Source organism: Bradyrhizobium sp. WSM4874, assembly GCF_055811835.1.
On sequence record NZ_JBVVPR010000005.1, the window covers coordinates 1 to 56,871 of the forward strand.

Here is a 56,871-nt window from a genome sequence, read left to right on the forward strand (position 1 = left end):
ACCGCATCGGACGAAAGCGTCTGTTCCTGGCCGGCGTGGTGCTCGCAGCCATCTCGATGTTTGCATTCTACGGTGTGGTCGCGAGCCGTGACACGATGCTCGTGACGTGCGCGGTGATCCTCGCCGCGGGGGTGATCCATCCGCTGATGTTCGGCAGCGAAGGAAGCTATTTCCCTGAACTGTTTCCGACCCGCATCCGCTTCACCGGCGTATCGATCGGAAAGCAGCTTGGGACGGTGCTGGGCGGCGGCATCGCGCCGCTCGTCGCCACCAGCCTGTTTGCGCAGACGGGCTCCACCTACGCGATCACAGGATACTACGTCGTGCTCGCGCTCGCGGCGATGATCGCGCTCGGCTTCGCGCGTGAAACCGGCAAGTCGCGGCTACTCGGCTAGGGCGAGCGCCATCACCAACACCAGGGAGGTCTTCATGGACGTCAGTCTTCTCATCAACGGGCAGGATCAGGCCGCTTCCAGCGGCAAGATGTTCGAGCGGCGCAATCCGCTGTCGCAGGAGGTCGCAAGCCGCGCGGCCGCCGCGACCGCTTCCGATGCCGACGCCGCGGTGGCGGCGGCCTCCGCCGCATTGCCAGGATGGTCGGCACTTGGCCCGAATGCGAGGCGCGCTCTGTTGCTGAAGGCCGCCGATGCTCTCGACGCCAAGCGCGATGTCTTCATCAAGATCATGATGGCCGAGATCGGCACGACAGAGATCTGGTCCGCCTTCAACGTCAAGCTTGCGACCGGCATGCTGCGCGAAGCGGCGTCGCTCACCACGCAGATTGCCGGCGAGGTGATCCCGTCGGACAAGCCGGGATGTCTCGCGATGTCCGTTCGCCAGCCGGCCGGCGTCTGCCTCGGCATCGCGCCGTGGAATGCGCCGATCATTCTCGGCGTTCGCGCCGTGGCGACGGCGCTCGCCTGCGGCAATACGGTCGTGCTCAAGGCGTCCGAGATCTGCCCGGGAACGCACCGATTGATCGGCGAGGTCTTCAAGGACGCAGGCTTTCCGCCCGGTGTCGTGAATGTTCTGACCAACGCACCGGCCGATGCGCCCGCTCTGGTCGAACGCCTGATCGCCAATCCGGCCGTGCGGCGGATCAATTTCACCGGTTCGACCCGCGTCGGTCGCGTCATCGCCGAGCTCGCCGGGCGCCACCTCAAGCCGGTGCTGCTCGAGCTTGGCGGCAAGGCGCCTCTGGTCGTACTCGACGATGCCGACCTCGATGCCGCCGTCGCGGCCGTGGCATTCGGCGCCTTCATCAATCAGGGCCAGGTCTGCATGTCGACCGAGCGGGTGATCGTCGACGAGGCCGTGGCCGATCAGTTCGTCGCGAAGCTTGCGAAGAAAACGGCTACGCTTCCGGCCGGCGACCCGCGTTCTGGTCCGGTCGTCGTCGGCTCGATGATCGACGAAGCGCCGGCCAAGCATGTCGTTGCACTGATCGACGACGCGATCGCCAAAGGCGCCGTCAAGCTCCCGGACGGCGACCGGGTTGGCACGGTCGTTCCGGCCACCGTGCTCGACCGCGTGGTGCCCGGCATGCGCATCTACACCGAGGAGAGCTTTGGTCCCGTCGTCTCGGTGATCCGGGCAAGTGGCGTGGACGACGCCGTGCGGCTCGCCAATGATACCGAATACGGCCTCTCGGCCGCCGTGTTCGGCCGTGACGTCGCACGTGCGCTGACGGTGGCGCAGCGTATCGAGAGCGGCATCTGCCACGTCAACGGCCCGACCGTGCATGACGAGGCGCAGATGCCGTTCGGCGGCTTGAAGGGATCGGGCTACGGCCGCTTCGGCGGCCAGGCCGGCATCGCCGAGTTCACCGATCTGCGTTGGATCACCATCGAGACCCAGCCGCAGCACTATCCCTTCTAAGCACGCCGCAAGCGAAGCCCACCAGGACGTCCATTCATGAATACGAAAGTTCTCACGGTTCGGGAAGCGACCCTCGGTGTGCTTCGCTCCTTTGGCGTTGATCGCGTTTTCGGCAATCCCGGCTCGACCGAGCTTGCCTTCCTCGGCGACTGGCCCGACGACATCGAATACGTGCTCGGTTTGCAGGAAGCCTGCGTTGTCGGCATGGCGGATGGCTATGCGCAGGCGACGGGGCGTCCGGCGTTCGTCAATTTGCACTCGGCGGCCGGACTCGGTCATGCCCTCGGCAATCTCTTCACCGCGTTCCGCAACAAGACGCCGATGGTCGTGACAGCCGGGCAGCAGGCGCGCAGCCTGTTGCGGATGCGACCCTATCTCTTCGCCGAGGACGCCGCACAGTTTCCAAAGCCCTATGTGAAATGGAGCGCCGAACCGGCGCGCGCCGAAGATGTTCCAGCGGCGATTGCGCAGGCCTTTCTCACCGCCATGCAGCATCCGCGCGGTCCGACATTCGTGTCGGTCCCGTCGGATGATTGGGCGCGGCCCGCAATCGCTCCGCCGGTCCGTTACATCGCGACGGAGTTTGCGCCCGATCCGGCGGCGATCGTTCGGCTCGGCGCGGCGATCCGAGCTGCCAAAAGGCCTATCTTCGTTGTCGGGCCCGACATCGATCGCGGCGGCTGCGTCGACGCGATGGTCGCTGTGGCCGAACAGGCGAGCGCGGCCGTTTGGGCAAGCCCGATGTCCAGCCGTTCGAGCTTTCCGGAATTGCATCCGCTGTTCGCCGGCTTCCTTCCGGCAGCACCAGGAGGGCTCGCCCGCGCCCTGCGCGGCGCCGATCTGATCGTCGTGGTCGGCGCGCCGGTGTTTACTTTCCATGTCGAAGGACAATGCGAATTGCTCGACGACGGAACGCCGGTCTGGCAGATCACGGATGATCCGACGGAAGCCGCATCCGCTTCTGTCGGTGACACCATCATCAGCACGCTCCCGAAAGCGCTGGCTGGGCTGCTGTCGGCGATGCCAGATATCGCTGAGCGCGAGGTGCCGGCCCCGCGCATGCGGCCTTCCGCTCCTGCCGCGCAAAATCCGATTCCGCCGGCCTATGCGCTCGACCGGCTCTCTGCGTTGATGCCGGGCGACGCGATCGTGGTCGAGGAGGCGCCGTCGCATCGTCCCGCCATTCAACAATTCCTGCCGCGGCCGGGCGCGGACAGCTTCTACACGATGGCGAGCGGCGGACTTGGTTACAGTCTGCCGGCCTCCATCGGCGTGGCGCTGGCGCGGCCGGGCCGCCGCATCGTCGCCCTGATCGGCGACGGATCGGCGATGTATTGCATCCAGGCGATCTGGACCGCGGTGCAACGGCGCCTGCCGATCACCTTCGTGATCATGAACAATTCAGGCTATGGCGCGATGCGCGCCTTCAGCCAGCTGATGCAGGCGCGTCGCCCGCCCGGAATTGACTTACCCGGGCTCGACTTCGTGGCGCTCGCAAGGGGGATGGGTTGTCCGGGGCAGCGCGTGACCGATGCCGGGGATGTCGACTACGCCTTGACCGAAGCGTTGGCATCGAGCGGCCCGGCGCTGGTCGATATCGCCGTCGACGACGCCACGACGGACCTGTTCAGCCATCCGCGTTAGCTGGCGGTAGAGGGACTCGTTCGCGGCGACAAAACGTCCGATGGTGATTTGCTCGTGAAGGCGCGGGTCTTGGGTTGAACACGCGATCCGTCGATCACCTCGAGCTGTCCGCAGCGGTTCAAGGTGTGCAACTTCCTGCCGGGCCATGCCGGTCCGGGCCGCAGGGAGTGGCGGACGATCTGCTTGAACGTCGTCGGCGACAGTTCGACGATTTCCGCCAAGGCGAGCGCTGCGCCGTATCCGTCGGCACAATCCTGGACCGGTCGCCACAATCGTTCATTGATGGTGACGAAATTCCCCGCCGGCCGCGTGCTCGCGCGATCGATCAGGACCGGGTTGCTGGCGTGCGGCAACCAGGGGCCCATGAGGTGCTCGGCGTAATAGATCGCCAGCGAATCCGAATACCCGCCGGTGCCGTCGCGCCAGGCTCCGAACAGATAATTCAGGCCGTTGTGCCGGGTGATCGTGGCATCGGCCAGCTCGACGCCCGAAAGCAGCGTTGCGTGCCGCTCCCATTTGTCCGGAAACCGAACGCATTTATAGAGGGCGACGTCCCCATTGATCGAGCTCTCCGGGATCATCCACAACGCGCCATCGTCCTCGATCAGGAACGGATAGGAGAGGTGCCAAGGCTCCTCCAGAACGGGCACGACCGCTCCGACCGGGCCGGCGTCGTTGAACTCGATCGCGGAAATGATGCCTTTTCCAACCCGGTGATCAAGGTCTTCAAAGAAGACGAATGTTCTTCCCTGCCAGGTGATGGGGAAAGGATCGGCGTAGAAGTGGTTTCCCGGATCGGCAAGGACGTTCCACGACGGCCCTGACAGATCTCCGGTCTGCCAGACGCCTGCGCCCTTGTTGATGCGCCATCCGACATGCCAATGCGGGGCATAGCAGCAGAGCCGATAGATCTCCTTGGCGATCGATATGGCGAGCCCGCGCGCGACGTACGCCGCCGGCGGGCGGCCGGTACCAATTCGGGCGGGGCGTGCCAGCTGCGGCACGATGCGTGGCCGTCCCGACAGGATGGCCGCCAGCATGGTCAGGGTTCGCGCCATGACCGTGTCGAGCGCGCCGCTCAAGCCGGCTGCGATTTCTCCGGAGGGGTGGCCGCGATCGAGGACTGCACCGTCGACCTCGTCGATGATTTCGATCACGGGCAAATCGCCGGCGAGAATGGCTGCAAGGGCGGCGTTTTCGCCTGCGGCTCCATTGAACAGCGGGCGGAGATACTGCCGGGCGGAGCAGTTCGGACCCCGCGTGGCACTGGTGAAATCGACGATGACATCTGCCGTCCCGGCGCGAGCCTGCATTCGTTCGGGACTGATCTTCAGCCTGTCGGTGCCGCTGTGCTTGCCTTTGTGCAACACCAAACGTTCGAGCTCGAACAGCGCGTCGAGACCTGTGGGGCGCGGCTCTGTCGTTGCCGTCCATATGACCTGGACCGGGACATCCCGGCCGTCGACCGACAGCGTCTCGCGGCCCATCCACCGCCGCGCATGCACAATTTCACAGCGAAACTCGATGGTCATGTCGAGCCGATCCGTTTCAATGCGTCCCGATCAAATGACCTGGCCGAGAATTCGAACGTATTCCTCCACCATGGCATCCACTGAATAGCGCAGCTTCAGGCCTTTGGCGTTTTGCCGCAGTTCGTCACTCAGTTTTTCGTCCGTCAGGAGCCTGGAGACGGCCGCGGACAGCTTGGTATGATCGGAGGCATCGACGAACAGCGCTGTCGGTTTTCCTTCGACGGACAACACCTCGCGCAAGACCGGAAGATCGGTGACGACGGAGGGAACGCCTGCGTTTGCGGCCTCCACAGCGGCCAGGCCGAAGGTCTCCGCCTGTGTCGGAAATACGAACACGTCGAGAGCGGCGAGAAACTCCGCCATCTGGCGCGGGGTGATTTCGCCGAGCAGATGCAGCCTGTCCGATACTCTCAACTCATTCGCCAACTGCCGCAGCCGGGCCTCGTCGGCGCCCTGGCCGGCCAGCGCGAGATGCCAGGACGGTTGATCCGGCAACAGACGTATCGCCGCATCGAGCCGCTTGTGCGGGTGCAATCTTGCTGCGCAGCCGAGCACGGTGCGATCCGGCGGCAGATTGAAGTTCTGTCGCGCAGCTTGCTTCGTCAGCGTGAGGGCCTTGTTATCGAAGCCGTGCGGGACATGCACCATGCGCGCGCGATAAGCCCTGGGGTAGCGCGAATACTCGCGCTGCATGTCCAGCGAATTGAGCGTGATGCGGTCGAAGAAGCCGAGGCTGCCCATGGCGATGTCGGCGATACGGACCGGCCAGCTCATCGACAGCGCGGAGGAAACCTGATTGGCGATGACAGGCGCGCGGCAGATCAAGCGCGCCACGCCGGCGCCGATGACATTGCCGAAGTGCTGAAACGTCAGAACGGCGTCGGGCCTGGTGGCCTTGATGTGGCCGCCGAGCGTCCAAAGCATTTGCAGCAGCGCCAGCGGATTTCCCGGCCGGCTCGACGCGCAATAGATCGTGTCCGGCGGCTCATCGAACGAATCCGACTTGCGGAAGAAGAACAGATTGGTGACCCGATAGCCGCGGGCGGTCAGCCCGGCGCCAAGCAGGCGCGAGATCTCCTGCGCACCGGCGTTCTCGGCCTGGGTCTGTACGAGGAGCACGTGCAGCTTTCGTCCGCCACCACTGGGCGGCGAGAGTGCTGTCGCAGTCGTCTCGCCCAACGCCTTGTTTGGCTGGTAATGGAGCACGTATCCCGACCCACTGAAGAAACGAATTTTCACCTTCTTAACCGCCTATCTACCATGCGGGCATCGCGCGGACACCGACTAGCAAGAAACGGAGTTAATGCGCCCTGCCGCAAGGGCGTCGTTCACCAGGGTATTCCGGCGGTTCCCGATGAAGCGAATAGGACGTGGGTAACTGCCGACCAGCCATCGATATTCAGGTTGGAGCGGGCCACTGGGAGCGTGCGAAAACGACTCTGCCGGTGCGCTGACGGTCGCCGGTGCGCTCCTTCATGCGGGACACGCCCGACGTATTCTGACGCTCTATTCACCATCCGCGGCACGGACCGCGTAGGCGCTAGGCTTCGACGCCGAGAAACGCAGAAGCCCCAAAATCGAGGGGTCGACGCCGGTTCGCCGGCGACAGATGATGTTGAGGGCAATGGTCGCGAGCGCCAGCGATACAGTGGCCGAGATTGCTGCGCCAAGAACGCCGAGCCAGGGAATGAGGACGAGAAATCCGACTAGCCGCAGCGCTACGTTCCCGGCAATCACGGGGACATACTCGCGCTCATAGCCGGTCAGCTGCAATATCGCCGCAGACGGACCGCCCGCCGCCTGGAACGCCGTTCCGATGGCGAGCACGATAAGAACCCAGTGCTGCGCAGCGAAATGCGGCCCAAACAGGTTGAGCAGATGGGGACCGCCAACCCAGATCAGGAGAAGTCCGCTGACCACGCACACCGCGGTCACTTCCGCCATGAGCCTCAACGTTCGCTCGAATTCCTGATGGTTCTTGCTGAAGTACAGCGAGGGGAGCCGACGTGCACCAAAACTGTACAATGCGGCCGACAGCATGGCGAAGATGTTGGCGAGGCGCGAAGCGGCAAAGTAAATTCCGGCAGTTGCCGGGTCCAGCATCCAGTAGACCAGAATGACGTCGAAATATTGGTTCGCGGCTTCGAGGATGGATGCGGCCCAGAAATGAAGCGCGCTCGATCTCCAGCGCGACGCCTCGGAACGCACCGCCGTGCCGCGGAAATCCGGCAGAACTCGCGCAATCGCGATGATCTGTGCAACCAGCCCGACGGACATGGCAAGCGTCATCACGGCGATCAATTCGGCGGGATCGAGCAGCCGATGGCCGGACATGATTGCGAGCAGAAACAGCACGACGCTGACTCGCCAGAAGAACTCCCTGTTTCCTTCTCCCATGAGAATGCTGACCAGCGAGCGTGCGATCTGGCTGCCAAGCATCAGTCCCGCATTCACGGCCGTGTAGGCCGACACCGCGACAACCAGCAGCCACGAGGCGCCTTTGATGTTGGCGCCGATCGCGATTGCGCCGATCGCAATCAGCATCGCGACGGAGGAAATCTTGAAGCTCGATAGCAGCACGCCTTTGGTGAGATCGGGCTGATTTCCAGCCCGATACTCGTTCAGAAATCGCACCAGCAGCGATTCCTGGCCCACCAGGCCGACGACCGCTGCCATCTGGGCCACCGAAAGCCAGGTCGCAAAGATGCCGAACCCATCGGGCGACATCGTTCGTGCCGCAAGCGAGAACAACGCGAATGCAAGCGCGCCGCTACCAACCTTGAGAAGGATGGTTCCGGCAACACCGCGAGTCACGTCGCGCCGCATGAACTGGACGATGGATTCGATCATGGAAATTTAAGAGGCAACTTCCCCTGAAGAGACATTTTCCGATTACCTCCAAAAGCCTAGCATGCCGAAAAATCGCGAGTGTTAATGGACGGTCTTCGTGATCCTGCCGACCGCGGCGACGTCGCGGTCATGCCTGGTGCTTCACTATGGAACATCGCTGACCCCACTGTCCCGGATAGAGCAAAGTGCAGCCCAATCGCGTGGCGGCATAGCGCCGCATCGACGGCCGATGAGGCGAGATGAGCCGCTGGAATGCGGACCAGCTCGCCGGGAATAGCTGTCCCGAGCAAGGCGCGTGCCGGACCTCATCGGGCCGGGCAGGTCTCCGCTGCATTAACCGAGATATCGAGAAATGATCGCGTTTGGTCCTGCGATGCGACATCAGGCGTGAGAATTGCTCAGGCAATCATCATTGACCGTGGGAGCCTGCACCATGACGGCGGATAGCAACGTGCCCGAGCCGATTGCCGCAGCCGGCACTTCGACGATCGCCGCCGACATCGCGATCGTTGGCGGCGGCCTTGCGGGCTCGCTCGCGGCGGCCGTGCTCGCGCGGTCGGGGCATCGTGTCGCTCTCGTCGACAAGCGCGCGGTCTATCCGGACGAGTTCCGGGTCGAGAAAATCGGCGGCCATCAGCTGGAGATGTTGCGCAAGCTTGGCTTTCTCGACGCGCTCGACAACGTGGCCTGCCGGTATGACCAGGTGCTCAATATCAGGGAAGGCAAGGTGGTCGATGTCAGCGTCGGCCGGGCTTACGGACTTCCATATGCGGATCTCGTCGCCATGGCGCGCAGCCAACTGCCTGATCCGTCGAGCCTGATCATCGACGAGGTCACCGCCGTCAAATGCAGCGACGATATCCAGCATATCGAGCTCGCGTCCGGGAGGCGCTTGACAGCGCGACTCGTCGTGCTGGCCACGGGCATGGCGGGCGTTCTCGGCTACAAGCTCGGCATCAAGCGGCGCGTGCTGGCCGAGCGTCATTCGGTCTCGTTCGGCTTCACGATCGCCCGCCGGGATGATGCGCCGTTCGACTTCGAGGCGCTGACCTGTTACGGCGAGCGCACGGCGGACGGCATCGATTATCTCAGCCTGTTTCCGGTGCGCGCCGGCATGCGGGCAAATCTCTTCATGTTCCGCGACCCGACCGATCCGATCATGCGCGAGCTGCGCCGCGAACCGGAAGCGACGGTTTTGCGCCTGCTGCCGGGATTGCGGCCTTACCTCGGCGATTTCCGCGTGATCGACCGGGTGCAGAATTGGGTGATGGACCTGTCCGTCGTGGAGGGACATCTCCAGCCCGGCGTCGTGCTCATCGGCGACGCCTTCCAGACCAATTGTCCGGCCGCTGGCACCGGCGTGGCCCGCCTGCTGGTCGACGTCGAGCGCCTCTGCACCGAATATGCGCCGCGTTGGCTCATGACCGCAGGCATGAGCCAGGAGAAGATTTCGCAATTCTATTCCGATCCCGACAAGGTCGCGTCGGACCAGCAATCACTGAAGATGGCGCGCTTCCGGCAGGCCCTGACGTCCCGCAACGATATCGGCTGGGACGTGCGGCGGCGGCTGCACTTCCTGCGACGCAGTATCACCCACCGGGTCGATCAGATGCATCCGGGCTGGCTCGCGCATGTTCGAAGCGCGCTACGCGCCTGAGAGCCGCGCCCGTCGGCGCCTCGCGCCGGTCAGCGCGTCGGCGTTGAGGTGCGGGTCGGCAGAAGCCTGAACTCCGACATTCGCTTGGCGGCCAGTTTGAGCCAAGGCGCCTGTTTGAGTGCGAACAGGGAGAAGGCGCCCGTGGTGCTGCCGGCCTGCGTGACGGTCCACATCGGCGAAGGCTCCGCGCCGAACTGCTTCTTGTAAGGCTCGTCGCCGATGGTGAAATCGAGCATCTGATCCCCGCGCTCGATGCAATCCTTCGCCACCTGCTCGAACATCAGTGCGCCCAGGGACTGGCTCTTGTATCCGGCAATGTCGAAGGCGCCCATGATCACGAGGAATCTACCGCGATGGCAGAGACCGAGCACGGCCGCAATCACCTCGCCGTTCATCTTCATGGCATAGAGCCGGACAAAGGAGCCGAGACCGCGGTGCGCTATCTCGGAATAGAAGCCGTAATATTCGGGGCGCTGGAGCAGATCTCCGTCGCCATGTGCCTGAAAGCGCGGCCCGCGAAATTTCTTCATCACGTCCAGCACCTCCAGGACGGAGGCGCTGTCGCTGCAGCATGAAAAAATTACGTCCCCCTTCTTCTGGAGCTGCCGGGCTTTCTTTGCGAGCTCCTTCTGGTAGGAACGATCCAACGCACTGGCGCGCCATTGCTCGAATGGCGTGACGAGAACGGTGGCGTAGGCATTGGTGTCCATCGCTGTGCGGCGAGGCGCAGCCAGAAGGTTCTCGATCGGAAGCCGTCCATCCGGCAGCTTGGTCATCCGGAGCAGATCGAACGGGCGGACGAGGCACCGAATCTCTGCGCACGCACTCTCGTCCTTGAGCAGCTCGGAAAATACCTGCGGGCTGCACACCGGCGCCAGATAGTCGGAGACGCGGAGGTCGGCGAATTCGACGGTCCGTATCGGGCCGCGCCGGATCCGTAGCAAGGGCAGCACCATCGCAAGGGCGCCCGTCGCGCGGTGGCGGACCACAACAACCAGAGGAGTTGCGCCCGCATGAGATGCGAGCCTGGTGTAGAGGGTGTCCAGCCAGAGCGGATGCTGGAACGCGGTGGCGGCCGAATTGTCAAACAGCTCCGCGTAGTCGGGCGACAGGAAGTCGAATCCCTGCTCGATGGCGATGTTGAATTTGTTGCTAGGTCTGTTCATGTGCAACCAAGAAAACAGATGGCTCGGGGTGGTCGATGGAGCCGGATCTACGCTCTATAGCAGGGTCGTTGCGGGGGAGACACCGGCGGCGTGTGATTTGCATTAATCCTTCGAGCAAGGCTCGTATGGTTACCAAACCATTAATTTCCTGATCGAGCGGCCTCGCGGCATGGAGGTTGACCTATGATAGAAATTACAGGCCGCACTTAAGGAAAGTCAGACGGAGGTGGACTCCGGGGAACCCGGGAGCGCGCAGCCGCGTCTGCGCTTACAGGTCTCAGGCCAAGACCCGTCGGCCGAAACAGCCACGACCGCGTCAACCCCTCTTTTCAAATATATTCCACTTTACCGAAATTCGGTTTTAGCGTATGTGTCGCTCATCCCGGCTCATCCTTGAGGGGCGATCTTGTGGTCGTCACGTTCGCGAGCCGGGCTTGCGGTGGACGCGGCAGCGTTCGGGTGCGAGAGGCGTGGGCAGGGCGGATTGCTCTCCGTGAGCCCAAGGCTTCGTTCCGACGAGCGGCGCTGCTGGGTTCGTCTCGTCATCAGGTCGGCGGCAACGTGCACAACGCCGTCGAAACCGGTGGCGAAATGGCGAACCGTGCGTACGGCAAAACCGTGTGGTCCTGGCCGTCGTTGCTACGGTCAAGCCCTGGCGAATGCGGCATCTGCGTCAACCGGCGCGATGTCGGTGAATTTCGCTGGGACGAGGGAGGCCAGCAGGAACTCGGCTCCCGGGAGAGCACGGCATAAGCCGTCCAACCATCGCGCAGGGAAGGCCGAGTGATTGGCTACACCTGTATGCTGCTGTGCGGTTTTTCTGCGTGTGCTTTTCGCGCAGCGGACCGCGGGTGCCAGCCGGCACCCGGCCTTCCCTGCGCCCTCTTGGATAAGAGGGTGGAGTGACGAAGCAAAGCTCGGGCGAAATGCGCCGCGAGAACGCGACTGTGCGTCCGCCTACCTCGAGAGTCCGGTTCGGGCACCGATGCCTTGTCCCTACCGATGGCTTGTCCCTAACGCTAGGGACAGACGCGTTGCTGCGATCCGCTTAGCATGGTCCGCCCGGTTGCTCGGGACCGCGGGAGGAAACGCGTATATCGGACGACATGCCTTCTGAGCAACGACGGTGCCCCTGGGGAGCAGTGCAACCTCGAGCCGGGCGCCCGATGCAGCCGGCGGAGTCATCAGAGCGGACAAGGAGGAACAGGATATGAAGATCGGTTTCGCGCGAGCCTCGCTTCTTGTGGCATGCGTCCTTTATGGAACTGCTGCTCACGCGGACATCAAGATTGGAATTGTGATTTCGGCAAGCGGCCCGGGATCCGCTCTGGGCCAACCGCAGCTCAAGACGGTTGCAGCTCTTCCGAAAGAGATCGGTGGAGAGAAGGTGACCTATATCGTCCTGGACGACGAGTCGGATTCGACTAAAGGGGTCCAGAACGCACGCCGGTTGGTGATTCAGGACAAGGTCGACGTGCTGGTCGGCTCCTCTCTGACCCCGGTGACCATGCCGATGCTGGATGTCGCGCTCGAATCGAAGACGCCGCTGCTGTCGCTCGCTGCCGCTACCGCCATCGTTCAACCGATGGATGAGAAACGCGCCTGGGCATTCAAGGTCGTTCCCAATGACGACCTCATGGCGGCCGCCATCCTCAAGCATATCGCGAAATCAGGCGTGAAGACGCTCGGCTATATCGGCGTTTCGGATGGCTACGGCGAGGGCTACTACAAGGAAGTGAGCCGCCTCGCGCCCACGTTGGGGCTGACCGTAACCACACATGAGGTCTATGCGCGAGCCGACACCAGCGTCACCGGTCAGGCGCTGAAGGTGATGTCGACCAATCCCGATGCCGTATTCATCGCCTCCGCAGGAACTCCGGCGGTCTTGCCGCAGCAGGCGCTCCGCGAGCGCGGCTACGCCGGGAAGATATTTCAGACACACGGCGTGGCCAGCGAGGAGTTCATCAAGCTCGGTGGCGCGAACGTCGAAGGCGCCGTATTCGCGGGTGAGGCTTTCACCATTGCCGCCGATCTTCCCACGGGAGATCCGTTCCGTCGCTCGACGGAGGAGTTCGTGACCGCGTATGAAGCGGCGAACGGGCAAAAGCCCAACATGTTCGCTGCTCACCTCTGGGATGTCGTCGCGCTGATCGGAAAAGCTGCACCGGATGCGCTGAAGACGGCAAAGCCTGGCACAGCCGAATTTCGCGCGGCTCTGCGCGACGCACTCGAGCGTGGGCAGAACATCTATCTCAACAATGGGCTGTCGAACATGAGCAAGGCCGATCACAACGGTTACGACGAGCGCTCGGCCTTTCTGATCAAGGTCGAAGGCGGGAAGTTCCGCCTCGCAAAGTAGCGGCGCGCCAATCAGTTTTGTACGAGTGCAGTGGCGGGACACCATGCCTGCGCCGATCTGGCCGGTGGTCCGTTTTAACGGGGCGTGAGATGAATAGGAAAAATCGATTTTCGATTTTCTATTGACCCTTTCGCGTTGCCTTGCCATCATTCGACCCATGGGTCCGCTTCAGTTTCACATGACCGGAGGCCCCGGGGATGGTCCGCGCAGCCTGACATCGGCGTTGCACGAGCGCTTGCGCGCCGACATTCTGGCGACGCGGCTGCTTCCGGGCCAGAAGCTGCATATCGCCGGCCTCGCCAAGCAGTTTTCCGTGAGCCTTGCCGCCGTACGTGAGGCACTTTCCCGATTGGTCGCCGACGGGCTTGTGCTGGCGTCCGACCAGCGTGGCTTCCGGGTGAGCCCGGTGTCGCTCGCCGATCTCGCCGACGTGACGCAGACCCGGATCGATATCGAAGGCCTTGCGCTCCGTCGCTCGATCGAGCGGGGCGACGATGCCTGGCTTGCCTCGGTGAAATCCGCCTGGGCGGACCTGAAGGCCGTCCCCTATCGCTACCCCGACGATCCGACGGTGCATTATGAGGAGTGGGTGGTGCGCCATCGCATCTTCCATCGTGCGCTGGTCAATGCCTGCGGCTCACCGTGGCTGCTCGGCTTCCGCGACGTGCTGCACGAACAAAGCGAGCGATATCGCCGCCTCTCGATCCGCAGGGAGGTGGGCAAGCCGCGCGACGTCGAGGCTGAACACAGGGTGATTGTCGCTGCCGTCGTCAAACGCGACGCGGACGCGGCGGTTCGCGCATTGGCAAAGCACTTCGGCATCACCAAAGCGTTTGTCGAGCTCGCCGCGCCTCGCATTGCGGAGGTGAACGGCGCAAACTGACGATCCGGAAAAATCCGGCAAAGAAAAACAGAGACCGGGAGGAAACAGATCATGAAAATAACTCGCCGCAAGGCGCTATTGGCGTCGCTCTTCGCAGCCGGCGTGCTCGCCGGCCCTGCCGCCGCGGCCGAAACCATTCGCGTCGGCCTGCCGACCAAGACCTACTGGCCGACAACGATCGCCGAGACGGCCGTGCGGCAGAAATTGTTCGAGAAGGAAGGCATCCAGGCCGAACTGACCATCTACCGCAGCGGTGCAGAGACGTTCGAAGGCATGGCTGCGGGCGCGGCCGATATCATCCTCGATCCGCCCTCGCTGGTCTCCGCGGGGCGCAAGAAGGGTGTGATGTCGCGGATCGTGGCCAATGCCGCGATGGGAAATTTTGGCTGGCAGTTGATGGTCCCGACCAAGTCGACGCTCGACGTCAAGGGCCTCAACGGCAAGAAGGTCGCAATCACCGCCGCCGGCTCAGGTTCCGACCTGCTCGCACTATGGACACTCCAGGACAAGAAGATCGATTTCACGCGCGTCCCGGTTGGCGGCGGCGGTCTGGTGCCGAACCTCCTAGCGGGCAACGTCGAGGCCGCCGTGGTCTATTCGCCGCTGAGCTTCCAGATCTCGAAATCGGGCGAAGCCAAGTCGATCCTCGATTACGCCACGGCGGTGCCGCCGAACCTCACGGCAGGCTGGATCGTGCTCGACAAATTGGCGGAGACAAAGCCTCAGCTGGTTCAGAAGGCGGTGAACGCCCTCTATGGCGCAGTTGCGTTCATGCGCGCCAATCGGGACGTGACCGTCAAGCTGATCGCCGAGCTCTACGAAATGCCGGCCGAGATCGCCGCCCTGGAATACGACAACACGATCATGAAGCTCGAGACCAGCGGCGACATGGGCGCGCCCGACGTGAACGCGGCCGTGCAGCTGTCGCTGGACCTCGCCAAGCTCGGCGGGCTCAAGGACATCGTACCGGTCGAGGAAGTGATCTCGACCAGGTTCAAGCCGGTTCCGACCAAGCCGTGACGATGCAGAACTCACTCGCCATCAAGCTTGCACGGATCGCGATCGTCATCGCGGTCCTGGCGCTGTGGGAGGTGCTGTCGCGCACCGGCATCGTCAATCCGCGCCTGCTGCCCTCGGCGTCCGACACGTTCGCGACACTCGGCGACCTCCTGCAGCGCGCGGCCGTGCGGAAAGACCTGATGGTGACTGCGACCGAAGTACTGGCCGCGTTCGCGCTAGCCGTCCCCTTCGGCGCCGCGATCGGCTTCCTGGTTGCGGAGAACCGCTACTTCGCTGACGTGGCCAAGCCGCTGCTGTTCTTCGCCTTCAGCATCCCGAAGTCGATCTTCCTGCCGATGTTCATCCTCGTACTCGGCGTCGGGTTCGCCCAGAAGGTCGGCTTTGGCTTCTTCTCCACGATCTTCATCGTGATCATGTCGACGACCACGGCGGTGGAGTCGGTCAAGGTCGAGCATCTCACGGTGGCGCGCTCCTATGGCGCAACTCCGATGCAGACCGCGTTCCGGGTCTATCTGCCGAGCATGCTGCCGGTGCTGCTCGAGGCCCTGCGAATCTCCATGATCTTCAACCTCACCGGCGTGATCCTTGCCGAGATGTACGCCTCGCGCGACGGCATCGGCCACCAGATCGCGACCTGGGGCGAGAACTTCCAGATGAAGCAACTCCTCGCCGGGGTCGTGATGGTCGCCGCGATCGCCATGACCTTCAACGAACTTGTCAGATGGGTGGAAACGCGATGCAGCCATTGGCGAACGTGACCCCGTTGAAGCCTCCCGCGCGCGCCGGCGCGATCGAGGTGAAGAATGTTGGGCAGGTCTTCAAGACCAGGTCTCAGGACGTCGTCGCCCTGGAAGACGTCTCGCTCGATATCAAGCCGGGTCGCTTCGTCGTGCTGGTCGGCCCGAGCGGTTGCGGCAAGTCGACCCTTCTGATGATGATGGCGGGCCTGCGCCAGCAGACCTCGGGCTCGATCACCATCAGTGGCGCGCCGATTCTGCAGCCCGACCCGGACAGGGTCGGCGTGGTGTTCCAGGAGGCGAGCCTGTTTCCCTGGCTGACGGCCGAAGACAATGTCGAGTTTCCGCTGGCGCTGCGTGGCGTGCCCAAGGCGGAGCGCCGCGCCAAGGCGCAGGATGCGCTCACGCTGGTCGGCCTCGACGGCTTCGGCAAGCGCCATCCGCACGAGTTGTCAGGCGGCATGAAGCAGCGCGTCTCGATCGCGCGCGGGCTGGTGCAGGACCCGCCGGTGCTGCTGATGGACGAGCCGTTTGCTGCCCTCGACGAGCAGACCCGCATGACCATGGGTGACGAACTGCTGCGCATCTGGGCGGCGACCGGCAAGACCGTCGTCTTCGTCACACACAGCCTCACCGAAGCGGTCTATCTCGCCGACGAGGTGATCGTGATGTCGGCGCGGCCCGGCCGCATCGTCGATCATCTCCAGGTCCAGCTGCCGCGGCCCCGCACCTATGAGATGCTGAGCGGCGATGCCTTCGGGAGCTTGCGCGACCGCATCTGGCGGCATATCCGCAAATCGGCCTGAGGCGGAGATGAGCGCCAAAATAAGTGCGAAGACGCTGCGACGTCTGATCGTGATCGGCTTGATCGCGCTGTGGGAGCTGTTGCCGCAAACCGGTCTCATTCCCGAGCTGTTCTTGCCGTCGCTTTCGTCGACGCTGATGGCCGGATGGACCGACGCGGCCGAATACGGTCACGCGCTCGCAGTGACGCTTTATGAGGTGCTGATCTCCATGGCCTTCGCCTGCGGCGGCGGCATCCTGCTTGGCGCTATCGTCGGCAGCCTGCCGCGTCCGCGCGTCCTGATCATGCCGATGGTGTCGAGCCTCTATGCCGTGCCGCTCGTGATCCTCTATCCCGTCTTCACGGTGTGGCTCGGCATTGGCTCGGAATCCAAGATCGCCTTCGCCTCGATTTACGGCTTCCTGCCAACGATGCTGGCCACCGCCGCCGGCATCCAGACCATCGACCCTCAACTCCTGCTCGCGGCACGCAGCATGGGCGCCACGCTGAGCCAGCGGCTGGTTCGCGTCATCATTCCCGCGGCGATTCCGACAGTGCTGTCGGGGCTCCGCGTGGGAGGCGCACTGGTGATCGTTGGCGTCGTCGTCTCGGAGATGCTGATCTCCTCGGCCGGCATCGGTTATCTGATCTCGCGCTACCGCACGATCCTCGATAGTCCGCACGTGTTCGCCGGCGTCCTCCTCGTGCTGTTCATGGCGATCGCCTTCAACGCCGCGATCCGGTGGATCGAACGCAAGGCGGCGATCTGGCAGACCGGCACGCGCGCTGGTCAGGCCAACGATGACATCGCATCGGGCGCGATGCAGCCAGCGACCTGAGGAAATTCCGCGTGTTTGATCTGACCCTGACATTCGACAACGGCCCCGATCCCAACGTGACGCCGCGCGTGCTCGACATTCTCGGAGAGCGCGGCATCAAGACCACGTTCTTCGTCATCGGCGAGAAGCTCGCCGATCCCGCGCGGCATGGCCTTGCAATCCGGGCGCACGGGGAGGGGCACTGGATCGGCAATCACACCTTCACCCACAGCGTCCCGCTCGGCGAGCAGCCGGATCGCGCGACCGCGAAGAACGAAGTTGGCCGCACGCAAGCCGCGATCGGTGATCTCGCCCATCCGCAGCGCTGGTTCCGGCCGTTCGGTGGCGGCGGCAATCTTGATACGCGGCTGCTGAAGCCATCCGTCGTCGACTATCTCGCCGGACACAAGCATAGCTGTGTGCTCTGGAACGCGATCCCTCGCGACTGGGACGATCCCGACGGCTGGACCGAGCGCGCCCTTGTCCAGTGCGGCCAGCAGCCTTGGACGCTGATGGTTCTGCACGATCTTCCGACCGGGGCGATGAACCATCTGGAGCGGTTCCTCGACCGCGCCGAGGCGGCCGGCGCCCGTTTCCGCCAGGATTTCCCTCCACAATGCGTTCCGATCCGCAATGGCGCGATCGCACTTCCGATCAACGACTATGTTTCCTCCATTGAAGAGAGCGTTTGACTGATGAAAATCGCAAGTTTCACGATCGCCGGCAGCGCGAGCTTTGGCATTGTCACCGACAACGGCGTCATCGATGCCGGCAAGCGTCTCAAGGCCTATCCGACGCTGAAGACGCTGCTTGCCAAGGGATCGCTCGACGAATTGAAGAAGCTTGCCGGCGAGAAGCCCGACCACGCGCTGCAGGACGTCACACTGCTGCCGACGGTCCCCGATCCCGACAAGATCTTCTGCATCGGCGTCAATTACGCCACCCATCTGGCCGAGAGCGGCCATCCCACCCCGCCACACCCGATGATCTTCACCCGCTTCGCCAACAGCCAGGTCGGACATGGCCAGCCGATGATCCGGCCGCTCGAATCCGAGCGCTTCGACTATGAGGGCGAGATGGCGGTTGTCATCGGTAAGGCCGGCCGCCGCATCTCGCGCGAAGCCGCATTGAACCATGTCGCCGGTTATGCCTGCTACAATGATGGCAGCATCCGCGACTGGCAGCGCCACACCTCGCAATTCGCCCCCGGCAAGAATTTCGCCGGCACGGGCGGCTTTGGGCCCTGGATGGTCACGACCGACGAATTGACCGACGTCAGCAAGCAGACGCTGATCACGCGGCTCAACGGGGTCGAGGTGCAGAAGGCCCCGATCTCCGATCTCGTCTTCGACGTGCCGGCCCTGATTGCTTATTGCTCCACCTTCACCGAGCTCGCGCCAGGCGACGTCATCGTCACAGGCACGACCGGCGGTGTCGGCGCTTATCGTAATCCGCCGCTGTGGATGAAGAGCGGCGACGTCGTGGAGATCGAGATCTCCGGGATCGGGGTCCTCAGCAATCCCGTCAAGGACGAAGTGCCGGCCAAGGCGACGCGCGCGGCCTGATTGGCCGCGCTCCACAGCAATAACAAGGAGACCGTCATGCCGATGCCAACGCATATCCTCCCGACCACGGTGGTCGGAAGTTATCCGCAGCCGGAATGGCTCGTGAATCGCGCCATGCTGTCGAAAGTGGTGCCGCGCACCCGCCTGCACGACATGTGGCGGCTGCCAGCGGAACATCTGGAGGAGGCCCAGGACGATGCGACGATCGTCGCGATCCGCGACATGGAGCGCGCCGGCATCGACATCGTGACCGATGGCGAAATCCGCCGCGAAAGCTACTCCAACCGCTTCGCCACGGCGCTCGACGGGATCGACGGAGACAATCCCGCGATGATCGTTGCGCGCACTGGTAACACCCAGACCCCGGTGCCGCGCGTCGTCGGCCCGGTGAAACGCAAGGGACCGGTCGAGCTGCACGACATGCAGTTCCTGCGCAGGAATACCGATCGTGCAGCGAAGATCACCCTGCCGGGTCCGTTCACCATGAGCCAGCAGGCCAAGAACGAGTTCTACAAGGACGACGAAGAGCTCGCGATGGCCCTGGCGGAGGCCGTCAATGCCGAAGCGCTCGACCTGCAAAGAGCGGGCGCAGACGTGATCCAGCTCGACGAGCCCTGGGTGCGGAACAATCCGGATTCTGCCAAGCGCTACGCCGTCAAGGCAATCAACCGCGCGCTGAAGGGCATCACAGTGCCGACCGTCGTGCATCTCTGTTTCGGCTATGCGGCGGTCGTGCCGGGCTCGAACAAGCCGGCCGGCTATTCGTTCCTCGCCGAGCTCGACGATACGACTGCCGACCAGATCTCGATCGAGGCGGCGCAGCCAAAACTCGACCTCGGTGTTCTGAAGGATCTCTCGTCAAAGAAAATCATGCTTGGTGTGCTCGATCTCGCAGACCCCCAAATCGAGAGTGTCGAGACGATTGCCGACCGCATTCGCAATGGCCTGAAATATGTGTCGCCTGATCGTCTCGTTCCGGCGCCCGACTGCGGCATGAAATACATGCCGCGTGCTGTCGCGTTCGGGAAATTGAAGGCGATGTGCGATGCGGCGGCCAAGGTTCGGCAGGAGCTTGGTTGACGAGGTTCCGAGCCGCTCGCAAGTAATGCACGATCCGGTCTGGTCCGCCTCAGACCCAGCCGCCATCGACAATGTAGTGCTGGGCTGTGCAGGCGGAGGCTTCGTCTGAAGCGAGGAAGATGGTGAACTTGGCGACCTCGTCCGGCATGAGCTTGCGCTTCAGGCATTGTCGTTGCATCAGCTCCACTTCGCCCTGTGGCGTCATCCATTTATCGAGCTGGCGCTCGGTCATGATCCATCCCGGCGCTATCGCGTTCACGCGGATGTTGTAGGAGCCGTAATCGCGCGCCAGCGAGCGTGTGAGACCGATCACGCCTGATTTGCTGGCGGTGTAGGCGGCCATGCCGCCTTGTCCGGCGATCCACGACACCGAGCCGAAATTGATGATGGCGCCGGCGTTCGCCGCCTTCATGTCCGGCAACACGGCCTGCGCAGCAAAGAACTGGTGCTTCAAGTTGACTGCGATACGGTCGTCCCAATACTCCGGTGTCATTTCCTCGGTGCTGTGCCGCTCGTCATGCGCAGCGTTGTTGACGAGGATGTTGATCGCGCCGTGCACGTTGCGCGCCTCCGCGACACCGGCACGTAATGCGGCGATATCGGTCAAGTCGGCACGCATGAAATGCGCGCCAAGACCTTGGTCCGAAAGCTCGCGTGCCAGGGATTGGCCCTCGTCAACTTTGATGTCGAAGAACACGACATTGGATTTCTGCTGTGCGAAGCGCCGCACGATCGCAGCGCCAATTCCGGATGCGCCCCCGGTGACGAGAACGACCTTGCCGGCGAGGTCGGAATAAACGGCAGCCATGGATATCCCTCGATTTGCGTTGGGGCAGCGCAACGCGCCGCCGACTCTCCCGCTCACCTTAGCTACTGCGCTCGTGAGGTGCATAGATCAGAATTTCAGTTGCGTACCTCAAAAATCGAGGGCAGGATTGCACCAAAGAATAAAAGCCGTTGGGAGGAATGTGATGAGACTGCTCGGGAAACTGGGACTGGCCGTAGTCGCATGCCTGTTCGGAGCGAAACTCGCTGCGGCCGAAACGACGGTCAAGTGGCTGCACATCGAGGCCAACCCGGCCCAGGTCAAAATCTGGGAGGAGGTTGCGCGCGCCTATGAGGGGTCGCATCCGGGCGTGAAGGTCGAGATGCAGTTCCTCGAGAACGAGGCCTACAAGGCCAAGCTGCCGACCATCCTGCAATCCAAAGACCGGCCCAACATCATCTACAGCTGGGCGGGCGGTGTCCTGAAGACGCAGATCGAGGCCGGCGTGCTCGAAGAGATCACCGATTCTGTGAAGGGTTACAGCGACAGTCTCACACCGGCGGCGCTCGCCGCCTTCACCAGCAACGGCCGTGTTTATGGTCTGCCCACAGCGCTCTCGCAGGTCGGCTTCCTCTGCAACAAGGAGCTGATGGCCAAGGCGAAGGTCGATCCTGCCGGGATTAAGAGCTGGGACGATCTGCTTGCAGCCGTGAAGACGTTGAAATCCGCCGGCGTGACCCCGATCGTCGTCGGCGGCGCCGACAAATGGCCGCTGCACTTCTACTGGACGCATCTTGCTGTGCGCATCGGCGGCAAGGCGGCGTTCGATGCGGCGCTGCGCGGCGAGAACGGCGGCTTTGCCGGCGAAACCTTCCAGAAATCCGGCGAGCTGTTCAAGCAGCTCGTCGATCTCCAGCCGTTCCAGAATGGCTTCCTGGGTTTCAAGAATCCGCAAGCCGTCGGCTATTTCGGGGACGGCAAGGCGGCGATGACGCTGGCGATCAGCACGGTCTATCATCTGCAGCGCGCTCTCGCCGCCGACAAGGCCGGATTGACCGAGGACAAGATGTGCTGGTTCGACTTCCCGGTCGTGACCGGCGGCAAGGGCGCGCCCACCGATACGCTCGGCGGCATCACCGGTTGGCTGATTACGAAAGGCTCGCCGAAGGAGGCTGTCGATTTCCTGAAATATTTCGTCTCCAAAGAGGTGCAGACGCGGCTTGCCGCCGGCAACTTCATCATCCCGGTGGTGCAGGGCGCAGATGTCGGCCTCAACAACTCCTTCATGAAGCTGATTGCCGCCAATCTGGCGAAGTCGAACTACCACCAGAATTTCTATGACCAGAGCCTCGGTCCGTCGGTCGGCCGCGTCGTCAACGACGTCACAGCCGAGATCGCCGGCGGCAGCATGAGCCCGCAAGAGGCTGCCAAGGCGATCGAGGCGGCGTGGAAGCAGGGCAACTGAGGGTGGCACGGCGGACCGCGAGCGTGTCGGCGATCGGCGCTGCTGGCGAGATGGTGCCACAGGTCACGATCCGCGGCCCGAGTTGGGACGGCAGGCTGACGGTGCTCATCCTGTTCCTGCCGCCGGCGCTGCTATTGTTCACATTGTTCGTTGTGCTGCCGATCGGCGAAGCAGCCTGGTATTCGGGCTTCAATTGGAACGGGTTCGGCAGGCCGACCAATTGGATTGGCCTCGACAATTACCGCTTCGTGCCGGAGACCCGCGCCTTCTGGCTCGCGCTGCGCAACAACGGCCTGATTATCGGAGTTTCGCTCGCCATCCAGCTGCCGCTTGCGCTCACGCTGGCCTTGATGCTCGCCGAACGCTTTCGCGGGGCGGTGGCGCTGCGCATGCTGTTCTTCATGCCCTATATCCTGGCGGAGATCGCGACCGGGCTGATCTTCAGCTTCGTCTATGATGGCGACTACGGCCTTGTAGCTTCGATCTGGCGCACCTTCGGCGCCGAGCCCCCACATCTGCTTGCCTCGACGGATACGGCCATGCTGGCGGTGCTGATCGTGATCGTCTGGAAGTACTTTGGCTTCCACATGATGCTGTTCATCGCAGCGCTCCAGAGCCTCGACAAGAGCCTGGTCGAGGCGGCACGCATTGACGGCGCGACCCGATCGCAAGCCTTGCGACATGTGGTCATCCCGTTGCTCTATCCGACGATTCGGCTCTCCGTGTTCTTCGCCATCGTCGGCTCGCTGCAGCTGTTCGACCTCGTCATGCCGCTGACGCGCGGCGGGCCCGCGGATTCCTCGAACACGATGGTGAGCTTTCTCTACAACAACGGCATCTCGCGCATGCGGGTCGGCTACGGGAGCGCTATCGGTGTCATTCTGTTCGCGATCTGCGTGACCTTTGCCTTCACGTACAAGCGATGGTTCATGCGCGATGAGTAACGCCAAGGCTATCCGCGCGCCGTTTGATCCCTCAATGCTATTCAAGATGGTGTTCCTCGCCGTCGTTGCCATCATCGTAGTAGTACCGCTGCTCGCGACCTTGTTCGGTGGCTTCAAATCGCTCGGCGAACTGCGCGTCAATCCGTTCGGCTTGCCACGTCACTGGGAGTGGCAGAACTATGCCGACATCCTGTTCTCGGCGCGCTACTGGCAGCTCTTGCGCAACTCGCTGATCATCTCGACCCTCACGGTTGCACTGACCCTGATCGTAGCCTCGATGGCGGCGTTCACCTTCGCCCATATCAGGTTCTACGGCAGCTCGATGCTGCTGAGCTATCTGACGCTGGGCCTGCTGTTTCCGGCCGCGACAGCGGTGCTGCCGCTCTTCATCAAAGTGCGCGATCTCGGATTGCTCGATACATATTTTGGCGTTGCCCTGCCGCAGACGGCCTTCAGTCTTGCGATGAGCGTGCTGCTGCTGCGGCGTTTCTTCAAGGACATCCCCTACGAACTGCTGGAGGCCGCGCTGGTCGACGGCTGCAGCTATATCAAATTCTTCCGCTATGTGACGTTGCCCTTATCGCGGCCGATCCTGACAACCGTCGGTACCATCACCTTCGTCAACAGCTGGAATGCCTATCTGTTGCCACTGGTGATGCTCAACACCGACGCGCTCTATCCCTGGCCGCTCGGGATCATGGTTTATCAGGGCGAGTATTCGTCCGAGTGGCATCTGATCCTCGCCTTCATCACGCTGACCATTCTGCCGACGATCGTTCTCTTTCTTCTGGCGCAGAAACACATCGTCGCTGGCCTCACCGCAGGCGCGGTCAAGGGGTGAACGGTACCTCACGGAGATCACAATGAGAAAAGTCGGCATCGGCATCATCGGCTGCGGCAATATCAGCACCGCTTATCTGAAGGCGGCCCAGCGATTCCCGGTCATGGAAATCAAGGCGCTCGCCGATATGCGCAGCGACGTCGCGGAGCGGCAGGGCTCCGCCTTCGGACTGCCGGCGATGCGGGTCGATCAACTGCTCAAGCGGGACGATATTGAGATCGTCATCAATCTCACCGTGCCACTCGCCCACACTGACGTCAGCCTCGCAGTGCTAAACGCCGGCAAGCACGTTCATTCCGAGAAGCCGCTCGGCATCAACGTCACGGAAGCCCGCAAGGTGATGGATCTCGCCGCGCAAAAGGGTCTTCGCGTCGGCTGCGCGCCCGATACGTTCCTTGGCGGCGGACACCAGACCGCGCGCAAGCTGATCGACGATGGTGCGATCGGCACGCCTGTGGCCGGTAGCGCGTTCTTCGGCTGCCCCGGCCACGAGCGCTGGCATCCGGCGCCGGGTTTCTACTATTTGCGCGGCGGCGGGCCGATGCTTGACATGGGGCCGTACTACATCACCGATCTCGTGCAGCTGCTCGGCCCGGTGGCGAGCGTGATGGGCTCGACCGCGCGTCCGAAATCCGAGCGGCTGGTCACCAGCCAGCCAATGAACGGAACGCTGATCCCGGTCGAAGTTGCGACCCATGTCGCCGGCACGCTCGAATTCGAGAGCGGAGCGGTCGTCTCGATCGTGATGAGCTTTGATGTGCCGAAGCACCGGCACGCGCCAATCGAGATTTATGGCGACAAGGGCAGCATGCTGGTGCCCGATCCGAACCGCTTCGGCGGCGAGGTGCAGGTCGCCAAGACCGGCGGCGACTGGGAGCCGGTGCCGCTGACTCATGGTCATGTCGATGGCGAGTTCCGTTCCATTGGCGTCGCCGACATGGCCTCTGCGATCCTGAACAACCGGCCGCATCGTGCCAGCGGCGCGCTCGCTTTCCACGTGCTGGAGGTGATGGAGGCGTTCCAGACCTCTGCCGACGAAGGGCGACGCGTCAAGATCGAGAGCTACGTCGAGCGGCCTGCGATGCTGCCGGCCGGGCGTGAAACCGGACAGATCGACTAAGGACAGAAACATGCGCAAGGCAATGATTGTATGGGGCGGCTGGCCGGGGCACGATCCCGATCTCTGTGCGTCGATGATCCGCGGCTGGCTGAAAGCGGAAGGCTTCGAGGTGCGGACCGAAACCACCACCGCCGCGTTCGCCGATCCCGCGATTCACGACCTGTCACTGATCATCCCGATCTATACCATGGCGAAGATCGAGAAGGCGGAAGCGCTCAATCTCTGCGCTGCGGTCCGCAGCGGCGTCGGGCTCGCCGGCCATCATGGGGGCATGGGGGACGCGTTCCGCGATTCCGTCGACTACCAGTTCCTGTGCGGAGGGCAGTGGGTTGCGCATCCCGGCAACATCATCGACTACAAGGTCGACTTGACGAAGCCGGATGATCCCATCATGAAGGGCCTGAAGAGTTTCGAGCACCGTTCCGAGCAATACTACATGCATGTCGACCCCGCCAACGAGGTGTTGGCGACGACGACCTTCACCGGCGAGCACGCGCCCTGGATCGAGGGCGTGGTGATGCCCGTGGTCTGGAAGAAGCGATACGGCGCGGGCAGGGTGTTCTATTCCTCGCTCGGCCACCGCGCCTACGAGCTCGACGTACCGGAGATCCGAACGTTGATGACCCGTGGCATGCTGTGGGCCGCGCGCGAATGAACGCTGGTGCGACTCAGCCGGTGATTCGTGCCACGCTTGAGGACGTCGCGCGCACGGCGGGTGTTTCTCTCGCCACGGTCGACCGCGTCGTCAACCGGCGCGAGGGCGTGCGCGCCAAGACCGTCGCGCGAGTCGAGGCCGCGGTGGCAAAACTCGGCTATCGCGCCGACGTCGCGGCCGCTCGGCTTGCCCGCGGGCAGACGTTCCGCTTTGCCTTCGTGCTGCCGACCGGCAGCAACAGCTTCATGACCAACCTGACCGAGCAGGTCCAGCGCACCGCGGACTGGCTCGCCGGCCAGCGCGGCTTCATTGATATCCTCCATGTTGACGTGTTCGATCCGGATGTACTCGCCGTCGCGCTGGAAAATCTCTCGCCGGCGTATCAGGGCGTCGCCGTCATCGCGCTCGACCATCCCAGGGTACGCGCGGCGATCGACGAACTCACCGCGCGCGGGGTCGCTGTGGTGACGCTTGTGTCGGACGCGCCGAGCTCGCGTCGCCTGCACTATGTCGGCATCGACAATCCGGCGGCAGGCCGCACCGCTGCAACGCTGATGGGACGGTTCCTCACTGGTCGCAAGGGGACGGTGGCCGTGATCGCGGGATCGTTGTCGCTGCGCGATCACACCGAACGGCAATTCGGCTTCCACCAGATCCTGTCCAGCGAGTATCCGAACCTGCTCGCGCTGCCGGTGGTCGAGGGCCGCGACGACAGCGGGCGGACGCGGGAGCTCACTGCGGCACTGCTCGCGCGCCAACCCGATCTTCGCGGCATCTACTGCTGCGGCGCCGGCAACCGTGGCATCGCCGACGCACTCGAGGCCTCGGGCCGCGCGCGTGAGGTGGTCTGGATTGCCCATGAGCTCACTCAATATACACGGCGTTTCCTGGTGCGCGGCGCGCTCGATGCAATCATCAACCAGGATCCCGGCCACGAGGCACGGTCTGCGGCGAGAGTTCTGCTCGCGCATTGTTCGGGTGAGCCCATCAGCCCCGACCAGGAGCGCATCCGCATTGACATTTTTCTGCGGGACAATCTGCCGTAACCTCGACTGGCCTGCGAGGCGCATCAGAAGCTCGCGGCCATTTCGGCCAGACGTTGGTGGGCTCTTTCGCGGGCCGCTTCGATGGGCTGTTGCGGTCCGGTGGTTGGCCCAATCGGAATAAAGCGGACATTGCTGATCCCGACAAAACGCAAAATTTCGCGCAGGTAAGGCGTTGCCATGTCGATGCGCCCGCGGTTCATGCCGGTGGCAAAATCGCTGCCACTGGCGATGATGACGATGGTCGGCCGGTCCTTCAGCAGCGGGATATATCCCAGGGACGGGTCGAACCGGAAGGTGAGCCCGGGTTGGACGATGACGTCGAACCATTGCTTAAGCTTATAGGGAATGCTGAAGTTCCACATGGGAGTTGAGATCAGCACACGATCGGCAAGCGCCAAGCGCACCGCCATCCGCTCGGCTTCAGCGAAGCTATCCCGCTGCGCGTCGTTGAAGGCTTGCGCCTTCATCCGTGCATACTTGGCTTCGACAATGGGGCCTGAAAACTCCGGCAGGCGCTCGCGCCAGAGATTCATGACGTCCACGTCCCAATCGGGCCGAGCTCGGCGAAAGCCGTCAAGGAAAACGCGGGCGCCGGCGCTTGACCAAGAGTCGTCGCGGGGCGAGCAGGACAGGTGCAGGAGCTTCGCCACCGCTCATCCCAGCGCTTTGATGACCGCATCGGCCTTGGTCACGACGGCGACGTTTTGCATGGCAAAGTTGATCGACGCAGCGTGCCAATCGGCGTTCATGGTCGAGCAGCAATCCTCAGGAACAACCATGAAGTAGCCCTTGTCGGCACCGGTCCGCGCCGTGTGCTCGACCGACATGTTGGTCCAGGCGCCGGTGTTGATGATCATGTCGCGGCCGGTTGCTTTCAGGATCGTTTCGAGCTTCGTGCCTTCCCAGGCGCTCATTCGCACCTTCTCGACCACGAAATCGCCGGGCCGTGGTTCGAGACCTGACACCGGTGCGGCGCCCCAGCTTCCGCGCACCATCGCCTTGCTGTCGACGAGACCCTCGAACAGCGGCGCATTCAAGGTCACACCGGGCGCGCCGGGCTCGACGACGAACCAGACATGGATGACGGCGACGCCGCGCGCCCGCGCGGTTTCGGCCAGGCGGCGGACATTCTCGACGACATGCTGCTGGCGCGCATGCCCGGGTGCGCCGGAATCGGCAAAGGCGCCACCGTCCATGATGACGTCGTTCTGGAGATCCTGGATGATCATGGCACAGCGTCGCGGGTCGAGCTGCATTTCGCCGTCGGCGAGGACGGGTGCAGCGGAAGCAGAGCCGGTCGCTGTGCCGCTGCCTCGCTTGCCGCTCATATAGGGCTCGTGGCGCGGTCCGACCTTGGTCGGAATGGCATAGACCGAGTGCGTCGAAGTCAGGTACAGCGTGCGGAAATCCGGCCCACCCCAGGTAAGGTTGGCCACGAGCTCGGGCAGGCGGAGCTTGCCGAGCAGCTCGCTCTGCGGCGAATAGACCCAGACCCCGCCGGGCGCCGTGACCCAGACGTTGCCGTGCTGGTCGCACTTCATGCCGTCGGGCAAGCCGGGCTCGAGCTCGGAGCGGATGCCGCTCGCGAACACCCGCGCGGTCGATAGAGAACCGTCGGGATTGACATCGAACACGCGGATCAGTGCCTGCACGGTGTCGTTGACATAGAGCAGTTTCTCGTCGGGCGAGAAGCACAGCCCGTTCGGCTGGTCGAACAGATTGCGGTCCACGACGAGCTTCGACTCGGCGCCGGGCACGACGCGATAGACGCCCTGGAAGCCGAGCTGCCTTGGCCGCTCGACGCCATAGACCGGCATGCGGCCGTACCAGGGATCCGAGAAATATATCGCGCCGGAGGAGTGCACGCAGACGTCGTTGGGGCTGTTGAGCTCCTGTCCCCCGAAGTGCGAGGCCAGCACCTCGCGCCGCCCGTCCGGCCGCTCGCGGATCAACGACGATGTCGCGTGTTCGCAAACGATCAAATTGAGCTCGGCGTCATAGGTCATGCCGTTGCATTTGTTCGACGGACGTTTGACTTCGGCGACGCCCCGCCGCGCATCCCAGCGCCGGCGCACGTCACCCGGCATGTCCGAGAACAGCAGATAATGATCGACCGGATGCCAGATCGGTCCCTCCGTGAAGTCAAAACCGGTGCCGACTTGGGCGACCGGTGCGTAGGGGTCGATCAGGGTCTCGAATTCGGGGCGCAAGGTGACGTGCGTCATCGTCCATCCTCTGGCGTCTAGGCGGGAAACCAGTTGCGCTGGGGCAGGGATTGCACGATCGGTCCGGGGACTTGGTCGTGCAGCCGGCCGACGACGTTGCCGCCTTCGATCTTGGCGGGACGGTCGTGGACCGGCAGCAGATAGCGCGAATTGCTGAGCAGCTTTTTGATGGCGGCCTTCTCGGCCCGCTTGGTGGCGCCGTGGTTGCCGGTGGTGCGTGGCTCCCAGTCGTGGATCTCGTTGAAGGGCGTCACGATCTGGTCGTTGAAATCATAGATGACGTCGCCGCAGATGGTGGCGATGCCGTCGGCGGTTTCGACGATGATGTTCATCGACCCCTCGGTATGCGCATTCGCGGCGTCGCAATAGACGCCCGGCATCAGCTCGATGGGACCTGTGATCTCGAGATCGAGAAAGCGCAGCGCACTCTTAGTGTGCAGACGGTCGATCAGATGCTTGATATCTGGCGCCGGATATTGCGGATGCATCAGGCCGGACACGGAATATTCGAGCTCGCGGCGGTTGAGGACGACGGTCGTGTTCATCGGAAACAGATCGTCCTTGCCGGCGTGGTCGATATGCAGATGGGTGTGGCAGACGAAACGCACATCGCCCATCCGCACGCCGTGCCGCGCAAGCTGGTTCTCGATCATGTGCTCGTGATACTGCAGGCCGCGCATCCCCAGCGTTTCCATGATCTGGTTGGAGCGGTAACCCGTATCGACCACGACCGGGTATTTGCCGCCGAGGATCAGGAAGCCGAGGGTGAGGACACGGCGCGTGCGGCCGCAGTCGTGGCCAAGAACCAGAAAGCTCGATTCCAGCTCGATATCGCCATAGTCCAGGATCTTGATTTCCAGCGGCATTCCGTCCCTCCCTGTGTCCGTTCTTATTGGTTTCCTCGGCGCTCAGAGCCGATAGACGCGCATGGCGGTGGTTCTGAAGATGGCTTCGCGCTGATCATCTCGCAGCGGCGCTGCGGCGGCACGGAACGCATCGATCAACTCGCGGTAGCTGGTCCACAATTTCTCGATTGGAAAATTCGAGCCGAACAAGCAGCGTTCGGCGCCGAAGATCGCGATCGTGTCGGTCAGGACGGATGCGATACGCGCGGGGTCGTTGCGGTGGATGAAGGTTCCGAGCCCTGACAGTTTCGACACGACGTTCGGGCAGGCGGCGAGGCGGGCCATCCCGGCGCGCCACGCCGCGCGGCCTGAGGGTGAAAGGTCCTCAAGCATGCCGGCGTGCTGGAGGATGAAGGTCACCTCCGGGCAGGCTTCCGCAAGGTGTGCGGCGTCCGGCATCTGCGGCGTGAACACCTGAAGGTCAAAGCTCCAGCCATATTCCGCAAGGCGAGCGATATTGCGCTGGATCTCGGGATCGGTGCAGAGATCCGGCCGCGCGGCAAAGCGATAAAGCGGGTTCTCGTGCCAATGCAGTTGCATGCGAACGCCGCGTACGAGAGCATAGCGCTTCAGGCGGTCGAGCTGTGGACGCACGTCGCCCACTGAAAAGTCGGCGTAAGCCACGATGGCATGCGGCCAGCCGTGCTCCTCGGCCGTCTTCTGCACCCAGGCGGCCTCGTCCTCGAAGCGGTCATTGGCCCAGTTGGTCTGGACATAGACCGAGCGGGTGACGCCGCTGCCTTCGAGGTCGCCGAGATATTCCTCGATCGGGTAATCGCGCCGGATCGGCTCGTACGGACCGAAGATGCGCGGCTGCATCGGACCCACCAGCCAGGGCAGGTCGGCCTGGCGCCAGATATGATGGTGCCCATCGACGATGTCGGTCACGCAACTCTCCTTTGTCCCAGCGCCAGCACGTGCGCGACGATCGACGCGCTCGATCCACCATCGACGAGGTCGTCGACGAAGCGTTCGATCGCGACCAGTGCTTCGGTCTGCGGGCGAAAGCTGGGACCAGACGCGAGCGGCGTCAGCCAGCTCACGCGCCACGCACGGCGCGATAGTTTCGCGACCGCGTCGCGCAGCGCATCGGGTTCGCCCCGCTCCAGGCCGTCGGAAACGATGATCACGGCGGCGCCCCGCGCGTATCCGCCGAAGCGGGGCACCGCGAGAAAGGCCTGAAGTGCATCGCCGATTCGGGTGCCGCCGTCCCAGTCGCTTACCACATAGGCCGCGGCGTTGAGCGCTTGCTCGCGCCGCTTGAGACGCAACGGCCGGGTGATGCGGGTCAGCCGTGTGCCGAAGGTGAAGACCTCGACGTTGGGCGCCGCCTGCACCAGCGCGTGCGCGAACTTCATATTCTCCTCGGTGCGGGTCTTCATCGAGCCGGAGACGTCAATCAGAAGCAACACCTTGCGTGGGCGCTGCCGCCGCTTCAAACGTCCCAGCCGGAGGATTTCGCCGTCGCTGCGAACGGAGTCGCGCAGGGTGCGGCGCAAATCCGCGTAGGGCCCGCTGCGTGCCCGCATGCGGCGATGGCCGCGCCGCTTCGGTAGGCGTCCGGGCGCCTCGCGGAACAGCCGGCGCAGCGCATCGGTGGTCGAGAGCTGCGCAAACCGGCGCTCGACGAGGGCTTCGGCGCGCGCTGCTGCGAGACCGGACTCATTGGCCTCGTCCGACAACAGCGGCTCGTCGTTTCCGCGGGCCTCCTCTTGCAGCCGAACCGTCTCGTCGTCCTCACCGTCATCGACGCGCTCGATTGCCTCGTTTCCACGAAAGTGCAGATCGAACAGCCGGTCGAACGTTGCGCGACGCTCCGGTGGAGGGCCCAGTGTTGCGAGGGCTGCCTGCCGAATGTCCTCCAGGCGGCGGGGACCGAGCAACTGGATTGCGGCCAGGAACGAGGTCGTCTGTTCCGGTGCGACGGCAAACCTGTTCGTTCGCAACAGCCCGACGAAGGTGATGAAAACACGCGCAGCGCGCGGCAGTTCGGGTTCGGCGCTCATGCAGAAGCCTCCGCCAGCAAGGCGTCGAGGCGCGGCGAGATGAATTGCAGATCCTCCTCGTCTTTCAGGGCAACGCCGATCGAGCGCCTGAAGGCATCGGGCCACCGCGCGCCGCCCTTGTGCAGCAGCGTGGCGGCCTCAGCCCAGTCGACGGCCTCGGCGATCCCGGGCGCCTTGCTGAGCGGCTCGCGTCGCAGCTTCTCGACCGCCGCGACGACGGCCCGCGCGGTCCCTTCGGCGACGCTGGAGGCCCGCATCATCACGATGCGCGCTTCGCGCTCAGCGGTGGGATAGTCGATCCAGTGATAGACGCATCGCCTCCGCAACGCTTCATGAAGATCTCGCGTGCGGTTTGAAGTTAGAACGACGACCGGGCGCTCGGAGGCGCGCACCGTACCGCGTTCCGGGATCGAGATCTGGAAGTCGGACAGGAATTCGAGCAGGAAGGCTTCGAATTCCTGGTCGGCGCGATCGATTTCGTCGATCAGCAGCACAGTTGAATCAGGCGCGCGAAGCGTCGCCAGCATCGGTCGCTCGATCAGAAACGTCTCGCCGTAGATATCGATGCTCTCATCGCCGGCCTGGCGGATTGCGAGCATCTGGCGCGGATAGTTCCATTCGTAGAGCGCGGCGGACGCGTCGATGCCTTCGTAGCATTGCAGGCGGATCAGTCGCCGGCCGAGGACAGCGGCGATGGCTTTGGCGGCTTCGGTCTTGCCGACGCCCGGCGCGCCCTCGAGCAGCAATGGCTTGCCGAGTGCCAGCCCGAGATAGGCTGCGGTCGCCAGTCCCTCGTCGGCGAGGTAATAGGCCGCCCGTAATGCCTTCTCCAGTGCCTCGGGGCTGTCGATGCCGACGATGTTGCTGCGGACGGCCATCGAGACCTCAGCGTCGCGCCTGAGGGCGCGCGCCGCCCTCGGCCTTGATCGCGCGCAGCACCTTCTCCGGCGTAATCGGCAGATCGTCGATGCGGACGCCGACGGCGTTGAAGATGGCATTCGCAACCGCCGGCAATACGGGATTCGCGCACATTTCGCCCGGACCCTTGGCGCCGAAGGGGCCATCGGGGGCGGGACGTTCCAACACGGCGATGTCGTGCGGACAGATGTCGCCAGGACCGGGCATGACATATTCGACGAAGTCGCGAGGGCCGTGGTTAGGGTCGGGATAATAGGGTTCAGGCGTCTCGTAGAGCGCGTGACTGACGCCCATCCACGCGCCGCCGACGAGCTGTTGCTCGACCAGGCGCGGGTTGAGCGCACGGCCGAGCTCATAGGCGGAGTCCATGCGGATCATCGTGACCTCGCCGGTCTCGTCGTCAACCTCGACCTCGGCGACGAGACAGGCGTGGGCGTAGCAGGTCGCCGGCGACATCTCGCCGGTTTCCGGATCGACATTGGACAGAGGAACCAGGAAGATGCCGCGGCCAGAGATGGTCTTGCCCTGCTTGAACTGCGCGGCGATGGCGACGTCCTTGGTAGAGATCGAGCGGTGCGGCGCGCCCTTGACGTGGATGTTGCCACGCCCGTCGGTTTCGAGATCGGCGGCGTTGACCTCGAGTTCCTCTGCGGCGGCCTCCATCATCACGCCACGCGCCTCGCGCGCCGCCGCCATCACGGCATTGCCGACGCGATGGGTGCCGCGGGAGGCGAACGAGCCCATGCAATGCGGACCGGTGTCGGAATCGGCGGTGTCGACGTAAACGTCCTCGACGGGTACGCCGAGAGTCTCTGCGCAGATCTGCCGCGTTACCGACTTCATGCCCTGGCCGAGGTCAATCGAGGATAGCGCCACGGTGAACTTGCCGCTTGGATTGGAATGAACCAGGGCCTGGCTGGGATCGCCGCCGAGGTTCATGCCGATGGGATAATTGACCGACGCGATGCCGCGTCCGCGATGTCGGGTCATCTCAACGCCTCCTGGTGCCGAACACGGATGAGAATCGGCCCGCCGCATGCGAGGGCGATGCTGGTCGTGGTGGCTGCGGCGGGGCCGGCGCTGGTGGTGAGGGCTCGCGCGGCGGTTCGTGCAACGCGGCCGTCGGCAGGCGATCATAGCTCGTGCGCTGCTGCGCCGGCGCGGTTGTCCGTGCGTGGATGTCAGCAGGCGTCCGTGGGATGGCGGCGCGGCTGCCGCCTCCGTCCTTGCGGGAAGAGGCGCGCTTGAACTCGTCGCGGATCGGCCATTTGGCTTTCTCGGCAGCGACCTGGACGCACTCGATCAGTGCCGTGTTCTTGGCCTCGCGCCGATGCGCCTTCATGTCGCCGTCGCGATAGGCATTGAGGATACGGAACTCCATCGGATCCATGCCGACGAGGTTCGCGAGCTTGTCCATCTGGCACTCGATCGCAAAATCCATTGCGGTGACGCCGAATCCGCGCATCGCGGTCGCCGGCGTACGGTTGGTGAAGACGCAGTAGACATCGCCATAGACGTTCGGGATGGTGTAGGGTCCTGGCAGATGGGCTGCGCATTTCACCGCGGCATAACTGGAGAGCCGTGTATATGCGCCGCTGTCGAAATATGCGCGGATCTTTCGCGCGACGACCCGGCCGTCGCGCATCACGCCGTCCTTGATGTAGATGCGCTCTGCGCCGCGCGGCGGGCCGTATTGCATCTCTTCTTCGCGTCCGAATACGTAGCGCACGGGACGTCCCGTCAGCATCGCACCCAGGATGCATAAAGGTTCGGTCAGCGTGTCCACCTTGCCGCCAAAGCCGCCGCCGACGGTGCCGCCGATGAAATGGAAGGTATTGGAGGGGACGTCGAGAATCTTGGCGCAGGTGTCGACCGAGAAGAACAGCGCCTGCGTCGAGGTATAGACGACATAGCGCCCGTTGGTGTCGGGCGCCGCGATCGACCCGTTCGTTTCGGTTGGCGCGTGCTCGATGGGCGACATCTGGTAACGCTGTTCGAGCACGTGATCGGCGGTCGCGAGCGCGGCATCGGCATCGCCGAAGCGGAGTTTTTGGTGGTCATATACGTCGTGATAAATGAAGGCATTCTTCGGATAAGTTTCGTTGACGACCGGTGCGCCGGCCTTCAACGCATGTTCCACGTCGAACACGGCAGGCAACGGCTCATAGTCGATCCGCACCTTTGCAATCGCCTCGAACGCCTCGCGCTCGCTGTCGGCGACGACAGCCAGGATCGGTTCGCCCTTGTAGCGGACCTTGTCGACGGCCAGCGACGGTTCGTCGTCCTTGCCGAAATTGATCAGGCTCAAGAGCGTGTTGAGGTTACGGGGCACGTCGGAGCCGCGGATGATCCGGCGCACGCCGGCGGAGCGCTCGGCCTCCGCGGTGTCGATCCGTCGGATCCTTGCATGAGAATGGGTCGAGCGGACGACTTTCAGGTGCAGCATGCCCTGGAGCTTGTGGTCGTTGAAATAGCTCGATGTGCCCGTGACATGGCCGAGCATGTCCTGGCGCTGTGTGCCCTTGCCGATCTCGTTGAGATTATCGTCGCGCTCGTCCGCGAAAATGTCTTTGCGCAGTTCCAGCATGGTCTGGTCCTTCAGGCGCTCACCCGGCCGCCGGAGGCGGCGAGGATGGCGTTGATGATCGGCTCGTAGCCGGTGCAGCGGCAGATGTTGCCGGAGATCGCCTCGACGATCTCGGCGCGGCTCGGGGAGGGATTGCGGTCGAGCAGCGCCTTGGCCGCCATCAGCATGCCCGGCGTGCAATAGCCGCACTGGGCAGCAAAATTCTCGGCGAAAGCGCGTTGCAGCGGATGCAGGTTTGGTCCTTGCTTCAGGCTATCCAGCGTCTCGACGGAGCGGCCGGCGACGGTCTCGGCCAGCGTCAGACAGGAGAGATGAAGCTCGCCGTCGATCAGGACGCTGCACGTGCCGCAGCCCCCCTGGCCGCAACCGAACTTCGGCGTCATGTCGCCGATCAATTCGCGAAGCGCGACGAGCAGGTTAGTGCCGCCATCGACGAAAATGGCGACATCGCTGCCGTTGTGACGAAATTGCAGGGCAGTCTTGGCCATACGATCTATTCCTGACCCAAGAGAAGACGACGTAGATGTACGCCGACGATCTCGCGGCGATACCAGGCGCTGCCGAGCGCGTTGTCGGACGGCGATGTTCCTTCCACGGCTGCAGAGGCTGCGGCCGCAATGGTCGCGGCATCGAGCGAGCGGCCTTCCAGCGCGCGTTCGGCCGCCCGCGCACGTATTTGCGTCGGCGCCATCGATCCCAATGCAATGCGTGCCCCGGCGACCCGCCCGCCACTGATAGGCAGATGTGCGGCGAGCGTGATGACCGAGCCGCCTTTGGGCTTGATTCGTGCGATCTTGCGGTAGCGGAAAGCCTCCGCGTTTGCCGGCCGCGTGCAGGACACCGACAGCACGAGCGTGCCCGCCTGCCTTTCACGTGACTGCAAAAACTCCTCAATCGGAATGTCGCGCGATCCAAAGCCGCCTTGCAGGGCCACGGTGGCATCGAGCGCAAGCAGGGCGACGGTGAAATCGCCATAGGGATTGGGCGCAAACAGATTGCCGCCCACCGTACCCATGTTGCGCACCGCCGGGCCACCAATCGAGCGGGCAGGAGCGTGCAGGAAAGCCAGGTCGCGCTCGCCCAGAATCCGGGCGAAAGTTACGCCGGCACCCAGTGTGATCCGCGGGCCTGAGGGGTCGATGCGCGTCAAGGCATGGTCATTGGCGCGCACGACGGTCGAGATGGAGATGTCGCCTTCGTTCAGTGCGCGCATCACGAGCGTGCCGCCGCCGAGATAGCGCGCATTGCGATCGGACGACAGCGCTGCGGCGGCCTCACTCGAACTCGTGAAGGTCTTCACCGTCACAGTCATGTTGACACAGCCTCCTTGAGGTGCCGGCGGATCGCGTCGAACCCCGCTTGGTAGATATCTTCCGCGACCATGTGGGTGATATGGTCCTTGTCCTCCGGCCGCGTCGAGAAGCGGGATTCCCAGTGCCAGAAGGTGCGGTCGCCGTCCGTGACCGGCAGCAGGCGGACGTGGGCCACGTAGTTGAACATCGGGACCGGCGTATCGAGCAGGCAATAGCTGAAGGTCTGCTCCAGATCCGACAGCGTCAGCAATTGCTCGCGCAGCTCCGAACCGTCCTGCAGCTTGAAGCGCCTGACACAGCCGATCTTGTCCGAGGCCTGCGCGCGCTCGATCGTGGAGGTCGCGACCGCCGGATGCCAACGATCGTGCCCGTTGAAATCGCGCAGCACGGCCCACAAGGAGCCGGTCGGCGCATCCACGATCGTGCTCTTGACGATGTGCGGCACGGCGCTCAGCCTCCGAACTGGCGTTTGAGGGCGTCGAAGCCGCCCTGGAACACGCCGCCGCCGATATTTGCGACGAGCTCCGCCTCCCGCTCGGGCGCGCAGTCGAACTCGGCGGTCCATTCCATGAAGGTCTGGTCGCCATCCGTGACCGGCGTCAGCCGAAGCGTGGCGACGTAGTCCTCGACCCCCATCGGGGATTCGAGGATCGAGTAGGTGCAGAACATGTCGTAATCGGACAGACCGAGCAGCTTCTCCCGGATACGATCGCCGTTGCGCAGGCGAAAATCCCTGACGCAGCCGATCTTGTCGGAGGGCTCGCCGCCTTCGATGCGGCTTTCCGCAATCGCCGGATGCCAGTTCGGCAGACCGTTGAAGTCGCGCACCCGCGCCCAGACGCGGTCGTTGCGCGCGTTGACGACGGTCGAGACGTAGACGCGGGCCATGGTGCGACCTCAGCTCTTCTTCCGTGGGCTGCGCTCGGCGGGCGGCTCACCCTCGGCCGAAGGCGAGGGTGCAGCGGCTGGCTTCTCGACGCCGCCCTTGCGTGCGGAGTCCTTGATGCCCTGCATGTCGCGAGCCTCCCGGATCAGGCCTGGCATCTTGGCGAGGCTGCCGCCTTCGACGCCGATGTCCGCCAGAAGCGAGTCGATCAGCGGCGCCTGGACGCGGTAGCGCAGCGCCGAGTCGATCACCTCGTCGGTCGCGCTACGGCCGCCATTGCCGCCATGGCCGTTGCCGTTGAGGCCGTCGACCTGGAGGATGCGGATGCCCTCGATCTTCTCCATCGGCTTGACGCTCTCACGGACGATGCCCTCGATGCGGTCGAGCAGCTTTCGCCGGAACAGCGAGTAGCGCGCCTGGTCGGTCAGCACGTTCTCGGCCTCGTTGAGCATACGCTGCGCCTCGGCCTCGACCGCAGCGCGGATCCGTTCGGCTTCCGCGGCAATTCGCGTCTCCTCCGCCTGCTTCTCGGCGATCAGGATCTCCACGGTCTTACGGCGCTTCGCAATCTCGCTCTCGCGCGCGGTGATGACACGCTCGGTCGCTTCAGTGGCATGCACCCGCGCTTCCTCGGCCGAGGCCTTGGCCGCAGATTCCTCCAACGACTTCAGGTGGATGGCAATTGCCTTCTCCATCAGAACGGTCTCGACCTCCTTCTCGCGATTGATTTCGAGCTTGCGCAGCTCGCGCTCGCGGCCGATGCGGGCCTCGTCGAGGCCACGATCGGACGCGATGCGGGAGCGCTCGACCTCCTCGCGCGCGGCAATCTCGGCTTCCTGGAGAGACTGGACACGGGCGACTTCGAGTTGTTCGATGGAACGTCGGCGTTCGATCCGCGCCGCCTCCAGCGCATGCTCGCGCGAGACATCCGTGGTCTCGACCTCCCTGCGCGCGACAATCTCGGCCTGCCTGACCTGGCGGTCGGCGTCGATGCGCTCGGACTTCTTGGTCGAAAGCGCAATGACGCGGTCCTCGTCCGCGATCTCGATCGCCTTCTTGTGCTCGATGTTGAGGACTTCGCGCTTCTTGGAGGACGTGATCCGCTCGGCTTCGAGCGCGAGATCGACGCCGATGCGCTGGCGCTCGATGGCGTCGCGACGCTTCAACTCGGCAGCCTCGAGCACGGCGGTGCGCTCGATCTCGAGCGCGCGCGTGTCACGCTCGGCCTGAATACGCTCGGCTGCAACGGACTTCTCCTGCGCAATCCGGGCGGCTTCGATGGCTTCGCGTGAGGCAATGTCGGCTTCCTCGACGGCGCGGTTTCGGGCGATTTCCAGCGAGCGAACGCGTTCTTGCTGGGTGATGCGGGCAGCTTCCGTGGCTTCGCGCGCCGTGACCTCTGCGACTTCCAGCGTCTGGTTGCGTTCGATCTCCAACTGCCGGGTATTTTGCTCGACCGCGATGCGCTCGACGGCGAGCCTGTGCTCGCGGGCGATGCGCGCCGCCTCGACCGCGCGCTGCGCCTCGATCTCGGCTTCCTGGATGTTCCGCACCTGCTGGATCTCCAGCGCGCGGGTGCGCTCATCGGATGCGATGCGCTCGACATTGACGATCATGGTCTGGGCGATGCGGGCCTTTTCGGTGGTCTCGCGGGCGGCGATCTCGGCTTCGTCCACGGCGCGGGTCCGGTCGATCTCGCGGCGCCGGGTCTCCTCTTCGTTGGCGATGCGGGCGTCGGTCACGACGCGGTCTTGCTGGATACGCGCTTTCTCAATCGCCTCGCGGGCGGTGATCTCGGCTTCCTCGACGGTCTGCATCCGCTCGATTTCGCGCTGGCGCACCTCGCGCTCGGAGGCGATGCGGCTGGTATCGATCGAGCGCTGGTTGGCGATCCGGGCCTTCTCGATATCCTCCCGTGCGAGCAGTTCCTTCTCCTCGATGGTGCGGGTGCGCTCGATCTCCCGCTGACGGGTCTCACGCTCCGAAGCGATGCGGGCTTCGGCGATCGCCTGGTCGTTGGCGATTCGCGCCTTCTCGATGGTTTCACGGGCGGAAATCTGCGCCTGCTCGGCTTCGGTCTCGCGCAGGGCCCGCTCACGTGCGACTTCGGTGCGTTGCAGGGCGCGGCGCATCTCGATGTCACGCTCCTGTTCGAGGCGCGCCGTCTCGCTTTCGCGTTCGATCTCGAGCGCCTGCCGCTCGGCCTCCAGGTTGCGGGAGCGGATCTTGATCATCGAATCCTGCTCGATGTCGTTGCGCAGCTTGCGCTTGGCCTCGATGTCCTCCATCAGGCGGGTCAGACCTTCGGCGTCGAAGCGGTTCGAGGGATTGAAGAATTCGAGATCGGTCTGGTCGAGATCGGTGATCGCGACTGACTCCAGCTCGAGTCCGTTCTGGGCGAGTGCTTCTGCCGCGTTGGCTTTGAGGCGGGCGACGTACTCACCACGCTGCTCGTGCATCTGCTCGAGGGTCATCTCCGAGGCAACGGAACGAATGGCTGAGATGAATTTGCCGGCGAGGAGGGCGTGGAGCTGCTCGGGCTCCATGGTGCGGCGGCCGAGCGTGGCGGCCGCGATAGACACGGCTTCGCGGGTCGCCTGGACCCGGACATAAAAGTCAGCCTCGATGTCGACGCGCATGCGGTCTCGGGTGATCACGGCGTCCTGGCGGGAGCGAACGATGCCCATCGGCTGCACGTTCATGTTGACCGGCGTGTAGTCGTGGATGAACGGCAGCACGAAGGCGCCGCCGTTGATCACAACGCGCTCGCCGAGCAGGCCGGTGCGAACGAATGATGTCTCCTTGGACGAGCGATGATAGAGCCAGTTCACGATGTAGACGCCGACCACGATCACCACGACGGCGACGATCAACCAGAGGATCAATTCACCGACCAGAGTCCCTGACATGTTTCTCTCCCTCGACCTTTCGGCGTTATCGCGCGCCGATCGCCTTGAATTTGCGAACCTGATCCGTCAGCGCCCGCTCGACCGGCAGCCGCTCCATCGAGGAGGCGCCGTAGAAGCCGTGGCAATTGCGTGTGTTCCTCATGATGAAATCGGCATCGTCAGGATCGGAGATCGGTCCGCCATGAGCGAGCACCAGAATGTCCGGGTTGACGCCGAGCGCGGCGGAGGCCCAGGTGTCGATGTGCGCTGGGCAATCAGTCAGCTTGTGTGCGGTCTGCGCGCCGATGGTCCCCCCCGTCGTCAGGCCCAGATGACAGACGATAATATCCGCGCCCGCGATCGCCATCGCGGCGGCCTCCTTCTCGCTAAAGACGTAGGGCGTCGTCAGCAGGTCCTTCTCGCGCGCCTTTGCGATCATGTCGATCTCGAGCGCGTAGGACATGCCGGTCTCTTCGAGATTGGCACGGAAGACGCCGTCGATAAGGCCGACGGTTGGAAAGTTCTGCACGCCGGCGAAGCCGAGCGCCTTCAATTGGTCCAGGAAAAGATCCATGTCGCGGAACGGATCCGTGCCATTGACGCCGGCGAGCACTGGCGTTCTGGTGACGACGGGCAGCACTTCGCCGGCCATCTCCAGCACGATCGCGTTGGCGTCGCCGTAAGCCATCAATCCCGCGAGCGAGCCTCGGCCGGCCATGCGGTAGCGGCCGGAATTGTAGATGACGATGAGGTCGACACCGCCGGCCTCTTCGCATTTGGCCGACAAGCCGGTGCCGGCCCCGCCGCCGACGATGGGCTCGCCGCGCCTTGCCATGTCGCGGAAGCGCTTCAACAGTGCAGCGCGTTCAAACCGGGCCATCGGTCACCTCGCTAGTCTCCGGCGCGCCCCGGTGCGGCCGAACAATGTTCGGAACGCGCTGACAATGGTGGAGGCGAACTCGGGATCATTGATGTTCTTGGGAACGCGGATGAGCTGACGGTTGGCGGTCTGCCGCACGTTGCGCTCCAGCGTTCGGAACAGCGCCGCATCCGCGTCCGGATCCCAGAATGGCTGTCCTCGCGCGTCGAGCGCAGAGACGCCGCCCTCGGGCAGGAAGAAGCGCACCGGGCCGTCCATCCGATTGAGCCGATCGGAAATCCAGTGCCCCATGCGCTCGTTTTCCTCCGCCGTGGTCCGCATCAAGGTGACCTGCGGGTTGTGGATGTGGAACTTCCTGCCGCGGTAGTGTTCCGGGATGGTCTGGGGGGCACCGAAATTCACCATGTCCAGCGCGCCCACCGAGCCGACATAAGGCACTCGGCTGCGGATGATGGCGCCAAAGCGATCGTCGGTGGCCGGGAATACACCGCCCATCAGGAGATCGCCGACCTCCGTGGTCGTGAGGTCGATGATGCCTGCGAGCTGCCCGGAATCGACGAGCTTCTCCATTGACCGTCCTCCGACGCCGGTGGCGTGGAAGACCAGGCACTCGAAATCCTCGCGCAAGTCGGCCGCGATCTTCTGCACCGCCGGCGTGGTGACGCCGAACATGGTGATGCCGACCGCCGGCAATCCGCTGTCGCCGCGATCCTTCCGTGCAGGCTGATCAAGGCGCGCCTTGACCATGCCGGCCAGCGCGTTGGCGCCATTGGCCAGTACAGCGCGCGAGATCGAGTTGAGGCCCTGCACGTCGGCGACCGAATGCATCATGGTGATGTCCGCGGGGCCGACATAGGGCCCGACGTCACCGGAGGCGACGGACGAGACGATGAGCTTCGGCACCCCGACAGGAAGCGTCCGCATACCCGGCGCGACAAGCGACGCTGCGCCCGAGCCGCCCGCCGAAATCACGCCGGCAACATTGTTCTGGCGCCGCAGCCAGCTGGCGAAGGCGTCGGCCATCGCGGTGACGGCGGCGCCGCGGTCAGGTCCGAACACCGCCGATCCGCCGCGACCATGGTTCAAGGCGATCTCCTGGGCGGAGACGTCGCTGGCCGCGTGCCTGCCGCTGGTGGAGACATCGACCAATCGGGTTCGCAGGCCTGTCCCGGCGATGATGTCGCGGATGAAGCGGAGCTCCGTGCCCTTGGTGTCGAGCGTACCGACGACGAGCACGACCGGGGAGGCCTGCGTTTGCGTCGCGGCCGGTTCGCGCTTGCGCCGTGCCGTCTCGTCGAGACGCATCACCTGTGTCGAGAACGTGCGGGCCGCAGCCTCGATGCGGGCGATCGGCACGGGCTGCGACCAGCGTGTCGGCGGCGTCGGGTTGGACAGGTAGATGCGGGTTGCGCCGCCTGGACGTGTCTGCTGCGGAGAAGGCTTCGCTTCCGTATCCGCTGGCGGCACGTCGAGGTCGAGCTCGAGTCCGGCGTGCATTCCGACACCGAGCAGGCGCTGCTGCATTTCGCGATCGGCGGCAAGCCGCACCGAATCGATGATGCGGTTGACGCGACCATTGACCATGATCGCGACGTTGCGCGACACGGCGGTAGCCACGCCGATATTCTGCTCGATCACGAGCACGGACATGTCGCCGTCCTCGCCAAGCTGTAGCAGCATCTCCTCGACCTGGGCCACGATCACGGGCGCGAGCCCCTCGGTGGGCTCGTCCATGATCAGGAGCCGCGGGTTGGTGAGCAACGCGCGGGAGATCGCAAGCATCTGTTGCTCGCCGCCGGAGAGCTGAGCGCCGCCGTGATCCTTGCGTTCGGCTAACCGCGGAAACGTCTTGTAGATGCGCTCGACCGTCCAGGCGCCGCGGCGCAAGCCGGCGGCAAGCTGCAGATGCTCGTCGACGCTGAGTGAGCGCCACAGCCGGCGTCCCTGCGGAACGTAGCCGACGCCGAGCCGGGCTATGTGGGCGGGCGGCTGCCGGGTGATGTCATCGCCGCGGATGCGGATCGAGCCGCCGCTGACCGGCACCAGCCCCATGATGGCCTTGCACAGTGTGGTCTTGCCCATGCCGTTGCGGCCGACGACCGAGAACACGCCGGCCTCGAGCGTCAGATCTACGCCCTGCAGCGCATGCGAATGGCCGTAATAGACGTCCAGCCCACGGACTTCGAGCGCGGCGGCGGTACGGCGGACCTCATTCATGGCCGCCTCCGAGGTAAAGCTCCTGCACTTCGGGATCTGACTCGATCTCCTGCGGACGGCCTTCCTTGAAGATCCGCCCATTGTGCATCATCGTGACGCTCTCGACGACCCGCAGGGCCACGTCCATGTCGTGCTCGATGATGATGTAGCCGATATGCGCGGGCAGGGACGTCAATATCTCGATCAGCTCGGCACGCTCGGTCGGCGACAGTCCCGCGGCCGGTTCATCGAACAGGACGAATCGCGGCGCGCCGGCAAGCGCAAGTGAGATCTCGAGCTGGCGCTGCTGGCCATGCGCGAGCTCGGCAACGCGCTGATCCTTCACACCCGAGAGATGGACGGCCTGCACGAGATTTTCGGCCGCGTGCATCAACGCATCGTTCTGACCGGGGCGGAGGAACGAGAAGCGCCCCCGTGAGACGCCACGGCAGGCGAGATAGACATTGTCCTGGACGGTGAGGCCGGGAAACAGCGCTGAGATCTGGTAAGTCCGGCGCAGGCCGCGGCGGATGCGCTCATAGGGCGGGAAGTGCGTGACGTCCTCGCCGAAGAAGCGGATGGTGCCGGAAGAAGGTGGGAAGTCGCCGGTGATGCAGTTGAACAGCGTGGTCTTGCCGGCGCCGTTGGAGCCAAGCACGGCGCGCCGTTCGCCGGGGCGGACGGTAATGGTGATGTCGGTGAGTGCCGCGAGCGCGCCGAACAGACGCGTCACGCCGCGCAGCTCCAGCGCCGCGCCTGCGCCCACGACAGAGAGGCGTTGCGCGACGCTATCCATGGCGGGATCCTTGGGTGGATCCTTGGCCAGATTCTCGACCAGCTTCCCGGCCATGACGCCCGCTTGAACTTGCCGCGCCGGAGCGTTGGCGGCGCCGCCAGCTCTGCCAGAGCCCGATGACGCCGTCCGAGGACCAGAACACGATCGCGAGGAAACCGAGGCCGATCAGGAGGCGAAAGCGGTTGCCGTCGAGCCCCAGCTTGACCAGAAAGTCGAGTGCGAAAGTGCGCAGCAGCACGAAGATCAGCGCGCCGATAAAGGGTCCGATAGGGCGCGTGATGCCGCCGACGACTGCGATGATGAGGATATCGATGCAGGCTCCGACGCTCACCGATCCCGGCGAAATCTGCCGATAATTCCAGACCTGGAGCACTCCCGCCAACGCTGCGACGAAGGACGCGAAGGCGTAGGCCGCGACGCGATGCGCATTGACGTTGAAGCCGAGTGCCGCCATGCGGCGGGGATTATCGCGTACACCTTGCAGCGCGAGGCCGAATGGTGCGCGGGAGATGTAGTCGACGGCGAAGTAGCACAGCGCGGCTACCGCGAGCACGATATAGTAGAAGGGAATGTCGGCGCGCCAGTTGACGCCCCAGAAATGCGGTGTGGCAACGGTATTGATGCCGGTATGGCCGTTGAAGATCGCCCAGTTCTGGTTGGTGAAATAATAGAACGCCGCGCCGATCGCGAGCGTGATCATGATGGTGTAGATGCCTTCGGTGCGCACCGCCAGCGCGCCCCCGAGGGTGCCGAAGATGGTCGCGAGCGCAAGCGCCATCGGGACCGCAAGCCACCACGGCCAGCCCAGGCTGATATTGGCGTTGCCGCTGGCGCCAAACACCGCGACCATATAGGCGGAGAAACCCGCGATGGTGAGCTGCATCAGGCTCACCATGCCGCCATAGCCGGCAAGAAACATCAGACTCAGCGCCATGAGTCCGAGGATCAGCGTGGTCGCGAAGATCTCGATCAGGAAGAAGCCGTTGGCGATCAGCGGCATGATCAGGAGGATAGCCGCGACGGCCCAGGCCGCCGGATTGTCGATCTCCGGCCATCCGCGCAATCTGGAGCGCTGCACCGCAGCAGTGGGACGAACCGTGACGCGGGTGTCGTGAGCGAGGGACATGTCAGCGCCTCGCCAACAGGCCCTGCGGCCGAATTGCCAGCACCAGAACCATGATCAGGAAGGTCACGACGATGGCGTAGGTCGGGATGTAGACCGAGCCGAGCTGTTCGGCGAGGCCGATGATGAGCGCGCCCAGCGCGGCACCCGGGATCGAGCCCATGCCACCGACGATCACGACGACGAGGGAGGCGAGCAGGAAGCGGATATCCTCGCCGGGCGAGAGCGACTGGAACGTTCCGCCGACGACACCGGCGACGCCGGCGAGGCCGGCGCCGAGCGCAAACACCACGACGAAAACGAGTTGGATCCGCACACCGGTCGCAGCCAGGATGTCACGATCGTCGACGCCGGCGCGGATGATCATGCCGATGCGCGTGCGGTTGAGCGCGAGCCACATCGCCACGCCGATTACGACGGAGGCGGCGAAGATCACGAGCCGGACCAGGGGATAGCGGAGATAGACCGGCTCGCCTGAGGATTTGACCGCGGTGACCAGCGGCAGCTCCACAGGTCCGATCAGCCAGTTCGGGGTCTGGATCTGATAGAAATCGCCGCCGCAGGCCCACAGCATCAAATCGGCGAACACGATCGAGAGTCCGATCGTCACCATGGTCTGGCGCAAGTCCTGGCCTTCCATGCGGCGGAAGACGAGGACCTGGAGCAGGACGCCGACCAGTGCCGTCAGGATGAAAGCGACGATGAAGCTGAGGACCCATGAGCCGGTCGCGGCGCTGATGGCGTAGCCGACATAGCCGCCGAACAAATAGAGCGAGCCGTGCGCGAGGTTGACGTTACGCATCAGGCCGAAGATCAGCGTAAAACCGCTGGCGACCAGGAAATACAGACCGCCGAGCGTGATGCCGTTGAAGAGCGCGTTGAGAAAGACCCGCTTGCGGCCGACCGCATCTTCAAGGCCCTGCGGCCACACCGCGAAAATCAGCCAAAGCGCCACCGCGATCGCGATAATGACGATCAATGCCCAGGCGGGATGGCGTTCGACAAAGCGGGTCATGATCGCCGCTCCGTCTTCACGTCACCCCATCTCTCATCCCGCAAGCAGGACGGAGGGGCACGCAGACCGTTGCCGGCCGCAAGCCCTGCCATGAACATGCGCTCCCTATCGCGCGCGATCCTCTTTTCGGGACCGCATTTGGCCTATCCTAATGCGGCTGAAAGGGAGGCGTTTGATCGTGAGTATCTTTTCGCGTGCGGTCAGGCGCGCAAAACCTTGGCCGCGCGGCGATAATCGGTCGGCGCCATGCCGACATTGGCGGCGAAGAAGCGGGTGAATCCGCTCTGCGACGAGAAACCGAGATCGAAGCCGATATCGGCGATCGGCGCTTCGCTCGCCACCAGCGCCTCCAGCGCCTGCTCCATCATCAGCGTGTTGAGATAGAGGTGTGGCGTGACGCCGGTCTGGGTGCGGAACAGCCGGTAGAAATGCGGCCGCGACAGGCCGGATTCGCGCGCGATGGTGTCGAGTTCGATCTCGGCGCCGGGACTCTCCGACATCATCTTGATGCACTTGCGCACACGAAAATCCGTGACGGAACCGTTTGCGCGCGGATCGCGCGCGGTCGCGGCCTGTTGCCAGCTTTCGTCATAACAGATGTCGATGAGACTTCTCAGCTCGCCATCGAGGCTGTTGAGAGAGGGGGCGCCGCACACGAGGGCGGCTGCGTGCCTGATATGCTTGTCGAGCGCAACCGACCGCGTGAACTGGGTACGGCCGAAGCGCAGGCGGTCGGCGCCGGGCGCGTCGGGCGCGAACCACTCTGCATTGACGTAGAGCACGAAGAAAACGGCGCCGCCTTCGAGATCGGATGGCAGGAAATTATGCGGCTCCCACGGATTGACCGCGACGACGGAACCTTCTGTGAGCTCGTAACGTCCGTCGCTGACATCGATGCATGCGGAACGTCCGCCGACATGGAAGATCAAATGACCTTCGCGATGTGCGTGGATGTTGAAAGGGCGGTTCAACTGATAGACCGTCGCCCGACCAAAGCGGCCGTGGAAGACGGCGAGCGCCCGGCTCATGCCTCTCCTCCCAAAAGCTCTTGGTATTTTTTGGTAGCGTTCAACAACCGGGGAGAGAATGCAAGGGCGCACGTGTCGCGTCCTGGCAAATCTCTCCCCGGTCATCATCGCTCGCGAACGAGACTAGGTCAGTATTTCTTACATTCCGGTACTGTGCGGCTCGGCAAACCGATTTTGGCGAACACTGCGGGATCGTAGCCCAGCGTCTGGTTGACGTTTGGGATCACCTTCACGACCTTTGAGAACAGCGCGCCCTTGCCGTCGTCGACGACCTCGGTGACGAAGTTGGTGCCGATCGCCTGGCGGTTGGAGTCCAGCTTGATCTTGCCATTGGGTGCGTCGATCTCGATCTTGGCGAGGGCTTCCTTATACTTGGCCTGGTTGTTGGAGAGATCGCCATTGACCTGACGCAGCGCCAGGATCAGCGCCATGGTCGAGTCGTAATAGTTGGTGGCGAGCAGCGATGGGCTCGGGAAGCGCTTGTTGGCCGGGAAGGCGTCCTGATAGTCCTTCACGAACTTCTGCCAACTCGGGTTCTCCCAGGTGTCGGCCTGGCCGCTCGCGGCCAGCGTGCCGATCAGGGCATTCTTGGCGTTGCCCTTGGACGACAGGATGGTCTGGTCGATCATGATCGAGCCGCCCATCAGATGCGCCTTGCCGCCGGCCTGCTGGTACTGGTTCAGGAAGTTGACGGCGTCGGCCCCGCCGAGGCCGAGATAGATCGCGTCGACGTCGTCGGGCAGTGCGGCGATAACCGAGGCAAAGTCCTTGGTGCCGAGCGGTACCCATTGCCGGTTGGTGACCTGTCCGCCGGCACCGCAGAACTCGAGCACGAGGCCGAATACCTGCGTATAGATGAAGGAGTAGTCTTCGCCGACGGTCGCGATCTTGCGGTACTTCTTTTCGTCATAAGCGTATTTGCCGAGGCCGACCTGCCACTGCGCACCGTCCATGTTGTAGCGGAAAAAGTTCGGAGCGGGATCGACATAGGTCGTTTCCTGGGCCCCCGAGGCGGCGTTGATGAAGGTCAGTTCGGGATGGGTCTTTGCAAAATTCTTGACCGCGATGCCTTCGTCGCCGGAGAGCGGCGACAGCAGAATCTGCACCTTGTCCTGTTCGATCAGCTTGCGCACGGCTCGTACGGCGGAGTCCGGCGTCGCGTCGGTCGAGGCGATGACAAATTCGAGTTCCTTGTCGCCGACCTTCTTGCCGAGCACGTTGAGGGCCGTCTGGAAGCCGCGGATGCCGTCCTCGCCGAGCACGGTGTAGGTGCCTTCGAGCGTCGCGGTGACGCCGACCTTGATCTTCTCCTGTGCGAAGGCTGTGCCCGAAAGTAACAGGCTGCTCAACGCGATCAGTCCTAGACTGCCTTTCAACATTGCTCTCCTCCCTTGGCGTTCTTGTCGCTGTTTTTCACCGCGCCCTGGCGCGTCCGCTGCGTCGTGCGGCGTTCGGGCAGGGCCGACGGTTCTTGAAGTGGAGGCTAACCGAACTCCGATGCAGCGCACGTATCGGAGCTGTGCGCGGCTTAACGGGCAGTCTCATTTTGAATGCTGCGTCGCGATTAACATCGCGGTGCAACAGGCGTCGGGCTTCCCGAATTTGCATGTGCCTGCCGCATGGCGGTCGCGGACTGCCGCCGCGTGAATGGGAACGCTCGAATAGAGGAGAAATCAATCCCAAGCGTTGCCGGCTCAGTGCCTCGCGCGGCTCGTTTCGCTCAGCGACATTCGATGGTTATACGTTGTGGCAGGCGATTGTCCGACCGTCCGCACCGACAGATCGAAGTTGTGGCACATCGACGAGACAGCGATCGCTGGCCATTAGACAGCGGGGCGCATATGCACAACCGTGCGGTCGTGTGAAGAGGCTCGGCGGTTCACCCATTTCGATCGCGCCCAGGATCCGCCTCGATGGATCCGGCTTCGGAATTGCTGCCACCAACGCGCGCGTATAGGGATGGAGCGGATGATCCAGCACCGTCCGCGTCCCGGCCTGCTCCACGATCCGGCCCATATACATGACAGCAACGCGGCTGCTGATCTGTCCGATCACGCCAAGGTCGTGCGAGATGAAGAGCATCGCCAGTCTCAACTGGTCACGCAGATCCATCATCAGATTGAGCACCTGCGCCTGCACGGAAACGTCGAGGGCCGAGACCGGCTCGTCGGCGACGATGATGGACGGCGTAGGAAGAATGGCGCGCGCGATTCCGACCCGTTGCCGCTGCCGGCCACTCAGTTCGTAGGGATAGCGAGCGGCGAAAGACGGGTTCAACCCGACGGCCGTCAAGGTGGCAGCTATGGCCGCGCTGCGCTCGGCGCGGCTCTTGAAGAAGCCGCTGATGTCGGCCGCCTCCGCCACCGAATCTCCAATTGTGCGCCGCGGGTTGAGCGATGCATTGGGATCCTGGAAAACCATTCGGACATTCAGACGCATCTCGCGGAGGCCGGAGCCGCCGGCTCCGATCACTTCGGTTCCCTTCAAATTGATGTTGCCGCTGTCGGGCTGGACCAGCCCGACGAGGGTTCGGCCCAGCGTGGTCTTGCCGCAACCGGACTCGCCGACGATCCCGAGGACCTCGCCTTCGGCCAGCGACAGCGATACACCATCCACCGCCTGCACCCGGTATTTCCGACCGGCTCGCCTGGCACTGAACGAGACCATCATGTCCCGGACATCGAGGATGACATTGCCGCTCATGGCAGCTCCCCGCGGGCAAGCGGAAATGCGCAGAGCACCTCGTGTCCTTGGGAGGCCTCCAGACGAGGCGGGGTCGCCACGCGGCACTCATCGCGCACCGCTGCGCAACGCAGGGCAAACACGCAGCCAGCAGCGACCGAACCTGGCAGCGGCGGCTGACCAGAAATGGTAGGCAGCCGGCGCGCACCGGAATTTCGCGACGGCATGCAATCCATCAGTCCGCGGGTGTAATGGTGACGCGGTGCGCCGAACAGCGCATCGACTGCCGCAGTTTCCACGATTCGGCCGGCGTACATGACGGCGACGCGATCGGCGAGCTGCGCAATGACTCCCATGTCGTGAGTGATGAACAATATCGCCATATCCAGCCGGTTGCAGAGCTCGCGCAAGAGTCCGAGAATCTGAACCTGTATGGTGACATCCAGCGCTGTGGTCGGTTCATCGGCGACCAGCACCTGTGGCCGGCAGGCCAGCGCAATCGCGATCATGACCCGCTGGCGTTGGCCTCCGGACAACTGGTGCGGATACGCGGACAGCTGCATTTTGGGGTCAGGCAAACGCACCAGTTCGAGCAGTTCGCGCGCACGGACGAGCGCCGCTGCACCCGGAATTCCCTCATGCACGCGCACGGCTTCCGCGATCTGATCGCCGATCCGGCGAACCGGGTTCAGTGAGGTCATCGGCTCCTGAAAGATCATTGCCATGCGGCCGTGGCCCGCTTCGACACGTTGCCAGGGCTGCAGCTGCGTTACGTCGCAGCCCTCCAACAGGACCCGCCCGGCCCGGACCCGGGGACCGGGCTGCGGCAGCAATCCCATGACTGCAAGCGAGGTCATGCTCTTTCCGCAGCCGGACTCGCCGACGAGGCCGAGGATCTCGCCCTTGGCCAAGCTGAAGGACACGCCCGCGACGATGTCGACCGGCGCGGTCTCCGGCCCCACTGACACCGTAACGTCGCAAACTGTCAGCACGGCCTAACCCTTCTCACCAAAGACCTGACGGAACCGCGGATCGAGTCGATCGCGCAATGCATCGCCGACCAGGTTCAGAGAAAATGCCGTCGCCACGATCATCATGCCCGGAAAGAAGAGCAGCCACGGAGCGCGCGTGATGAAGGTGCGCGATTCCGCCAGCATATTGCCCCAGCTCGGAATGTCCGGCGGCGCGCCGAGGCCCAGGAAATCGAGTGAAGCCGCGCCGAGCTGCGCGAACGCGAAGACGAAGCTGGCCTGTACGAGAAGCGGTGAGACAAGGTTCGGCAAGATGTGCCTGCTGATGAGCCATGCCGTTTCGGCACCCATGCTGCGGGATGCCTCGACATAGGTCTCCGCGCGCAAGCGCAGTGTCAGTCCGTAGACGATGCGGGTCGTCGTCGTCATGTAGCCGAGCCCGATGGCCAGAATGACGGTGCCCACACTCGGGCTCAAGATGACAATCAGCCCAAGTGCGAGAAGCAGAGTCGGAAAGGCCATCAGCACGTCGACCATGCGCATCAGCAGGTGACCCAGCCGCGGAAACAGAGCGGAAAGTACGCCGGCCGGAACGCCCGTTGCGAGGGCGAAGACCACCACGCCCGAGCCGATCAGAAGTGCCATGCGTGATGAATGAATGGTGCGCGAGAGAGTATCCCGGCCGAATTGGTCGGTGCCGAACCAGTGGGTCACGTTCGGGGGCGTCAGACGGATCAGGGGATCGATGGCATACGGATCGTAAGGCGACAGCCAGGGCGCGAAGACCGCGGCGAGCACAGTCGCCACAAGGACCCCGAGCCCGGCCAGCGCGATCGGGCGGGCGGTGAACGGCCTGAGCCACAAGGTCACGCTATTGCTGCTCATTGGAGCTCGACCCGCGGATCGAGCAGACGATAGCTCAGATCGACGATCAGATTGATCAGGAGATAAACCACCACGATGACCAGGATGACGCCCTGGATCACAGGGTAGTCTCGACGAAGGATCGACTGAACGACGAGGCGGCCGATGCCGGGCAGGGCAAACACGGTTTCGGTCACCACCGCTTCGGACAGCAGTGCGGCGAAGGTGAAGCCGAAGGCCGAGACGACCGCCAGGAGTGCATTACGCCAAATGTGGCGGCGCACCACCTGCCACGGCCGGATTCCCTTTGCACGCGCCGTGCGCACGTAGTCCTCCCGGGAGACGTCGAGCATGCTGGCGCGCGTCAGCCGCAGGATCAAGGCGGCATTCGGAGCCGCTAGCGCCAGGCTGGGGAGGACGAGATAGCGGAGATTGACGACGCCACCTTCGAAGATCGACGGATAACCGGAGCTCGGAAACCAACCGAGCCAGGCCGCAAAGATCAGGATCAGATAGAGCCCGACCCAGAACGTGGGTATCGAGGCCATCAGCATCGCCCCGCCGGACAATCCCTGATCGAGCCACGTGCCGTGCCGGACCGCCGCAATCATTCCGATCGGCACGCCGATGACCGCAACCCAGATCATCGTCATCGTGGCGAGCAAGGTGCTGGTCTCGGCGCCATCGGCAATCACCGACAGCACGGGCGCCTGGAAGAAGATCGACCGCCCGAGGTCGCCCTCGAGCACATGGCCGGCCCAAGTGAGATATTGCAGGATGATCGGTTGGTCGAGACCGAGTTGGTGTCTCAAGGCGTCGATCTGGTCGGGAGTCGCGGTGTCACCGAGCAAAACATAGATCGGGTCACCCGGCACGATATGGATGAACGCGAAGATGATGATGGACGCCGCCAGCAGCGTCACCGCCGTCGTTCCTGCGCGCTTGAATGCGTAAGACCACATGTGATTGTGCGCCTGCTCAGCGGCAACGATGCGCGCTGGCGCCGGCGCTCGACAGTCCTCGCGGCCTCATTGCCCGTCCTTACTTCGTTGACACATTCCAGAACACGGGACCGTTTGGGTTGAGCCCCTTGAGCTTGGGAGACGCAATGTCATAGGTGTAGGCATCGCCTACTTTCATCACGGGTACCTGCTCATAGATCAGCGACTGGATCTTGTCCCATGTCGACTTGCGCGCGGCTGGATCGGTCGTGTTGATCAACTCAGCCCGAAGCGAGCCGATCTCGGGGCTGTCCCACCATCCGGGATAGCTCGCATTCAGGAACGTGAGCAGCAGCGGGTCGGGCGCGAAGGAATGGTGGGTGACGAAGATGTCCCACTGTTCCGGCTGGCCGCGTATCTTCAGAAGAGTCGCCCAATCGACGACCATCATCTGAACATTGATGCCGGCATCGGCCAGCTGGCGGGTGAAGACGGAGGCTTCGTCATAGTGTGCCTGATAGTTCGTCGAGACCAGCAGGCGGATCGGCGCCCCCGTGTAGTCCGCCTCCTTTGCGAGCTCCTTGGCCTTCTTCGGATCGTGCGCACTATAATTTGAGGCGCCGTCCGTCGAGTACCAGGGTGTGCCGTTGGGAAAGATCGATCCTTCGGCATTCCACAGGTCCTTGGGACCGAAGGCGACGCGCAGCGCCTGCGACTTGTCCAACGCGGTCTGGATGGCGCGGCGGAGCTTGTAATTGTCCTTCAGGATTCCTTGCTTCGAGTTCATGAAAAAAAGGCCGAAGATCGGCGCGTTGGTACGCTGCACCTGAACCGATGGATCTTTGCTCAGGGACTCGTACAGATCGCCGGAGATCATTTCCGCATAGTCGTAGTCGCCCGCCTGCACGCCGCTCACGCGCGTGCCGACGTCAGGCACCGGAATGAACCGGATCTTGTCGAAGCTCGCAAGGCGGGCGCCGGCGAAGCCGTCACCCTTTTCCTTCAACGGCTTGTAGCCGTCGAACTTTTCCACCTCGACGTAGCGGTTCGGCCGCCACTCCACGAACTTGTAAGGCCCGGTGCCGATATAGTCCTTTTGCTCGATCGGCCGGTTTCCCGCTTTGGTGGCAATGTCTTCCGGATAGATCGCAAGACCGCCATTGACGTCCGCAATGAGAGCCTTCCAGGCGCCGTTCGGCGCGGACAATTTCAGCGTGACTTCATACTTTCCGGTCGCCTCGACCGACGTAGCCGCCGCCATCAGGAGCTTGCCGCGCGCACCGAAACTGCCCCATCGCGTCATCGAGGCGACCACGTCCTTGGCGGTCATCTCCTTGCCGGTGTGGAAGAGGACACCCTCGCGGAGCTCGATGACGATGGTCCGACCGCCGTCTTCCGTCCGATCGTTCTCGGCCAGCATCGGACGCGGCGTATAGGTTGAGTCCAGCGCATACAGGGTCTCGAAGATGTGGCGGCCGATGACCGATGCCACATCGGCTGTCGTCAGCATGACATCGAGCGGCGGCGGTTCTCCGATGGTGGCTTCGCGCAGCAGGGTGGCGGCATTAGCCTGCGCAATCAAGAATGACGCGGTAACCAGCCCCACGACGCCACGCATCAAGACACTTGGACCGTATCTCATGATCGCCCTCCCGCCTTGTTGAACCGCCTGCTTCCCGGTGCAGGGGATGTGCCTTTCAGCTGTTGGGCTGATGGCACGCTATTGCTTGTTTGAAAGTTACATACACAATTTGGCTATTATCAAGCGGAAAATGCTGTTATTGATGGGGCATGCCGATATACGTTTGGTCGGATGCTGAAGGTTTCTTACGGCAGCTTCTTGCCAAGGGCGCAGGTGGATCTGACCTGGGGAAGGGCGGCAATGGCGCGTGCAAAGCGAAATCATCCGACGAGAGCCGTTGATGCAGCGATCTCGAAGCCGTCGGGCGACGACAATGTCGTGGTCGGCGACATCATCTCCCTCATCAGGCAGAGCGCTCCAAGCCTCAGCCCGTCCGAGCAACGCGTTGCCACGGTGCTGCTGGCCGATATGGAGTTTGCCGTTCACGCCAGCAATTCCGAGCTGGCCCGTCGGGCGCGCGTGAGCGAGCCGACGGTCACCCGGTTCAGCCGCTCCGTCGGTTGCCGGGGCGTCCGGGACCTCAAGGTGAGGCTGGCTCAAGCAATGGCGGTTGGGCGGATCTACGTTGAGCTTCCCCCGCATGTCGGGACCGATCTGGCGCGCCCCGCGCTGTGGCGGTCGGTGTTTCAGGAAATTCGTCGTGCAATTGCCGCTGCCGAGGAGGGACTTCGCAAGGAGGACATCGAGGGGGCTGCCGAGGCTATCTCCGGCTGTTCGAAGCTTGCAGCGTTCGGGGTGGGGGGCGGTTCCACTCTTGCGGCGGCGGAAGTTCAGAACCGGTTCTTTCGTCTTGGGATTGCCGTCTCGCATGCCTCTGACCCGAGCTTGATGCGCATGATCGCGGCGACCCTCGGGCGGGATGACGTCGTCGTTGCCATCTCGACCACCGGTGCGGCGAACGAAGTGATCGACGCAGCCAGTATCGCCAAGCAATACGGCGCCTTGGTCGTGGCAATCACCAAGCCGCAAAGCAGGCTGGCCTCAATCGCCGATATTGCGCTTGGCGTGCACGTGCCCGAAGCGCCCGACGCGCTCAAGCCTACGGCGTCGCGCTATGCGTTTCTCGCCACCATCGACCTGCTCGCAGCGTCAACTGCCTATTGCAAGCCGCTCGAAGCCCAGGCACGCATGCGGCGGATCAAATACGAGTTGCTGAAGGGAAGCGACGGGGACGCCAAAGGGCCGCTGGGAGACTGAAAAATCTGCAGTGGCCCAACGAGGATTTGGTCGGTGCATTGCCGCTCGCATCCGGCCACGTCAATCGCGCTCCGAAACCCGAAACCGCACATCCTGCAGAAAAATTATCCGGCAGGATGCGGTGTTCAGAGCCGGCAACGACGGCTATCAGCGGCAGACGTAGCTGCCATTGACCAGAACGCGGACACATGCCGTGCCGACAGCGGCTGCACCGACTGCCGCGCCGCCGACGACCGCGCGCCTGGTGGTGCGCCGTGCTACGCCAGCGACTGATACAGGTGTCAAGGGCCGCCCGACCCGTGCTTCAGCCCGGCCGAGCGAGAGCGAAAGGCCTTCGTCGACCGACCAGTCGATCGAGCCGGACACTCCAAGGGCGACCACGGCAGCCGCGAGTGATAGCTTTGTGACCAAACCACGCTTCATGATAGTCTCCGCCTGTGAGAGTGAATTTGGATCGCTCCATGGACTGGCGCTCGGACCATTGATCAAGATCAACGAACCGTGGAAATCGTGAAGCTGTTAGCGAAGGCGAAACACCAGAACGATTTCAGTCGGGGTCGGGTGCATGCGTCACACTTTTCGTCGCTTTTTTACTTCTGTATGCAGAGTGGCCTGAGCGTCTCGTCGGTACTGCGCGCTTTTGCGTATTCCATCAGCGCCGTCCGGGCTGCTTCGCAACGCTCTGCGCTTGAAAATTCTTGCGTCGAGACTACGGCGCCGTTCGCGACGCCGAGCCAGCTGATGACGACCAGAACATAGGTCATGGTATCCTCCCCCCTCAGTCACCAATCTCGGAACGCAGCTTAGCGCGACGGGCGGCTTGATGAGCGCCGTCCATCGCGCCGCTATCAAGCTCTATTGGCAGACATACATGATGCCGTCACCGCCCTTCACCAACGAGCCTGGGACGCAACCGATGCCGTTGCGCGCCGCATAGTCGGTCCAGCCGCTATAGCCGTAGCTCCATGGTCCGCCGAAGTAATAGGCCCGCACGGCGT

At 63.6% G+C, this 56,871-nt stretch carries 53 protein-coding genes and 1 pseudogene (1 of these 54 only partly in view); 21 read left to right on the forward strand and 33 right to left on the reverse strand.

Translation table 11 applies throughout. The annotated features are described in order from the left end of the window. From AC0L3P_RS06690 to mdlC, 3 genes and pseudogenes are all read left to right on the forward strand, one after another. A pseudogene (locus tag AC0L3P_RS06690) lies at nt 1–395 on the forward strand (MFS transporter); the annotation flags it as partial. A 34-nt stretch (nt 396–429) separates the two neighbouring features. After that, nucleotides 430–1,878, forward strand: coding sequence for an aldehyde dehydrogenase (locus tag AC0L3P_RS06695; protein ID WP_473301371.1), 1,449 nt, complete (start codon nt 430–432; stop codon nt 1,876–1,878). Nucleotides 1,879–1,914: 36 nt separating this feature from the next. Further along, on the forward strand, nt 1,915–3,522 hold the full coding sequence (mdlC, locus tag AC0L3P_RS06700; RefSeq protein WP_473301372.1) for a benzoylformate decarboxylase: 1,608 nt from the start codon (nt 1,915–1,917) through the stop codon (nt 3,520–3,522). Here the strand turns inward: mdlC and AC0L3P_RS06705 are convergent. The 3 genes from AC0L3P_RS06705 to AC0L3P_RS06715 form a co-directional block, all read right to left on the reverse strand. Further along, the gene (locus tag AC0L3P_RS06705; protein ID WP_473301373.1) at nt 3,519–5,054 is read right to left on the reverse strand and encodes a glucosamine inositolphosphorylceramide transferase family protein; all 1,536 of its coding nucleotides are present in this window, start codon (nt 5,052–5,054) and stop codon (nt 3,519–3,521) included. The genes mdlC and AC0L3P_RS06705 overlap by 4 nt on opposite strands. A 30-nt stretch (nt 5,055–5,084) precedes the next feature. Beyond that, nucleotides 5,085–6,260: a glycosyltransferase family 4 protein gene (locus AC0L3P_RS06710; RefSeq protein WP_473301518.1), complete on the reverse strand. Its 1,176-nt coding sequence runs from the start codon at nt 6,258–6,260 to the stop codon at nt 5,085–5,087. A 300-nt stretch (nt 6,261–6,560) separates the two neighbouring features. Next, nucleotides 6,561–7,904, reverse strand: a complete 1,344-nt coding sequence (locus AC0L3P_RS06715) for a lipopolysaccharide biosynthesis protein (protein ID WP_473301374.1) — start codon at nt 7,902–7,904, stop codon at nt 6,561–6,563. Between the two features lie 433 nt (nt 7,905–8,337). Here AC0L3P_RS06715 and AC0L3P_RS06720 point away from each other — a divergent pair, with 433 nt between their 5' ends. Continuing rightward, nucleotides 8,338–9,561, forward strand: a complete 1,224-nt coding sequence (locus AC0L3P_RS06720) for an FAD-dependent oxidoreductase (protein WP_354055847.1) — start codon at nt 8,338–8,340, stop codon at nt 9,559–9,561. Between the two features lie 29 nt (nt 9,562–9,590). On the opposite strand, the gene AC0L3P_RS06725 is transcribed toward AC0L3P_RS06720, so the two are convergent. Then, entirely contained in the window at nt 9,591–10,727 is a 1,137-nt protein-coding gene (locus AC0L3P_RS06725) for a GNAT family N-acetyltransferase (RefSeq protein ID WP_354055845.1), read from the reverse strand. Between the two features lie 408 nt (nt 10,728–11,135). Between AC0L3P_RS06725 and AC0L3P_RS06730 the strand changes: the two genes are divergently transcribed. From AC0L3P_RS06730 to AC0L3P_RS06775, 10 genes are all read left to right on the forward strand, one after another. Then, nucleotides 11,136–11,480 carry a hypothetical protein gene (locus AC0L3P_RS06730; RefSeq protein WP_354055843.1) on the forward strand — a complete coding sequence of 115 codons (345 nt, stop codon included), beginning with the start codon at nt 11,136–11,138 and terminating at the stop codon, nt 11,478–11,480. Nucleotides 11,481–11,937: 457 nt separating this feature from the next. After that, the gene (locus tag AC0L3P_RS06735) at nt 11,938–13,086 is read left to right on the forward strand and encodes an ABC transporter substrate-binding protein (protein ID WP_275167555.1); all 1,149 of its coding nucleotides are present in this window, start codon (nt 11,938–11,940) and stop codon (nt 13,084–13,086) included. Nucleotides 13,087–13,264: 178 nt separating this feature from the next. Next, nucleotides 13,265–13,969, forward strand: coding sequence for a GntR family transcriptional regulator (locus AC0L3P_RS06740; protein ID WP_354055841.1), 705 nt, complete (start codon nt 13,265–13,267; stop codon nt 13,967–13,969). Between the two features lie 51 nt (nt 13,970–14,020). Next, nucleotides 14,021–14,989, forward strand: coding sequence for an ABC transporter substrate-binding protein (locus tag AC0L3P_RS06745; protein ID WP_354055839.1), 969 nt, complete (start codon nt 14,021–14,023; stop codon nt 14,987–14,989). A gap of 2 nt (nt 14,990–14,991) precedes the next feature. After that, nucleotides 14,992–15,747 (forward strand): ABC transporter permease, encoded by a 756-nt coding sequence (locus tag AC0L3P_RS06750; RefSeq protein ID WP_354057500.1) that lies wholly within the window; start codon nt 14,992–14,994, stop codon nt 15,745–15,747. Next, nucleotides 15,726–16,532 (forward strand): ABC transporter ATP-binding protein, encoded by an 807-nt coding sequence (locus AC0L3P_RS06755; RefSeq protein ID WP_275167552.1) that lies wholly within the window; start codon nt 15,726–15,728, stop codon nt 16,530–16,532. The genes AC0L3P_RS06750 and AC0L3P_RS06755 overlap by 22 nt, the downstream gene beginning before the upstream one ends. A 7-nt stretch (nt 16,533–16,539) precedes the next feature. Further along, nucleotides 16,540–17,349, forward strand: coding sequence for an ABC transporter permease (locus tag AC0L3P_RS06760; RefSeq protein ID WP_275167551.1), 810 nt, complete (start codon nt 16,540–16,542; stop codon nt 17,347–17,349). 11 nt (nt 17,350–17,360) lie between these two features. Beyond that, nucleotides 17,361–18,020 carry a polysaccharide deacetylase family protein gene (locus AC0L3P_RS06765; RefSeq protein WP_473301375.1) on the forward strand — a complete coding sequence of 220 codons (660 nt, stop codon included), beginning with the start codon at nt 17,361–17,363 and terminating at the stop codon, nt 18,018–18,020. Nucleotides 18,021–18,023: 3 nt separating this feature from the next. Further along, nucleotides 18,024–18,893 carry a fumarylacetoacetate hydrolase family protein gene (locus AC0L3P_RS06770; RefSeq protein ID WP_275167549.1) on the forward strand — a complete coding sequence of 290 codons (870 nt, stop codon included), beginning with the start codon at nt 18,024–18,026 and terminating at the stop codon, nt 18,891–18,893. Nucleotides 18,894–18,929: 36 nt separating this feature from the next. Continuing rightward, on the forward strand, nt 18,930–19,973 hold the full coding sequence (locus tag AC0L3P_RS06775) for a uroporphyrinogen decarboxylase family protein (RefSeq protein WP_473301376.1): 1,044 nt from the start codon (nt 18,930–18,932) through the stop codon (nt 19,971–19,973). Nucleotides 19,974–20,022: 49 nt separating this feature from the next. On the opposite strand, the gene AC0L3P_RS06780 is transcribed toward AC0L3P_RS06775, so the two are convergent. Further along, complete coding sequence (locus tag AC0L3P_RS06780) at nt 20,023–20,781, reverse strand: SDR family NAD(P)-dependent oxidoreductase (RefSeq protein ID WP_354055831.1); 759 nt, start codon at nt 20,779–20,781, stop codon at nt 20,023–20,025. 163 nt (nt 20,782–20,944) lie between these two features. Between AC0L3P_RS06780 and AC0L3P_RS06785 the strand changes: the two genes are divergently transcribed. From AC0L3P_RS06785 to AC0L3P_RS06810, 6 genes are read left to right on the forward strand one after another with little or no spacing between them, the layout of a single operon-like run. Further along, nucleotides 20,945–22,204 carry an extracellular solute-binding protein gene (locus AC0L3P_RS06785; RefSeq protein WP_354055829.1) on the forward strand — a complete coding sequence of 420 codons (1,260 nt, stop codon included), beginning with the start codon at nt 20,945–20,947 and terminating at the stop codon, nt 22,202–22,204. Nucleotides 22,205–22,206: 2 nt separating this feature from the next. Further along, nucleotides 22,207–23,148, forward strand: coding sequence for a carbohydrate ABC transporter permease (locus AC0L3P_RS06790; RefSeq protein WP_473301377.1), 942 nt, complete (start codon nt 22,207–22,209; stop codon nt 23,146–23,148). Continuing rightward, nucleotides 23,141–23,989 carry a carbohydrate ABC transporter permease gene (locus AC0L3P_RS06795; protein ID WP_275167545.1) on the forward strand — a complete coding sequence of 283 codons (849 nt, stop codon included), beginning with the start codon at nt 23,141–23,143 and terminating at the stop codon, nt 23,987–23,989. The genes AC0L3P_RS06790 and AC0L3P_RS06795 overlap by 8 nt, the downstream gene beginning before the upstream one ends. A gap of 22 nt (nt 23,990–24,011) precedes the next feature. Next, the gene (locus AC0L3P_RS06800; protein WP_275167544.1) at nt 24,012–25,109 is read left to right on the forward strand and encodes a Gfo/Idh/MocA family protein; all 1,098 of its coding nucleotides are present in this window, start codon (nt 24,012–24,014) and stop codon (nt 25,107–25,109) included. A 10-nt stretch (nt 25,110–25,119) separates the two neighbouring features. Beyond that, entirely contained in the window at nt 25,120–25,764 is a 645-nt protein-coding gene (locus tag AC0L3P_RS06805) for a ThuA domain-containing protein (protein WP_275167543.1), read from the forward strand. Then, the gene (locus AC0L3P_RS06810; protein ID WP_275167542.1) at nt 25,761–26,810 is read left to right on the forward strand and encodes a LacI family DNA-binding transcriptional regulator; all 1,050 of its coding nucleotides are present in this window, start codon (nt 25,761–25,763) and stop codon (nt 26,808–26,810) included. The genes AC0L3P_RS06805 and AC0L3P_RS06810 overlap by 4 nt, the downstream gene beginning before the upstream one ends. Before the next feature lie 23 nt (nt 26,811–26,833). Here AC0L3P_RS06810 and AC0L3P_RS06815 read toward each other — a convergent pair whose 3' ends face one another. The 25 genes from AC0L3P_RS06815 to AC0L3P_RS06935 form a co-directional block, all read right to left on the reverse strand. After that, on the reverse strand, nt 26,834–27,460 hold the full coding sequence (locus AC0L3P_RS06815; protein ID WP_275167541.1) for an FMN-dependent NADH-azoreductase: 627 nt from the start codon (nt 27,458–27,460) through the stop codon (nt 26,834–26,836). A gap of 3 nt (nt 27,461–27,463) precedes the next feature. Then, nucleotides 27,464–29,035 carry an isochorismatase family protein gene (locus AC0L3P_RS06820; protein WP_473301378.1) on the reverse strand — a complete coding sequence of 524 codons (1,572 nt, stop codon included), beginning with the start codon at nt 29,033–29,035 and terminating at the stop codon, nt 27,464–27,466. A 17-nt stretch (nt 29,036–29,052) separates the two neighbouring features. Continuing rightward, nucleotides 29,053–29,901 carry an MBL fold metallo-hydrolase gene (locus AC0L3P_RS06825; RefSeq protein ID WP_473301379.1) on the reverse strand — a complete coding sequence of 283 codons (849 nt, stop codon included), beginning with the start codon at nt 29,899–29,901 and terminating at the stop codon, nt 29,053–29,055. A gap of 42 nt (nt 29,902–29,943) precedes the next feature. Continuing rightward, nucleotides 29,944–30,828 (reverse strand): amidohydrolase family protein, encoded by an 885-nt coding sequence (locus AC0L3P_RS06830; RefSeq protein ID WP_473301380.1) that lies wholly within the window; start codon nt 30,826–30,828, stop codon nt 29,944–29,946. Next, a complete protein-coding gene (locus AC0L3P_RS06835) occupies nt 30,825–31,946 on the reverse strand; it encodes a vWA domain-containing protein (RefSeq protein WP_473301381.1) in 1,122 nt (373 codons plus the stop codon). Before AC0L3P_RS06835 ends, AC0L3P_RS06830 begins: the two co-directional genes overlap by 4 nt. Further along, a complete protein-coding gene (locus tag AC0L3P_RS06840; protein ID WP_473301382.1) occupies nt 31,943–32,824 on the reverse strand; it encodes an AAA family ATPase in 882 nt (293 codons plus the stop codon). The genes AC0L3P_RS06835 and AC0L3P_RS06840 overlap by 4 nt, the downstream gene beginning before the upstream one ends. A 7-nt stretch (nt 32,825–32,831) precedes the next feature. Beyond that, nucleotides 32,832–33,854, reverse strand: a complete 1,023-nt coding sequence (locus AC0L3P_RS06845) for a xanthine dehydrogenase family protein molybdopterin-binding subunit (protein ID WP_473301383.1) — start codon at nt 33,852–33,854, stop codon at nt 32,832–32,834. Nucleotide 33,855: 1 nt separating this feature from the next. Beyond that, nucleotides 33,856–35,451, reverse strand: a complete 1,596-nt coding sequence (locus AC0L3P_RS06850; protein WP_473301384.1) for a xanthine dehydrogenase family protein molybdopterin-binding subunit — start codon at nt 35,449–35,451, stop codon at nt 33,856–33,858. 11 nt (nt 35,452–35,462) lie between these two features. Continuing rightward, on the reverse strand, nt 35,463–35,939 hold the full coding sequence (locus AC0L3P_RS06855) for a (2Fe-2S)-binding protein (protein WP_007593025.1): 477 nt from the start codon (nt 35,937–35,939) through the stop codon (nt 35,463–35,465). Between the two features lie 5 nt (nt 35,940–35,944). Then, nucleotides 35,945–36,763: an FAD binding domain-containing protein gene (locus AC0L3P_RS06860; RefSeq protein WP_473301385.1), complete on the reverse strand. Its 819-nt coding sequence runs from the start codon at nt 36,761–36,763 to the stop codon at nt 35,945–35,947. Then, nucleotides 36,760–37,209 carry an SRPBCC family protein gene (locus AC0L3P_RS06865; protein ID WP_354055808.1) on the reverse strand — a complete coding sequence of 150 codons (450 nt, stop codon included), beginning with the start codon at nt 37,207–37,209 and terminating at the stop codon, nt 36,760–36,762. Before AC0L3P_RS06865 ends, AC0L3P_RS06860 begins: the two co-directional genes overlap by 4 nt. A gap of 5 nt (nt 37,210–37,214) precedes the next feature. Further along, nucleotides 37,215–37,652, reverse strand: coding sequence for an SRPBCC family protein (locus AC0L3P_RS06870; RefSeq protein WP_007593021.1), 438 nt, complete (start codon nt 37,650–37,652; stop codon nt 37,215–37,217). A 9-nt stretch (nt 37,653–37,661) separates the two neighbouring features. Next, nucleotides 37,662–40,559 carry a flotillin family protein gene (locus tag AC0L3P_RS06875; protein ID WP_473301386.1) on the reverse strand — a complete coding sequence of 966 codons (2,898 nt, stop codon included), beginning with the start codon at nt 40,557–40,559 and terminating at the stop codon, nt 37,662–37,664. Nucleotides 40,560–40,584: 25 nt separating this feature from the next. Next, the gene (locus tag AC0L3P_RS06880; protein ID WP_275167529.1) at nt 40,585–41,418 is read right to left on the reverse strand and encodes a phosphoenolpyruvate hydrolase family protein; all 834 of its coding nucleotides are present in this window, start codon (nt 41,416–41,418) and stop codon (nt 40,585–40,587) included. 3 nt (nt 41,419–41,421) lie between these two features. Continuing rightward, nucleotides 41,422–43,635 carry a Tm-1-like ATP-binding domain-containing protein gene (locus tag AC0L3P_RS06885; RefSeq protein WP_473301387.1) on the reverse strand — a complete coding sequence of 738 codons (2,214 nt, stop codon included), beginning with the start codon at nt 43,633–43,635 and terminating at the stop codon, nt 41,422–41,424. Next, complete coding sequence (locus AC0L3P_RS06890; RefSeq protein WP_473301519.1) at nt 43,628–44,410, reverse strand: ABC transporter ATP-binding protein; 783 nt, start codon at nt 44,408–44,410, stop codon at nt 43,628–43,630. The genes AC0L3P_RS06885 and AC0L3P_RS06890 overlap by 8 nt, the downstream gene beginning before the upstream one ends. Further along, complete coding sequence (locus AC0L3P_RS06895; RefSeq protein ID WP_275167527.1) at nt 44,403–45,536, reverse strand: branched-chain amino acid ABC transporter permease; 1,134 nt, start codon at nt 45,534–45,536, stop codon at nt 44,403–44,405. Before AC0L3P_RS06895 ends, AC0L3P_RS06890 begins: the two co-directional genes overlap by 8 nt. Nucleotide 45,537: 1 nt before the next feature. After that, the gene (locus tag AC0L3P_RS06900) at nt 45,538–46,548 is read right to left on the reverse strand and encodes a branched-chain amino acid ABC transporter permease (RefSeq protein ID WP_275167526.1); all 1,011 of its coding nucleotides are present in this window, start codon (nt 46,546–46,548) and stop codon (nt 45,538–45,540) included. 200 nt (nt 46,549–46,748) lie between these two features. Then, the gene (locus AC0L3P_RS06905; protein WP_027569321.1) at nt 46,749–47,576 is read right to left on the reverse strand and encodes an AraC family transcriptional regulator; all 828 of its coding nucleotides are present in this window, start codon (nt 47,574–47,576) and stop codon (nt 46,749–46,751) included. 128 nt (nt 47,577–47,704) lie between these two features. After that, the gene (locus tag AC0L3P_RS06910) at nt 47,705–48,955 is read right to left on the reverse strand and encodes an ABC transporter substrate-binding protein (protein ID WP_275167525.1); all 1,251 of its coding nucleotides are present in this window, start codon (nt 48,953–48,955) and stop codon (nt 47,705–47,707) included. Nucleotides 48,956–49,313: 358 nt separating this feature from the next. Continuing rightward, a complete protein-coding gene (locus AC0L3P_RS06915) occupies nt 49,314–50,279 on the reverse strand; it encodes an ABC transporter ATP-binding protein (protein WP_473301388.1) in 966 nt (321 codons plus the stop codon). Continuing rightward, a complete protein-coding gene (locus tag AC0L3P_RS06920; protein ID WP_473301389.1) occupies nt 50,276–51,250 on the reverse strand; it encodes an ABC transporter ATP-binding protein in 975 nt (324 codons plus the stop codon). The genes AC0L3P_RS06915 and AC0L3P_RS06920 overlap by 4 nt, the downstream gene beginning before the upstream one ends. Before the next feature lie 3 nt (nt 51,251–51,253). Beyond that, nucleotides 51,254–52,099: an ABC transporter permease gene (locus AC0L3P_RS06925; RefSeq protein WP_473301390.1), complete on the reverse strand. Its 846-nt coding sequence runs from the start codon at nt 52,097–52,099 to the stop codon at nt 51,254–51,256. Between the two features lie 11 nt (nt 52,100–52,110). Beyond that, the gene (locus AC0L3P_RS06930; protein WP_007608695.1) at nt 52,111–53,055 is read right to left on the reverse strand and encodes an ABC transporter permease; all 945 of its coding nucleotides are present in this window, start codon (nt 53,053–53,055) and stop codon (nt 52,111–52,113) included. A gap of 79 nt (nt 53,056–53,134) precedes the next feature. Further along, a complete protein-coding gene (locus tag AC0L3P_RS06935; RefSeq protein WP_473301391.1) occupies nt 53,135–54,676 on the reverse strand; it encodes an ABC transporter substrate-binding protein in 1,542 nt (513 codons plus the stop codon). Nucleotides 54,677–54,847: 171 nt separating this feature from the next. On the opposite strand from AC0L3P_RS06935, the gene AC0L3P_RS06940 reads away from it, so the two are divergent. After that, complete coding sequence (locus AC0L3P_RS06940) at nt 54,848–55,873, forward strand: MurR/RpiR family transcriptional regulator (protein ID WP_473301392.1); 1,026 nt, start codon at nt 54,848–54,850, stop codon at nt 55,871–55,873. Between the two features lie 147 nt (nt 55,874–56,020). Here the strand turns inward: AC0L3P_RS06940 and AC0L3P_RS06945 are convergent, their stop codons facing one another. From AC0L3P_RS06945 to AC0L3P_RS06955, 3 genes are all read right to left on the reverse strand, one after another. After that, nucleotides 56,021–56,296 carry a hypothetical protein gene (locus tag AC0L3P_RS06945; protein WP_275167519.1) on the reverse strand — a complete coding sequence of 92 codons (276 nt, stop codon included), beginning with the start codon at nt 56,294–56,296 and terminating at the stop codon, nt 56,021–56,023. Nucleotides 56,297–56,463: 167 nt separating this feature from the next. After that, entirely contained in the window at nt 56,464–56,637 is a 174-nt protein-coding gene (locus tag AC0L3P_RS06950; protein ID WP_354204446.1) for a hypothetical protein, read from the reverse strand. A 91-nt stretch (nt 56,638–56,728) separates the two neighbouring features. Then, on the reverse strand, nt 56,729–56,871 hold the end of the coding sequence (locus AC0L3P_RS06955; RefSeq protein ID WP_473301394.1) for a hypothetical protein. Its footprint extends 190 nt past the window's final position; 143 of the gene's 333 nt are visible here — the last part of the coding sequence; its start codon lies off the right edge, out of view — the gene reads right to left on this strand; the stop codon is at nt 56,729–56,731.

Bases quoted from the DNA above. Each gene is read 5' to 3' on its own strand.
- AC0L3P_RS06695 (WP_473301371.1), top strand. From the start codon at position 430: ATGGACGTCAGTCTTCTCATCAACGGGCAGGATCAGGCCGCTTCCAGC.
- mdlC (WP_473301372.1), top strand. From the start codon at position 1,915: ATGAATACGAAAGTTCTCACGGTTCGGGAAGCGACCCTCGGTGTGCTT.
- AC0L3P_RS06705 (WP_473301373.1), bottom strand. From the start codon at position 5,054: ATGACCATCGAGTTTCGCTGTGAAATTGTGCATGCGCGGCGGTGGATG.
- AC0L3P_RS06715 (WP_473301374.1), bottom strand. From the start codon at position 7,904: ATGATCGAATCCATCGTCCAGTTCATGCGGCGCGACGTGACTCGCGGT.
- AC0L3P_RS06720 (WP_354055847.1), top strand. From the start codon at position 8,338: ATGACGGCGGATAGCAACGTGCCCGAGCCGATTGCCGCAGCCGGCACT.
- AC0L3P_RS06725 (WP_354055845.1), bottom strand. From the start codon at position 10,727: ATGAACAGACCTAGCAACAAATTCAACATCGCCATCGAGCAGGGATTC.
- AC0L3P_RS06735 (WP_275167555.1), top strand. From the start codon at position 11,938: ATGAAGATCGGTTTCGCGCGAGCCTCGCTTCTTGTGGCATGCGTCCTT.
- AC0L3P_RS06740 (WP_354055841.1), top strand. From the start codon at position 13,265: ATGACCGGAGGCCCCGGGGATGGTCCGCGCAGCCTGACATCGGCGTTG.
- AC0L3P_RS06745 (WP_354055839.1), top strand. From the start codon at position 14,021: ATGAAAATAACTCGCCGCAAGGCGCTATTGGCGTCGCTCTTCGCAGCC.
- AC0L3P_RS06750 (WP_354057500.1), top strand. From the start codon at position 14,992: ATGCAGAACTCACTCGCCATCAAGCTTGCACGGATCGCGATCGTCATC.
- AC0L3P_RS06755 (WP_275167552.1), top strand. From the start codon at position 15,726: ATGCAGCCATTGGCGAACGTGACCCCGTTGAAGCCTCCCGCGCGCGCC.
- AC0L3P_RS06760 (WP_275167551.1), top strand. From the start codon at position 16,540: ATGAGCGCCAAAATAAGTGCGAAGACGCTGCGACGTCTGATCGTGATC.
- AC0L3P_RS06770 (WP_275167549.1), top strand. From the start codon at position 18,024: ATGAAAATCGCAAGTTTCACGATCGCCGGCAGCGCGAGCTTTGGCATT.
- AC0L3P_RS06775 (WP_473301376.1), top strand. From the start codon at position 18,930: ATGCCGATGCCAACGCATATCCTCCCGACCACGGTGGTCGGAAGTTAT.
- AC0L3P_RS06780 (WP_354055831.1), bottom strand. From the start codon at position 20,781: ATGGCTGCCGTTTATTCCGACCTCGCCGGCAAGGTCGTTCTCGTCACC.
- AC0L3P_RS06785 (WP_354055829.1), top strand. From the start codon at position 20,945: ATGAGACTGCTCGGGAAACTGGGACTGGCCGTAGTCGCATGCCTGTTC.
- AC0L3P_RS06795 (WP_275167545.1), top strand. From the start codon at position 23,141: ATGAGTAACGCCAAGGCTATCCGCGCGCCGTTTGATCCCTCAATGCTA.
- AC0L3P_RS06800 (WP_275167544.1), top strand. From the start codon at position 24,012: ATGAGAAAAGTCGGCATCGGCATCATCGGCTGCGGCAATATCAGCACC.
- AC0L3P_RS06805 (WP_275167543.1), top strand. From the start codon at position 25,120: ATGCGCAAGGCAATGATTGTATGGGGCGGCTGGCCGGGGCACGATCCC.
- AC0L3P_RS06810 (WP_275167542.1), top strand. From the start codon at position 25,761: ATGAACGCTGGTGCGACTCAGCCGGTGATTCGTGCCACGCTTGAGGAC.
- AC0L3P_RS06820 (WP_473301378.1), bottom strand. From the start codon at position 29,035: ATGACGCACGTCACCTTGCGCCCCGAATTCGAGACCCTGATCGACCCC.
- AC0L3P_RS06825 (WP_473301379.1), bottom strand. From the start codon at position 29,901: ATGCCGCTGGAAATCAAGATCCTGGACTATGGCGATATCGAGCTGGAA.
- AC0L3P_RS06835 (WP_473301381.1), bottom strand. From the start codon at position 31,946: ATGAGCGCCGAACCCGAACTGCCGCGCGCTGCGCGTGTTTTCATCACC.
- AC0L3P_RS06840 (WP_473301382.1), bottom strand. From the start codon at position 32,824: ATGGCCGTCCGCAGCAACATCGTCGGCATCGACAGCCCCGAGGCACTG.
- AC0L3P_RS06845 (WP_473301383.1), bottom strand. From the start codon at position 33,854: ATGACCCGACATCGCGGACGCGGCATCGCGTCGGTCAATTATCCCATC.
- AC0L3P_RS06850 (WP_473301384.1), bottom strand. From the start codon at position 35,451: ATGCTGGAACTGCGCAAAGACATTTTCGCGGACGAGCGCGACGATAAT.
- AC0L3P_RS06855 (WP_007593025.1), bottom strand. From the start codon at position 35,939: ATGGCCAAGACTGCCCTGCAATTTCGTCACAACGGCAGCGATGTCGCC.
- AC0L3P_RS06860 (WP_473301385.1), bottom strand. From the start codon at position 36,763: ATGACTGTGACGGTGAAGACCTTCACGAGTTCGAGTGAGGCCGCCGCA.
- AC0L3P_RS06870 (WP_007593021.1), bottom strand. From the start codon at position 37,652: ATGGCCCGCGTCTACGTCTCGACCGTCGTCAACGCGCGCAACGACCGC.
- AC0L3P_RS06875 (WP_473301386.1), bottom strand. From the start codon at position 40,559: ATGTCAGGGACTCTGGTCGGTGAATTGATCCTCTGGTTGATCGTCGCC.
- AC0L3P_RS06880 (WP_275167529.1), bottom strand. From the start codon at position 41,418: ATGGCCCGGTTTGAACGCGCTGCACTGTTGAAGCGCTTCCGCGACATG.
- AC0L3P_RS06885 (WP_473301387.1), bottom strand. From the start codon at position 43,635: ATGAATGAGGTCCGCCGTACCGCCGCCGCGCTCGAAGTCCGTGGGCTG.
- AC0L3P_RS06890 (WP_473301519.1), bottom strand. From the start codon at position 44,410: ATGGATAGCGTCGCGCAACGCCTCTCTGTCGTGGGCGCAGGCGCGGCG.
- AC0L3P_RS06895 (WP_275167527.1), bottom strand. From the start codon at position 45,536: ATGTCCCTCGCTCACGACACCCGCGTCACGGTTCGTCCCACTGCTGCG.
- AC0L3P_RS06900 (WP_275167526.1), bottom strand. From the start codon at position 46,548: ATGACCCGCTTTGTCGAACGCCATCCCGCCTGGGCATTGATCGTCATT.
- AC0L3P_RS06905 (WP_027569321.1), bottom strand. From the start codon at position 47,576: ATGAGCCGGGCGCTCGCCGTCTTCCACGGCCGCTTTGGTCGGGCGACG.
- AC0L3P_RS06910 (WP_275167525.1), bottom strand. From the start codon at position 48,955: ATGTTGAAAGGCAGTCTAGGACTGATCGCGTTGAGCAGCCTGTTACTT.
- AC0L3P_RS06915 (WP_473301388.1), bottom strand. From the start codon at position 50,279: ATGAGCGGCAATGTCATCCTCGATGTCCGGGACATGATGGTCTCGTTC.
- AC0L3P_RS06930 (WP_007608695.1), bottom strand. From the start codon at position 53,055: ATGTGGTCTTACGCATTCAAGCGCGCAGGAACGACGGCGGTGACGCTG.
- AC0L3P_RS06935 (WP_473301391.1), bottom strand. From the start codon at position 54,676: ATGAGATACGGTCCAAGTGTCTTGATGCGTGGCGTCGTGGGGCTGGTT.
- AC0L3P_RS06940 (WP_473301392.1), top strand. From the start codon at position 54,848: ATGCTGAAGGTTTCTTACGGCAGCTTCTTGCCAAGGGCGCAGGTGGAT.
- AC0L3P_RS06945 (WP_275167519.1), bottom strand. From the start codon at position 56,296: ATGAAGCGTGGTTTGGTCACAAAGCTATCACTCGCGGCTGCCGTGGTC.
- AC0L3P_RS06950 (WP_354204446.1), bottom strand. From the start codon at position 56,637: ATGACCTATGTTCTGGTCGTCATCAGCTGGCTCGGCGTCGCGAACGGC.